This window comes from Natronococcus sp. A-GB7 (genome assembly GCF_029688865.1).
In the GTDB taxonomy this organism is placed as follows: Archaea; Halobacteriota; Halobacteria; order Halobacteriales; family Natrialbaceae; genus Natronococcus.
The window spans coordinates 1-56514 of record NZ_JARUKV010000021.1 but is presented as its reverse complement, the minus strand read 5'-3'; the positions used below and the strand labels follow the sequence as shown (position 1 = coordinate 56514).

The following is a 56514-nucleotide window of genomic DNA, read 5'->3' as shown; positions in this document are numbered from 1 at the left end:
CTCCCGCGCTCGTTCTCGTACTGGAGGTAGTAGGCGTGCTCCCAGACGTCGAGCGTCAGGATCGGGATCGATCCCTGGTGGGCCAGCCCGTTTTGCGATTCGACCTGGCCGATCACCAGCAGGTCGGCGACCGGTTCGTAGAACAGCATGGCCCACCCGTTGCTCTCGACGTTCTCGGCCGCGGCGGTGAACTCCTCGCGGAACGCCTCGAACGACCCGAACTGCTCGTCGATCGCGGCCCCGAGTTCGCCGTCCGGCTCGCCGCCGCCGTCGGGGCTCATGTTCTGCCAGAAGATGGTGTGGTTGATGTGGCCCGAGAGGTTAAACGAGTAGTCCCGCTTTGCGGCCTTGACGTCCTCGTAGTCGCTTTCCGCTCGCATCTCCTCGAACGTATCGAGGGCGGCGTTGGCGCCGTCGACGTACCCCTGGTGGTGGACGCTGTGGTGGAGTTCCATGATCCGTTCGTCGATGTGGGGCTCGAGGGCGTCGTACTCGTAGGGGAGTTCGGGAAGCGCGTACCGACCGTTCTCGACCGCGCCGTGTTCTGCGCCGTCGGCGTCGTCGCCAGCGCCGGCCGCCGACGTCGAACCGATCAGCGCGAGCCCGGTGAGCCCGCCGATGGTCTGGAGCACGTCGCGTCGCTGTCCGGTCGGGAGGATCGAGTCGTTCGACATACGAGCACCACACGAACGGATTCCTTCATTAACTCTCGCCTGGCAATAGAAGGTGCGTGATTAATAACAGGTGAGCATAAAGACAGCTGCCGGTCAGAGAGTCTCGAGAGCCGGCGGGTCGACCGATACCGAGCCGAGAGACACAACACTTACCCAGTCGGTTCGCACATCCTCGAGTATGACAACCAGCGACTGGGACGACTGGCTCGTCCGCGAGATCGAGGACGCCGCACCCGACGGCGTCGCCGTCTGGTACCTCGGCTGTAACGGATTCGTGCTCAAGGGTAGCGACGGGACGACCGTCTTCATCGATCCGTACGTCGGGCTGGGCGATCCGCCCCGAACGGTGCGGATGATCCCGGTTCCGTTCGATCCCGAGGACATCGCCGAGACCGACGCCGTCCTCGCGACTCACGAACACACCGACCACGTCCACGGGCCGAGTCAGGCGCCGATCCTCGAGAACACGGGAGCCACGTTCTACGCACCCGACGACAGCCTGACCGTCGCCCGCGAGGACGAATCCTGGACCGAGGAGTACGACGTCGACGGCGACCAGCTCGTCGAGGTCGAGGAGGGCGAGACGATCGAGATCGGCGAATTCACGGTCCACGTCGAGGAGGCGAACGACCCCGACGCGACCCACCCCGTCAGCTACGTCGTCGAACACGAGGCCGGCACCTTCTTCCACGGCGGCGACACCAAACCGTCCGACGAGTTCGAGCGGCTCGGCTCGGAGTACGACATCGACCTCGGCGCGCTCGCCTTCGGCACCGTCGGACGGATCCCCGACAAGGAGACGCGAGAACCCAAGCGAACGCGGTGGTACAACGACGAGAACCAGATCGTCGAGGCTGCCGCCGACCTCGAGCTCGAGGCGCTGTTGCCCAGCCACTGGGATATGTGGCGCGGACTCACGTCCGATCCGAAGGTGCTCCACCACCACGCCAAGAGCTTCGACTATCCGCGGCGGCTCGAGCTCGTCGAGATCGGCGACCGCGTGAACCTCTAGCATTCCTTCCTGAAACGCAACTCGTTTACCGCTCGACGGCCGAGAACCGGTCGATGGGCGAGACGATTCCGATTGCCGTTCCGCGAAAAGGTCGCCCGCTCGAGTGCGTGCTCGACCGCATCGCAACGCGCCTCGACGTGCCGACCCTCGCGGACGACGTCACCTCGACGCTCCGCCACGAAAAGGCCCTCACCAAGGGACGCCTCGACGCCGAGGAGGACGTCTACCATCGTCTCGCCACCTACAGCGCCGTCGACGACCCGACCGAGCCCGAGTACACCCTTCTGCGGGACGACCGAGCCGGGAAACCCCGCCGAATCGTCTTCGACAGCGTCACGATCCCGCTTGGAGACGGGAGCGGCACCGAGATCCAGCTCGTCGGCCGCGAGGAGCCGTTCCGCGCGCTACGAACCCACGAGTTCGCGCTCGGGTTCGACAGCGCCGACCTGGTCCTCGAGGAGGTCGTCGAACTCCGGCCCGAGCCGCTGAATCGGATCGCCGACGTCAACGCCCGGATCAACCCCGTCGACACCGACGTCCGCGTCGTCACGGGCCTCGGCGACACCGTCTACCACACGCTGATGGCGACCCCGGAGACGGCACCCCAGCAGGCGCCGATCGACCGGGAGTTCCTCGAGGGCTACGAGGGACCGCTCTGTATCGAGCCCCGGTACGAACGGCTGGTACAGGCCGTGCTAGGAACGAAAACGCTCGACGGCGTCGACTTTCGCTACCCCACGGAGGGCCGCGAGGAGGAGGCCGCAATCGCCGACGCGGGGCTGGGGGTCTACCTGACGGTCACCGGCTCCACCGCCCGCGAGCACGGACTGGTGCTGGGCGAGCAGCTGTTCCCGAGCGAGACGGTGTTGCTCGAGAACGGGTCGGAAGTGACCGACGCCGTCGCCACGGTGCGGTCGGCGCTCGCGAACGGCACCCTCGAGACCGAACTCGCGGTCCCGAACTGACTCTCTCGTTCTCGAAGCGATCGATACTCGGCTCGAGAGCGTCTGCTCTGGCCGAATCTCCGATCTCGACCGCTGAAATCGACCCCGGAATTTCGTATATCGGCATATGGTTTATTTGTTCGAGAGCAGTCGCCCGGCTTCCGAGAAACTGGTCGGCCGAGTCCCGATCGAACGCGAAAACGCCCCACGGAGTTCGACGTGACGGGCGTCTCTCGAGCCTTCGAGCTCCCGGCCGACGGCCCCCGAGGTGACGGCGACCCGTCGACCTTCGGCGTCGACCCACTCAGACGCACCATCGATCTAACGAGAAGCAACCAGCCGACTCGTGGTTTCCGAGAGCCGAGACCGTCCGCGACCGGGACGCCTCGGTCCGAGGATCTCTCGGGCGGGACCCCTTCCAGTGCTCGTCGATCCGAACGGTTCGCCGACCCCCCTCGAGGATGCAACTCGACCCGAGCGTAGTGGCCGATCCGCGGTAACCCGATGACCCCCGCAGGACGTCCGCTACCTCGCCTTCCGGAGGGTCGACGGCGACCGAAGCGAAATAGCGGTCGGGTGTGCGTACGCCGGCGAGATCGGTCGACGGCGACCACTCTCGAGCCGTCTACCGAAGTTCTCCGACTCCCTTGCTCGAGCGTCAGCCCGGATCCGACCGTCGGATGCTCAGCACAGCGAGTAGATATTCCGCTCGTAGACCGTCCGAACCTGATCGCCCCAGTTGTGGGTGTAGGTATCGATGATATCGCTGGCGACGTCCCCGCGGAGGTACTTGACGATCCCCCGATCCCCCGTCCGATCGCGCAGGTGAGTCGTGAAGAAATGTCGGAAGTAGTGGGGCGTCACGTTCTCGGTCGCGCCGCCACCCGTTCGGTACCAGCCCCTATCCCGGGCGTGTTTCTCGACGACGTATCGGACGTCGGCGGGCTCGAGTCGCTCACCCCAGCTATCACGGGTGTCGAGAAAGAGGGGATCGGCCGGCGAAACCGGATCCGGTCGGATCGCCAGCCACTCGAGCAGCGCTCGGCGAAGTTCGTCGTCGACGGGAATTACCGTCTCCCGCTTTCGTTTGTTCGAGGCCGTCCGCTCCTCGCCGTTTACCGTCCGGCCCCGTGTCGGCTCGGAGTCGACGAACAGCGAGGCCGGACGTTGCTCGAGTTCGACCCGCGGCGTCCACTCGAGATCGAGTTCCGGAACCGCGAGGTGGCAGTCCCGTAGATCGAGGTTACAGAGTTCGCCCACCCGCATCCCCGTCTTCAGGAGGGTGACGACCGCGGCGCGCTCGAGGGGGTGGGCGATCGAGCCGACGAACTCACGCATCTCTGGGACGGAGATATCCCGTCGGGTCGGGTTCGTATCGATCGATTCGGACAGCTCATCCATCACGAGCACCATCGGATTCGCCTCGAACGCGCCGACCCGATTCATGTACTCGTAGAAGCGGTTGAGGTAGGAGGCGTAGGTCGCGATCGTACTCGACTCGAAGCGTTCCCGAAGCGAGTGAACCCAGGCCATACACTCGCGCCGACCGGCCGCCGACACCGCGTCGGCGTCGAAGCGCTCGCAAACGAACGCCTCGAACTGCCGGAGCACTCGCTGGTAGGCCTCGAGGGTGCGCTCGCTCTTGCCGTGGTATCGCTGGTCGTCCAGGAAGTACGCGATCGGATCCTCGATCGCGTCGGGGGGGTCGGCGCTACTCGCCATCGTCACCCACGATCGTGTATCCACCGTGGCGGCCGCTGTAGCGAACCCGGTTCTCGGCCTGGAGCTCCTCGAGCGTCTCGTCGAGGCGGGACTCGATGTCGTCGCTGACCGCTTCGAGGAGTTCGTCCCACGTGTAGGTGTCAGTAGACAGTAACTCGAGGAGACGTGTTTCGAGGGCGTTACCCCCAGGGTCTGCGTCCGGAGAACCGGGTTCCTCGCGGTCGCCCTGAAAGCCTCGCCGTCCGGCCTGGACCATCGTTCGGAGGAACTCGCTCTGGCTCATTCCGAGGTCGTCGGCGTGGGACTGCCACTCCTCTTTCTGGTAGGTTGGAACGTACGTTCTGACGGATGATTTGGACGTATCCCTCGAGTCAGCCATACACGACTACTCAGACGCGCGGACCTTCAATCTTGTTGTACTTCGAGATAAGGTATCTTATCCTGAGTTCATGACTTAGTTATAGAGGTGTATACCGGCCACGAATTCGTATTTAGATAGTAGTAGGTACGCAGTTCCGGATATAATTCGCTGGTCGATGGGTCCAAAGATCAAGATATAGCTGGACCTCGAGGAAGGGGTGAGCGAATCGCGGTACTTCTGTGGACGGTAGTCGCTTCGATCAACGGCTTAGGGCGAGGGGACGATCGGTCGAGCGTCGGTCAGCTACGCAACTGTTCGGTAGTCGAACTTCGTTCCTCAGCGCTGCGATGCAGGTCGAACGCTCGAGTTCGCCAATGAGCCACTGGGTTACCGTCCGAACGTGATCGAAGGGTCCTACGAACGACGATGCTCGAGAGGAACTCGAGGCGTTCCACTGGACTACCCGTCCTATTGAGAGATCGACAAACCCTACGTACGGAGTCTCGATACCGAATCGCTTCCGGTCCCTTTTTCGTCGGACGAGAGGCTCCTCGTCGTTTTAGTCTCTAGCGCGATACGAGGTGCTCTCAGCCACCGTCGACGGGTCGAAGATTGCCGACCCGTTCCGTTTCGTCGTCCCGCGGCGGTCAGAAGATCGCCGCCCTCGGAACGAAGAGAGGTTTTGCGCGCTGATCGGACGGTACGTACCGCTCGAAACGGTCGATAAGCGATTTCGTGCGGACGTTCGTCCGACCGCGTATTCGACGTACCGTCGAAAGCTTGGGAGCGGTTTCACAGAGGTTCAAGCAGGAAGCCCACGACTTCAGTCGTGGGTAGCTGACCTACTGACGTTCCGTTTCGCGGAAGAACGCTCGATCCGTCGGATACTTGGTCAGGACCTGTTCCGTCAGCTCTCCGCGAGTGAGTTCGCGGGCTTGGCAGCGAACCCGCGTACTTCGGGCCCATACGGAAGATCCACGTCTCCAGTATTCTAATCGGGGCCCTTCTCAGGAGTGTCCAGCGCGGAAGTCGGAGTGGTGCGTCCACCATCCCAGACTTCGGAGCTGGTTGATAGACGGCCCGTTCCACCGTAACTACTTCTCGGTCTGGAGGAGGTACCTTCCGGTAGGACCCAAACTCGGCTACCGCTTCCGCGCTTTCTCGCAGGAGACCTCCGGTCTCGTGCAACCGCCCGGAGGGTTTCGCCCTCCAAGGATCGGCGAATCTTCGATTCGCCTCGACAGCAGAGCGCGTAGCGTTCCGCGGACGGCTCCAACCGAAACGTTCGGACTGCACCGCTGTGACGTCGAACGAGTTTTGTTTCGACTTCGCACGGACGTCGGGATGCGAGTGATCGTGTCTCCTCGCTCGAGGGAACTGCAGTAACCACTGGAAATCAGTGCGTACCCGATCGCACGACGGCTGCGCGATCTGTATACAAACAGTTCCAGTCGTTACGATAGACCGAAGAGGAGCGAAAACGGCGAGATCTTTCCCGTTCGACCGTTTTTCGCGACCACCGTACACCCCGCGAGTTTCGAGTTGTAGATCCTCGTTGACGTCCTCCCACGACTGAAGTCGTGGACTTTCGCGCTGGTTCTCTGCAACGACTCCGTAGTAGCCGCGTAAGGTCACTGGAGCCCGGTTACGGGACGGCTGCATTGCGAAGCCGGTCCCGAACTTCGGCGGAGTAGCGGTGTTGGTTCCGAGGCGGGACGACAGAAGTAACAGCATGCGACGAGAGACGAATCGATGGTTTCGCCAACTGCGATAGCAAGGGGGTGGGGACCTCGAGGCATCTGGACGAACCGCAGTTCACACGCTCGTTCTCGTTCGGTCCCTAAGCCCGATTCAAGCCGTTCCCGCTCGGACCGATCGAGACGTCTCGCCGCCATCCGCTCGTCACCTCGTCTGACTCGACGGCTCACGCCGACGGAGGTTCCGGTATTACGCCCGCCTCGTCGATGTTTTCGCGCATCGGATGGTGGAATACCAACATCTAAACTCTATTTCGATATATCCAATCGGGGCAGATCTTCGGTTCGTACCCGGAACCGTTGCGCACGAGTTCGGCGGACGGCAGGTGTGGCTACACCGAATCGTCACCGGTCGGTTCGTCGCTCGAGAGGTCGTGTTGAAACCACTGCCCGACGGTCCGCTCTCGTTTTCGGGCGCGAAGCCGTTCCTGCAGTCGCTCCTCGATCTCGAGTTGCATCTCGAGCCCGCGCTCGGCGTCGACGTCGTAGGCGGTCGCTGCACGGCCGAGCAGCGAGGCCGAGCTGGCGGTGTCGGCGGTGACGCTCGCCAGGCGGCGTCGACGCTGGAAGATCGACTGGGTGTGGACGACGGCCTGCACGCGGTAGTAGGGGACGACCTTGGTCGTCCGGTTCCAGAACCCGGTTCGGGTGAAGACGTAGCGGTCGCCGAGCTGGTGGCCCCGATTGCGCCACTTCAGGTGGGCCGCGACGGGAACGAGGACGACCAGCGCAGCGGGGAGGTACCACCGCTCGAGCGCCGTCGCGGTCGCGAGCAGGTAGCCGGCGCCGACTAACGCACCGACGACCAGCAGGTACCGGACGCCGTACCGTTCCCGTGCACGCTTGGGTGGCGCCTCGAGGTCGACCTCGCCGAACGGTTCGATCGAGCGGGCCAGGCCGACGACGCGGTCGTAGCCCGCAAGCGGGATCGCCGACTCCGTTCCTCGAGAGCCCTGGCCGGGCGCGTAGCCGGCGGTTTCGACGGCCAGTGCGCCGTAGCCGAACCACCGGAACGGCACCCGTTCGGTGATCGTCAGCGTCTGGACCTTCTCGAGGGGGATCGTGCCGCTGTAGCGCTGGACGAGCCCGCGCTCGTAGTAGAGTTCGTCGCCGACGCGGGTGAGTCGAAACCCGTAGTAGCGGTTGAACGTGAGGACGGCGCTGACGACCCAGGCCGCGAGCAAGAACAGGACGACGAGCCAGGCGAGCGCGACGAGTCCGCCTTCTGCGCCGGGCAGGCCGTCGACCAGGTCGGCCGGGATCAGCGTCGTCGGGTCGAACCCGCTGAGAAAGGACAGCGCGATCCCGCCCAGCAGGCTGGCCCCGGGGTCGATCGTGAACACGCTGAGGATCGCCAGCTCGCGGGGCTGAATCTCGAACAGGAGCTCCTCCTCGTCCTCGTCGCTCGGGTCATCAGTCTCCGACGCCACAGACTCGTCGTCCTCGTCACCTTCGGCTCGCGCACCACGCCGGAGCTGGCGCCTGAGTCGTCGAGCTTCCTCCTCGTCGACGTACTGCAGGGAGACCTCGGTCTGACCGCCGCCGGCGGTCTCGATGTGGACCGCCGCGAGCCCGAACAGCCGGCTGAGAACCGGCTGGCGGACGTCGACGTTCTGGATCCGTCGCAGGGGAACCTCCCGGTCGCGTCTGGCGAGGACGCCGGAGGCGACGTCGAACGTGTCGCCCGTGAGTTCGTACCGGAACCGCTCGTAGTAGGCGACCTCGTAGACGACCGCGACGACGATCCCGAGCAACACCATCCCGCCGACGGAGACGAGCGTCCCCCCGGCACCGCCGGGCGAGGCGAAGACGCCCGCGATGAAAAAGAGGAGCCCGACGTTGACGCTGCGCGAGATCGATCGGACCGCGATCGAGAGCGGGTGGAGTTTCCTCATACCGCGTCCTCACCCTCGCTCTCGATCGCGAGCCGGCGCAGGTCCTCGCGGAGCCGTTCGGCTCGCTCTGGCGTCAGGCCGGGGATCGCGACGTCGGCGCTTCGCGAGCCCGCCGTGTAGACGACGACGGTCGCCAGCCCGGTCGTCCGCTCGATCGGCGACCGCCTCGAGTCGACGTGCTGGACGCGGACGTAGGGGACGACCGTCTTGATCCGGGTGAAGACGCCCCGTTCGATGTAGAGGCCGTCGTCCTGAACCTCGAAGCGCCAGACGGCATAGCGGCGCCAGGCGACGACGATGCGGACGAGTCCGAGGGCGACCGCGAGACCGATCGCGCCCGGAACGAGCAGGTCCGGCGAGTTCGCCCACAGTCCCGTCTCTGAGAGTACCAGCGCGGCGCCGACGAGAAATCCGCCGACGATTCCGGCCCGGAACACCGCCAAGAACAGCCAGACGACGCGGACCCGGGGATTGAGTCGCTCCATGAGGAACCGAAGGGAAGGGGCGCGAATAAAAAGTCGGATCTCGGAATCGGGCGGGAGCCAGGAGCAGAGAGAACGCGGACCGGAACGGAGCCGAGAATCGGGACGGTCAGTGTGTCGCCGTTCGGACGTCGTCGACCTGATAGAGGTCCTCTCGGAGTCCCTCTCCGTCGCAGTCCTCGGTGGGACACTCGTAGTGCCACCCGTCCTCGGTCGCGTCCCGCTCGCGGAATCGGTCGCCGCATACCTGACAGAACAGTTGGGCTTTCTCGCAGGTATCCCGGTGGAGTTCGAGGGCGAGCTCGGTCTGGAACGACTGGTTGCAGTTACGACAGGTGTGCATATTTCGTCTGACGCGAGCATCCGTAAAAACTGCTTGGGTTCTTTTCTTGCGCCCGGATCGCGCTTGATTCGGCCTCATTCGGTCGGTTTGGGTTCGACCGACAGACAAGAAAGAACGATCAGTGGCCGATAGTACTCGAGTCCGTGTGCTTCGTTTCACGAGACGTTCCCGACAACTCACCCTCGAGCGGTCGGCCCTGTCACGCTATGACAGGATTGTGATGGATGGGTCGATACTCGAGTCGATCCGGGGGTGAGCTACGAAACGCGCGCTCGGAACGCCGGGGTTACTCCTCGCGACCCAGGATACCGCGCTGGGTCATCTTCTCGGGGTCGAGCACCTCGTCGGCTTCCTCCTCGTCGAGGTAGCCCTTCTCGAGGACGACCTCCCGGACCGTCTTGTCTTCCTTGAGCGCGGTTTTGGCGACCTCGCTGGCCTTGTCGTAGCCGATATGGACGTTCAGCGAGGTGGCCATCGCCATCGACTGTTCGACACGCTCCTCGCAGTGTTCGCGATTCGCCTCGAGCGGGTCGACGAACCGCTCGGCGAAGATCTGGCTCGAGTTCGCGATCAGTTCCGCGGACTCGAGGAAGTTGTGGGCCAGCACGGGCTTGTAGAGGTTGAGGTCGATCTGGCCCTCGGCGGCGCCCGCGGAGACGGCGGCGTCGTTGCCGACGACCTGCTTGTGAACCTGGTTGACCGCCTCGGCGACGACGGGGTTGATCTTGCCGGGCATGATCGAGGAGCCGGGCTGGTTCTCGGGCTGTTCGATCTCGCCGAGGCCGTTACGCGGGCCGGAGGCCAGCAGCCGAAGATCGTTGGCGATCTTGTTCAGCGAGCCCGCGACGACGCGGAGCGCACCGTGGGCCTCGGACATCGCGTCGTGAGCGGCCTGGGCCTCGAAGTGGTTGTCGGCCTCGCGGAACTGAACACCCGTCTCCTTCGTGATGTACTCCGCTGCACGGCCAGGGAACTCCTCGTGGGTGTTCAGGCCCGTTCCGACGGCGGTCCCGCCCAGCGCGAGTTCGGCGAGGTGGTTCCGAACCTTGTCGACGCGGTCGAGACCCTTCTCGACCTGCGTTCGGTAGCCGCCGAACTCCTGACCGAGCGTGACGGGTGTGGCGTCCTGGAGGTGCGTGCGGCCGGTTTTGACGACATCGTCGAACTCCTCCGCTTTGTGCTCGAGCGATTCGCGCAGGGTGTCCAGCGCGGGGATGACGTCTTTCTCGACGGCCTCGAGGGAAGCGACGTGCATCGCGGTCGGGATCACGTCGTTGCTCGACTGGCCGTAGTTGACGTGGTCGTTGGGATGGACGACACGGTCGCCGATTTCGGCGCCCATGATCTCGGCGGCGCGGTTGGCGATGACCTCGTTGGCGTTCATGTTCGAGGAGGTCCCGGAGCCGGTCTGGAAGACGTCGACCGGGAACTGGTCGTCGTGTTCGCCGGCGATGACCTCGTCTGCGGCCTCGACGATCGCCTCGGCGACGTCTTCTTCGACCAGCCCGAGGTCGCGGTTGGCCTGTGCGGCGGCCTTCTTGACGACGCCGAGCCCGCGGACGAATCGTCGGCTAAACGAGATCCCGGAAATCGGGAAGTTCTGGATCGCGCGCTGGGTCTGGGCGCCCCAGTAGGCGTCGGCCGGCACCTGCATCTCCCCGAGACTGTCCTCCTCGGTACGGAACTCGTCGTCGCGTGTCATACCCGACACCTCGAGAGCGGTTAGGTAAAATCCACCGAAAAGCCGGCGTCGTCGGCGCGAGCCCGCTCCCGCAGGGCCGACTGCAGGCGCTTCCGGCCGGTCCGGTGGACGCCGCGGGCGTCCTCGAGATCGACGTCGTAGATCGTCGGGGTGTCCCAGAACAGCGTCCGGGAACTGGCGGTGTCGACGACCAGCGAGGCGATCCCCAGCCGACGCTGGAAGATCGATCGTCGGGTGGAGACCGTCTGGATCCGGAAGTAGGGGATCACGGTCGTCCGGCGGCGCCAGAACCCGCGCCGGATCACCAGGTGGTCCTCGCCGACGTAGTAGCCGAGGTGGACGTACCGCAGGTGGGCCGCGGGCGGGACCGCCGCGAAGACGACCGCGGCGAGATACCAGCGCTCGAGGGGCGTCACCTGCGCGAGCGCGAGGGCGGCGGCGACGACGACGGCGGCGATCAGGGAGTACCGAACGAGGTATCGACGGCGGGCGATCGGCGACGGACTCGCGAACGCGGGCGTCTCGACGTGCGTGAGGTTCTCCGCGAACCGGTGGACGTGAGCGGCGCGAGCCATTGGCACGGCAGACTGGCTGCCGCCGCTGCTGTCGGGGCCGTAGCCGGCCGTTTCGACCCACAGCCCGGCGTAGTCGATCAGCCGCTGGAGCGGGTTGTCGGTGATCGTGACCGACTGGACCTTCTCTGCCGGGATCGAACCGCTGTAGCGCTGGAGCAGCCCCCGCTCGTAGACGAAGTCCTCGTCGACTCGACCGAGCCGGAAGTCGTAGTACGTCGCGAACGTGTAGGCGACGCTGACGAGGTAGGTGATGACGATCCCGTTAACCATCGAGACGACGGTCAGGACGCCGTAGCTCTGCGTATCGCCCGTCTGGAGGTCCTGCGGGCCGCCGAACGGCTGCGAGAGGGTCACGAGGAAGTCGAGAACCGTATCGGTCGCGAAGAAAAACAGGAACCCTACGGCGGCGAGGGCAGCTGGTCGTAGCGTCGTCAGCGAGTAGAGGAGGAGTTCTCGAGAATCGAGGGCGAACAGCCGTTTTCGGCTCGGTTCGGTCGGCTCGCGCCGGGGTCGCGTCTCGGAAACTGGCGGCGCCTCGGCGGTCCCATCGACTCGAGACGGCTGCTCGTCGAGCGGTTCATCGCCGACCGGTCGACCGTCTTCGGATGCCTCGGTGGTGGATCGGTCGGAGTCGTCGGCGTCGACGCCGGCGGTTCGCCGGCGGATCTGGTGCTGGAGGCGGTCGGCCTCCGACTTGCTCACGAGCCGGAGCGCGGCCTCGCTGTTTCCGCCACCGGCGGTTTCGATGGTGACGACCGCGAGCCCGAGGACGCGCTGTAACACGCCCTGGCGGACGTCGACGTTCTGGATCCGCCGGTAGGGAATCTCGCGGGAGCGACGCGCGACGACCCCGGAGGCGACGTCGAACGTGTCCGGCGTGATTCCGTACTCGAAGCGGTAGTAGTAGACGACGCCGTACGCGGCGCCGAAGAGGAAGCCAAGCGCCGTGACCACCGGCAGCCAGGCGATGCTGACGGCCGCGACAGTCCCCGCGAGGGCGGTGACGAGGAAAAACGGGACCCACAGCCACAGCAAACCGTAGCGGAGCGCGTAGACGACCGCACTGAAGGGGTGGAGGCGGTTCATACGGCGTCGTCGGCCTCGCTCTCGACGGCGAGTTCCCGGAGCGTGTCCTGTAGCTTTCGGGCGCGATCCGGCGTCAGTCCGGGGATCCGGACGTCGGCGTTGCGCGAGCCGGCCGTGTAGACGACGACGCTCGAGAGCCCGAGGGTGCGTTCGATCGGGCCGAACTGCGTGTCGACGTGTTGGACCCGGACGAACGGGACGGCCGTCTCGACGAACGTGATGACGCCGCGCTCGAGATAGAGGGCGTCGCCCTGCAGTTCGAACTGCCAGATCTGGTAGAGCCGGACGGCGTAGGCGATACCCAGAACCGCCGCGACGGCGACGATCCCGACCAGTCCGGCCGTCGGTACGGGAACGAGCCACCGGTCGACGGCGACGAGGACGGCACCGAGCACGGCCGCCAGGATCGCCGTCTGTGCGATCCACAGCAGCCTGATCCGCGGGTGAAGCGACTCCATACGAACGTTCTCGCGAGCGAACACGAGTATCCTACGGTTCGAACCGTCGCTCGGGCGGAGACGGATGGGAACGCGGGCCACGAAGCCAGCTGACGCCGACTACTCGAGGTCGTCGTACTCCTCGGGCGTGTACGTCGACAGCTCGAGGGCGTGGATGTCAGTCGTCATGTGGTCCTCGAGGGCGTCGTACACCTGCTGGTGTTGACCGACCAGCGACTCGCCCTCGAAGGTCGGCGAAACGACCGTCGCGGCGAGGTGGTCGTCGTCGTGTTTGTCACGCGCGTGCGTGACGGTTGCCTCGGCACCCTCGAGTTCGGACTCGATCACGGCTTCGACGTCGTCGAGTTTCATACCCGATCGATGGAGCGCTCGCGGCAAAAACGCCGCGGTCGCCGTCGACCACGACGCTTATCCCTTCAGGGTGGCGTGTCACAGCTGTACACCTATGTCGCTCGCGAGCGAAACGCGTCGAGCCGTCGACGAGGAGCCGTTTCTCGTCGCCGCACTGCGGGCCGGAGTCGTCAACTACACCGCGGCAGCCCGGTATCTCGACGTCGACGGCGAGACCGACGCGGTCGCGACGGCGATCCGCCGCTACGCCGAGGAGCTTCCGGCCTACGGGACCGACGCGCGAGAGGTCCGGGTCAGGATGGAACGCGGAATCACGCCGGCCGCGATCGACGGCTCCCAGCCCGAGACGGCACTGTTCGCGATCGGCGGAACGTCGTTCAGATCCGATAGCGGCGATCTGACGGCGATCGTCGCGACGGGCGACGTCGACACGGTCGCGCTCGGGAAGACGCTGGGACGACTCGAGATCGAGGAGATCGAACCGATCGCAGCCGGCGTCGGAGAGGGAGCGATGATGCTCGTCGTGGAAGGGCTCGCGGGAGCCGACGCCCTCCGAACGGTCGAGGACGCCCTCGAGGCCGTTCCCGTCCGGGAGTAACGCTTCGGGGCCAAAGACACGTTTTAACTGTAGCCCGCGGATACACCCCTGTAATGACCCTGAACGTGACGAACACGTTGACGGGCGAGACGGAGCCGTTCGAGCCGCAGGACCCAGACGACGTTCTGCTCTACTACTGCGGCCTGACGGTTTCGGATCCGCCCCACCTGGGCCACGCCCGCTCGTGGGTCCACGTCGACGTCATGCACCGCTGGCTCGAGCACCTCGGCTACGGGGTGCGCCACGTCGAGAACTTCACCGACGTCAACGAGAAGATCGTCGCCCGCGTCGGCGAGGACGACCTCGGCGAGGACGAGGCGGAAGTCGCCGAGACGTACATCGAGCGCACCCTCGCGGACATGCGCTCGCTGAACCTCCTGCGGGCAGAGGTCTACCCTCGGGTCTCCGAGCACGTTCCCGAGATCGTCACACTCGTCGAGACCCTGTTGGAGAAGGGGTACGCCTACGAGGCGAACGGCTCAGTCTACTTCGACGTCACCAGCTTCGAGGAGTACGGCAAGCTCTCGAACCAGGAACTCGAGGAGATCGAATCCCAGGGCGACCCCGACGAGCGCTCCGAGAAACGAAACCCCGCGGACTTTGCGCTCTGGAAGGCCGACGGCGTCGACAGCGAGGCGATCGAAGAGCACCGCCACGAGGGGGCCGCACCCGCCGACGAGGCCTGCGAGACCGCCCTCACCTGGGAGTCGCCGTGGGGCGAGGGACGACCCGGCTGGCACATCGAGTGCTCGGCGATGAGCACGACCCATCTCGGCGATACCCTGGACATCCACGTCGGCGGTCGCGATCTGGTCTTTCCCCACCACGAAAACGAGATCGCCCAGTCCGAAGCCGCGACCGACCAGCAGTTCGCGAACTACTGGCTCCACTGCGAGCTGTTCCAGATGGACGAGGAGAAGATGTCCTCGAGTCTGGGCAACTTCGTCACCGTCGACGAAGCCGTCGACCGCTGGGGAACCAACGTCGTCCGCACGTTCCTAACCGCGGGGTCGTACAACAGCCAGCAGCTGTACTCCGACGAGACGATCGCCGAGGCCGAGGAACGGTGGGACCGCCTCGAGCGCGCCCACGAGGCGGCGACGGCGGCGATCGACTCCCCGAACGCGGGGTCGAAGATCGCCGACGACGAACTCCGCGAGGCGGTCGTCGAGGCTCGCGGCGCGTTTACCACCGCGATGAACGACGACTTCAACACCCGCGAGGCCCAGTCGGCCCTGCTCGAGATCGCGGCGGCGATCAACCGCCACCTCGAGGGCAGCGAGGGCGAGCAGGCCGACTACCGGGGACTGCGACAGGCCGTCGAGACCCTCGAGGAGCTCGGCGACGTACTCGGCCTCTCCTTTGTCGGCGAGACCGACGGCAGCGCGGAGCTGGCCGGCGACGTCGTCGAACTCGTGCTCGACGTGCGCGAGCGCGAGCGCGAGGCGGGCAACTACGAGCGAGCCGACGAGCTCCGCGACGAGCTCGAGGGGCTCGGGGTCGAAGTCCAGGACACCGACGAGGGAGCGAGCTATCGGCTCCCCTCCGGCGAATAGCGGTCGACGACTTCTTCTCAGGCCGGATCGGTTTCGCGCGTTTCGTTCGGCGAATTTCTCGAGCGGTGCGATCGGCGATCGTCCTCGGACCGTCCGCCCTGCGTCACGTAAACCACATCCTGTTATATCGAAAATCGATCGTTCCGCAGAACGTCGGCAGATGTCGATTGACAAGCGAAACGTGGTCTGCCGATTGATCCGTAGACATTGCGTTCCATACAGGAAGACTACGTATCAGCTCGGTCCGACCGTCCCTCTGCGGTGGCGCGCGCTGTCGACCGTCCAAGCGTCAGTGAGGACGGTCGACGACACTGTGCGAGGTCTTCGTGAACAGCGTAAACGAAGGCTTGTCAGAGCGCGCTCTGACAGTGGATGAGCGAGCGCACCGAGCGTAGCGCGGAACCGCAGGTTCCACGGACCATGCAAACGGGCACGAAGTGCCCGTGAGCAGAAATCGGGTGGGGAGGGCGTGGCGATTCCCTGTGTTCGTGCGAGCAGAACTGCTTCTGTCGGTATCACCGCGAAAGACCCTAGTCCTTTCAGTTCCATCCCGAAGTGGTTGGTCGGCACTGCAGACACAACGCCGGACGGTCCATACCACTCATGTCGAGAGATAGAACCATCACTGGTTGGGGGATCGTCGAAACTCTTCGGCCAAACTGCTGATCACGAAACGGACGCCTCGAGTCGGCCGCGCCACTTATAGCCAGCAAACGGTTCTTTCAGGGTAGATGAATCGACGACAGTTCGTCGCTGCGGCAGCAGTCGGCGGCGTCGGTCTCTCGGCCGGGTGTCTGGACGAGTTCCTCGAGGACGCGACGACGTTTTCGGCCGCGCCGGCGGTCGTCGCCGAGAGCGCGACCGACGACGCCAGCTACGAGTACCAGGGAACCGAGGAGATCATTTCCACCGAGTCCGTCGCCGGCCAGGAGATCGAGGTGACCAGCTACGGCTCCGAGTACACTCGAACGATCGACCTCCCGCTAGACATCTTCGGCGGCGAGGTCGAGGCCGGCGTGTTCGCCGTCATCTCGACGCCACAGGTCAGCGTCGCCGGCGAGGAGTTCAACCCGGTCGGCGAGATGGACAACGAGGAGATCGTTCAGGAAATTCAGGACCAGTACGAGGAGCTGACGGTCGAGGAGTCGGTCGGCGAGCGGTCGGTCAGCGCGCTCGGGGAGACGATCCTGCTCGAGACCTACGCGGGCGAGGCGGTACTGCACGGCGAACACGGGATCGACGTCCTGCTCGACATCGCCCAGCTGGAACACGAGGACGACCACCTCGTGATCGTTGGCGTCTACCCAGATCTCGAGGATCTGCCGATCGACTCCGAGCGCGATCGAATCGACGTGATGGTCCAGGGGCTCGAACACGGCGACGATGTCGACGTGGAGATCGTCGAGACCAGCGAGGAAGAGGAGCCCCTCTCCGGCTAGAGGCCGAGTGCGGTCGCGATCGAGACGCCGCTCGCGAGCGCACCTAGCAGGTACCCCCCGATCGCGCCGCCGTTGAGCAGGGGGAGCCCGGCGTGGGGTCGTCCCTTCAGAACCATTCCCATGAGCACGAGCAGCCCGGCGAGCGTTCCGAGGATCGCCCCCAGTGCCGGCACGTTCAGCGCGATTCCCGGCACGTCGAGCGCGCCCGCCTCGAGGAAGTACGCCGCGCTGGCGACCAGGATCGTCGGGATGATGGCGTCGCCTAACCCGATGAACAGGGCGTCGCGGCCGGCGTCGGCCGGCTTCTCGGCGTCGGCGGAGTCGGGTCCGGGTTGAGAGTCGGCTTCTGACGACGTCGGCGAGTCGGGTTCGCTTCCCGCGGTCGGCATCCCGTCGGTCGGTCCCTCGTCGGCCCGACTCGAGTCCGGCCCCTCGGGAGTCTGCTCCTCGTCCCCCTGGTCGTCCTCGACGGTCGCCTCGGAGCCGTCGGCAAGGTAGGAGTACGATAGCGTCGTCGGAACGACTAGCACGACGGGGATCTTGAGATCCATCACGCCCTCGGCGAGATCGAGCATGTGTTCGGTCCGGTAGACGCTGATGGCGTCGTAGATCGCCAGCGCCGAGAGCAGCAAGATGGCGGGCAGAAGGCCGAAGCTGATCCCGAACAGCGCCGCGGCGCCGGCGCCCATCAGGACGCCGGTGAGATCGATGACGTACCACTCCGGGTACAACAGAAGCGCAACACCGACGCCGAGGGCTGCGCCGACGGCGACGACGTTGATCGGCCCCGCCGTGACCACTGGTGGAACGAGTTCGGTGAGCACGAACCAGGCGAGGAAGACGCTCACGCCGATGACCAGCCCCCTGATGACCCACTCGAGGTCGTACCGGAAGGTCGCGAGCATAAAGCCAGTCGCGACGAGGATCACCGCGAAGTAGACGAGACTGTTGGTCGGGTTCTCCGGATCCTCGACGGCCTGTCGGTCGGCGTCGTGGAACGGCTCGACCAGCGCCAGTGCGCCGAGCTGTACGGCCAGAAACAGCGCCACGGTCGCGCCGACGGCCGCGAGCACCCGGGTCCGATGGTCCATGCCGCGGCGTTCGCACCCGCTCCTCTTGGTGCTTTTCGTTACCCTCTCGGTCGATCGTCTCGGGTCAGCGCGCGTACAGCGCCGACCCGATCAGCGCCGGAAGGTGGACGTCGTCGTCGGGCGTCACCGCCAGGTAGGGGCGATCGACGGGACCGAAGACGTCGACGACCCGGCCGACCGACTCCAGCGAGTCGTCGAGCACCATCGTTCCGATCTCCTCGCGGAGGCGGTCGTCGTCGGCGTCCGGGTTCGCCCGCAAGATTGCGAGTCCCTGGGCGGTACGGACGACCTGGCCGACTCGGCGCATCAGTCCCGCATCGCGACGACGTACGCCGCGACGGCCTGGACGAGGTCGTTCTTCGAGTCGTCGGAACCGCGAACGACGACCCGGCCCCGGTCGGCCCAGTGCTCCCGGGAGTAGGACTTCTCCCGCTCGATCGTGGCGTCGTAGCCGATCTGCTGGACGGCCTTCGCGATCTCGTCGACCGTCGGCTCCTCGACGGCCAGCTCCTCGGCGACGCGTCGTCCCTCGGCCCGGGAGAGGTCGGCATCGAGATAGGCGGGCCAGATGACGTTCTCGACCATACTCCCGACTCGGGAGGCCTCCGGGTAAACACTTTTCAAAAGCGTCGGGTCCGCGCTCGGGGGATCGACTCGAGCGGACGAGCGTCCTCGAGCGCGGGTGGTTCGGTCGTCGGCAACGAGCGGATCGACGTTACCGACGGTGAGCGAGGACGGCGAGGACGGCGATCAGCGCGGCGACGACCGCGGGAACGCCGAAGCCGGGGATCGAGTCGTCGTCCTCGGCCGCGTCGTCTGCGGGTTCGTCGACCGCGTCGTCGGCGTCCGCGTCGTCAGCGTCCGCCTCGTCGTCCGCATCGTCGGTCTCGTCCGCGGCGTCGTCCTCGGTCTCGTCGGCCGCTTCGGCGTACGCCTCGGGGTGGACCTCGGCGACGATCTCCTCGATCGCCTCGACGACGAGCGGGCCGGGCTGGCTCATGTACTGGTCGTTGACCGCGACGAACTGGTCGTCCTGGTAGGCGGTCGTGCCCATCACGGCCTCGCTGACGGGCGGCTCGTCGCCCCAGGATTCGCCGTAGATAATCCACTCGGGATCCTCCTCGACGACGACCTCGTCGCTGATCTCCGCCCAGCCCTCGATGCCGGCCTCCGCGCCGAGGTTCTCGACGCCGGCGGTGGTGATGATCTCGTCCTGGAAGGTGCCCTCGCCGGCGGTGAAGCCGTCGCCCATCTCGTAGTAGGCGAGCGGGTGCTCCTCGTCCTCGACGGTCGCCTCGATGGTCTCGAGGCGTTCCTCGAACTCCTCGAGGGCGTCCTCGGCGCCGTCGCACTCGCCGACGATCTCGCCGGTCAGGCGGACGTTCTCGGCGACGCCGTCGAGGGACTCCTCGGTCGGGAAGACGTAGACGTCGAGTCCGGCGTCGCGGAGCTGGTCGATCAGCTCGTCACCCTCGAGGGCGTTCGCCGCGAGGACGACGTCGGGATCGCGGTCGATGACCTCCTCGGTGACGGGCGTGACACCGTCGTCCTCGGTGATGTCGAGCTCCTCGTCGGCCTCGAGGTAGGCGGTGTACTCGCCAACTGGCATGCCCGAGAGCTTCTCCTCAGCTCCGATCTCGTGCATTACCTGGGCGTCACTCGGCTGCAGGGCGACGACCGACTCGGGCTCCTCATCGACGGTTACCGTCTCCCCGGTGGCGTCCTCTCCCTCGAACGGAAATTCGCAGGTCGGTTCCTCCTGTGCGACGTCGGCTACCCCCCCTCCCGCCGCGGCGGCGGGAGCAAACGCGGCCAGCGCCGTGAGTACGGCGACGAAAACGATCACTGAATTGCGCATCGATCGAATCGTGGCACCTACTCCAACAAATATTTGCCTACTGCAAGCGAGATTTCAGCCGTGTTTCGCCCGGGTCGTCTCGTCTCGTGGTCGGTCGCGCTCTCGGCGCTACTAGTCGGCGTCGTCATCGCGAGCGCCGCGCTCGGCCCGGTTCGGATCGATCCGCTGACCGTCTCGCGGGCGATCCTCAACCTCGCCGGCGTCGGCGTCCACGAGGTGCCGGCGACCCACCAGACGATCGTCGCGGACGTCCGTCTACCCCGTATCCTGCTGGCCGCGACGGTCGGCTTCGCGCTCGCGGCCGCGGGGACGGTCATGCAGGGCTTTTTCAGAAATCCGCTCGCGGATCCGTCGATCATCGGCGTCTCCTCGGGAGCTGCGGTCGGCGCCGTCGCCGCCATCGCGTTTCCGGCGCTCGTGCCGATCGGGAGCGTCCACCTGCCCGCGTTCGTCGGCGCCCTGGTCACCGCCTTCCTCGTCTACGCCATCGCGACCGAGGGCGGGCGGACCCCGGTCGCAACGTTGCTGCTCGCGGGCGTCGCCATCCAGGCGTTTCTCGGCGCGGTGATCTCGTTTATGGTCGTCCACAGCGGCGAGAACCTCCGGGAGGCCGTTATCTGGATGATGGGCCATCTCCACCGAAGCAGCTGGGGCGACGTCGGCTTCGCGTTACCCGTCACGCTCGTCGGCGTCCTCGTGCTCGGCGCCTACACCCGCGAGATGAACGTCCTCCTGCTCGGCGAGGAGGACGCCCAGCACCTCGGCGTGAGCGTCGAGCGAACCAAGCTCCTCCTGCTCGCGCTGGCGAGTCTCGTCACCGCCGCGGGGGTCGCCGTCGCCGGCGTCATCGGGTTCGTCGGCCTCGTCGTTCCCCACATGATGCGCCTGATCGTCGGCCCCGACCACCGCATCCTGCTGCCGACCAGCGCGCTCGCGGGAGCCTCCTTCCTCGTGATCGCCGACACCGTCGCTCGCGTCGGCGCGTTCGGGCTGCCGATCGTCCCCGTCGGCATCGTCACCGCGACCGTCGGCGCGCCCTTCTTCCTTTACCTGCTGACGAGCCGGGAGGTGCACGCGCTGTGAGCGACGACGCGCGGTCTCTCGCGGCGACCGACGGCGCGCGGGTCGAACTCGAGGACGTCGCGGTCTCGCTCGGCGACACCGACGTCCTCGAGGCCGTCTCCCTGTCGGTCGAGCCCGGCGAGTTCGTCGGCCTGGTCGGCCCCAACGGCGCCGGGAAGACGACGCTACTTCGAGCGATGAGCGGTTCGCTCGAGCCAGATCGTGGGGTCGTCGACGTCGACGGCGCACCGTTGTGCGAGCGGTCCTCGAAGGCCGCGAGCCGGCTGGTCGCAGTCGTCCCCCAGAACACCCGTCTTTCCTTCTCGTTTGACGTCCGAACCGTCGTCGAGATGGGACGGTACCCCCACCGCTCGCGCTTTTCGCCGCCCGGCGAGGGCGATCGGACGGCGGTCGACCGCGCCCTCGAGCGCACTCGCACGGCGCAGTTCGCCGACCGACCGATCGACGAGGTCAGCGGCGGGGAGCGCCAGCGGGTCGTCCTCGCGCGGGCGATCGCCCAGCAAACGCCAGTTCTCCTGCTCGACGAGCCGACGGCGAGTCTCGACGTCAACCACCAGGTCGAGACCCTCGAGCTGGTTCGCGAGCTCGTCGCGGAGGGTCGAACCGCCGTCGCCGCGATCCACGACCTGAACCTGGCCGCGCGGTACTGTGATCGACTCGTCGTCCTCTCGGAAGGAGGAGTCCTCGAGTCGGGACCGCCCGAGGCAGTGTTGAACCGGGACGTCCTCGACGCGGCGTTCGACGCCAACGCGGTCGTGACCGAGAGTCCGGTGACGGGAACACCGACGGTGACCGCGCTGCGGGCGACCAACGCCGAGACGACTGTTCCCGATCGGATTCACGTCGTCGGCGGCGGCTCGACCGCCGCGAGCGTCGTCGCCGAACTCGCCGCGGCCGACTGTGTGTGTACGGTCGGCCCGGTCGCGAGCGGCGACGCGGCCGCCGAGCTCGCCCGCGGGCAAGGGTTCGAAACGATCACGGTCGAGCCGTTCGCTCCGCTCTCGGCAGACGATCGAACGGCGGTCCGGGAGGCGCTCGAGGCCGCAGACGTGACGGTCGTCGCCGACCTCGAGGTCGGCGCCGGGAACCAGCTGCTGCTCGAGGAACTCGCCGGCCGGGAGTCGCTCGTCGTCCTCGAGGACCGCCCGTTCGCCGAGCGAAACCACGCGGGCGAGCGAGCGCGGGCGCTGTACGAGCGCTGCCGGGGGCGGGGGGTCGTGGCGTCGCCGACAGAGGTCCTCGAGGCGGTCGCCGAGGCGGCAGCTCGTCCGGAGCCGTCGAGGACGGAGCTCGAGGCCGATGACGACTGAGTTCGTGCGGACGAACGGGCCGACAGGGTCGGGCGGGCGACCCGTTCCCGTCCCGGGTCGGACTGAACGGTTTTTTACCCTCGCGCCCCAGAGTGGCCGTCAATGACCGAGTACGACTACGACGAGCTCGGACTCGTCGCCGGGCTGGAGATCCACCAGCAACTCGACACGGCGACGAAGCTGTTCTGCCAGTGTCCGACCGAACTGCGCGAACCCGAGGAATCGACGCGGCGGTTCACCCGCTACCTCCACCCCACCCGCAGCGAGCTGGGCGAGATCGACGACGCGGCCCTCGAAGAGAGCAAGGTCGATCGCGAGTTCGAGTACCTCGCGTACGACTCGACCTGCCTCGTCGAGGAGGACGACGAGCCGCCCCACGAACTCGATCGGGAGGCCCTCGAGACGACCCTCGAGGTGGCCCAGCTGATGGAGATGAACCCGGTCGATCAGGCCCACGTCATGCGAAAGCTGGTCGTCGACGGCTCGAACACGTCGGGGTTCCAGCGCTCGACGCTGATCGCCACCGGCGGTGAGATCGAGACGGGCGAGGGAGCGGTGGGGATCGAGGATCTGCTGCTCGAGGAGGAGAGCGCCCAGCGCGTCGAGGAAACCGACGACGGCGTCCGGTACAGTCTCGATCGGCTCGGCATCCCGCTGGTCGAGATCGGTACCAGTCCGGACATCTCGTCGCCGGAGCAAGCCCTCGAGGCCGCCGAGCGGATCGGGATGTTACTTCGCTCGACGGGGAAAGTCAAGCGCGGTCTGGGGACGATCCGCCAGGACGTCAACGTCTCGATCGCCGAGGGCGCCCGCGTCGAGATCAAGGGCGTCCAGAGCCTCGACGACATCGACGACATCGTCCGCAACGAGGTCGCCCGCCAGGTCGAACTCGTCGAGATCCGCGACGAACTCGCGGAGCGGGAGGCGTCCGTCGGCGCGATCCAGGACGCGAGCGACGTCTTCGAGGATACCGACAGCGGCGTCATCGGCGGTGCCCTGAGCTCCGGTGGGTCCGTAATGGCGGTTCTCCTCGAGGGGTTCGACGGCCTCGTCGGCCGCGAGATCGCCCCCGACCGCCGTCTGGGGACGGAGTTCTCGGATCACGCGAAGCGCCACGGCGCGGGCGGGATCTTCCACACCGACGAGCTGCCCGCCTACGGCGTCACCGACGAGGAGGTCGCCGAGCTCCGGGAGGCCGTCGGTGCGGACCCGGAGGACGCGGTCGCCATCGTCGCCGACGACACCAGCACGGCGGAGTCGGCGATCGAGGCGGTCGCCGAGCGCGCGCGGACGGCCCTCGAGGGTGTCCCCGAGGAGACCCGCGGCGCGAACGACGACGGGACGACCCGCTACCTGCGCCCGCTGCCCGGCGCGGCGCGGATGTACCCCGAGACTGACGTCCCGCCCGTCGAGCCGGATCCGAGCGAGGTGCCCGAACCCGAGCTCCTGACCGAGAAGGTCGAACGCTACCAGGACGAGTTCGACCTCGGCGAGGGGCTGGCCGAGCAGGTCGCCTACGGCCGCCGGATGCCGCTGTTCGAGAACGTCACCTCGGAGGGGATCGATCCGACCCTGGCCGCGACGACTCTCGAGTCGACGCTGACCGAGCTGCGACGGGACGACGTCCCTGTCGAGAACCTGACCGACGAGCACCTCGAGGAGGTCCTCGGAATGGTCGAGGACGGCGACCTCCCCAACGAGGGCGTGGGCGACCTGCTCGCGGCGCTGGCCGAGGAGCCCGATCGCACGGCCGAGGAGGCCGCCGAGGCGGAAGGACTCGGCGGTGCCGACGAGGGCGAGGTTCGCGAGGCCGTCGTCGAGGTCGTCGAGCGAAACGAAGACCAGGTCGAAGCGGAGGGGATGCAGGCGTTCTCCGGACTCATGGGCGAGTGCATGGGTGCGCTTCGCGGGAAGGCAGACGGCGACCTCGTCAGTCGGCTGCTGCGCGAGGAGATCCAGCAGCGGGCCTGAGCCGGACGGTCCGGGCGCTCGTGTCCCGGTTCCGAACCGACTGAACGACTGAGAACGAGAGCGTTTGCAGCGGACTGGCCACCCGTTCCGGGCTCCTCTCTCGAGCCGAGCGACCGACACGCTGGCGGGTCGAAACCGGTGGGAGGAACGGCGACCGCAACCTTCCCGACCGCGGATACGTTCCGCTCGAGTTCCTACGTTCCGGGAACAGGAGACGACTACTATCAGTCTGTATCGTCACGCAAAATACGTGCGCATCGCAGATCTCGTCGAGTCGGAGAACTCGCCGTGGTTCGTGCTCGTTCGACTGGCCGTCGGGTTCGTCTTTCTCACCGAAGGGCTCAACAAGTTCGTCAATCCGGGCGAACGCGGTGCGGGCCGATTCGCGGATCTTGGCTTTCCCGCGCCCGAACTCGTCGCGGGATCGGTCGCCGTACTCGAGATCGTCGGCGGCGCGTTGCTCCTGCTCGGATTGCTGAGTCGGCTCGCGGCGCTCCTGCTCGCGATCGCCGCGTTGCACGCGATACTGCTCACCAAGATCCCGGTATTGCTCGGGACGCCGATCGGGCCGTTTGTCGGCGTGAGCCAGGAGTTCACCGGCCTGTGGGGCTTCCTGTACGCGTGGCGACTCGACTTCACGATGTTCGTCACGTCGGTGTTCGTCCTGATCGTCGGCCCCGGTGAGTGGTCGCTCGATCATCGGCTGGCCGATCGGCCGGATATCCTCGGACGGACCGTCCGTGCGCTTGGCGTGTAGAGCCGAACAGCTGGGATCATCGGTTCGCGTTCACCGAGCGAGAGAACGGGATCGAGCGAAAAACTGGCGAACTACTGGTAGGCCTCGAACTCCTGACCGAAGATCGCGAAGTAGACGACGCCGATCATGCCAATGACGGTGGCGATCGTAAAGGAGAGTTCGGGGTCGACGAACTGCCAGAGGAACCCGCCCAGCGCGCCGCTGGGAATCACGATCGCGCCGCGGATCAGGTAGTACGATCCCGTTACGCGGCCGCCGGCTCCCTGTTCGGCCGGGCCGACCACGAGTGCCTTGTGAGCGGGCAGGCCGGCAAAACGCAGTCCCGAGAAGGCAAACAGCGCGATCAGGAGCCACGTTTCGTCGATTCCGCCGACGTACTGGGGACCGAAGATCAGCAGTACCGGGAAGATCGCGTAGACGAAAAAGCCCAGTCCGACGACCGGTTTGAGACCGACGTACTCTGCGACCTTGGCCGTCGGGGCCATCGTCAACAGCGCGACCAGCATTTCGACTCCCAGCAACACGCCGAAGAAGGCAGCGGGCGAGAGGTCGATGGTGCCGACGACGGGAAGAGAGAGGGTCAGTCCGATCTCGAGCAGCTGGGTGATCACGAGGATAAAGAAGGCGTACACCATCCCGTTGGCGAAGCGGACGAACGTGTCGGCGACCAGCAGCGGTCGCAGCGGGTCCGGAAGCGCCTGCAGGTCGTCGACGATCTGGCCGACGCCCTCGAACTCCTTGCCGACGGAGTCGGCGTCGGCCTCGTACAGCAGATGCTGGACGATCGTCCCGAGGACGGCGAAGACGATCGCGATTACGAGCACCCAGAGGAAGCCGGGCATGAGCTGGTCGGCGACCAGCGCCGCGACGATCAGCGGGGCGATCAGGAAGGCGGTCCGCCGGAACGTCTCCGTGCTGGCGAACCCGCGGGCCAGTCGACTGGGTTCGGTCGCCTGCTTGACGATCGCGTAGTGGCCGCCGATCCCGAACGACTTCCAGCACTGCGCTAATAGTAGACCGACGAACACCCACACCCACGGCTCGAAGACGATGACACCGAGATCGATCGCGGGTACGTAGGCGGAGCCCAGCCAGATCGCGAAGCCGAACGTCGAGAGAAAACCGAAGACGGTCAGGGCGTACCTCGAGCCGACGCGATCGGAGACGACCCCGCCGTAGTAGGGGTAGACGGCGCCGATGACGTTGCCCAGAGTGGCGAACAGCCCGACGACGAATCCTCCGGCTCCGAGGTACACCAGGTAGTCCGGGAGAAAGCGATTGGTCATCTGAAAGCCCAGACTGAACGCGAACATCGCAAGCGAGAGCACCAGGACGTCCCGCTGGAGCGAGAAGAACTGCCGAAACGCGTCGAGCGGGCCGGAGACTTCGGCCTGCTGTTGTGCCATGGTAGAAGTTCAGTCAGCCCCGGTGTAAAAATCCCCCCGGGCGGGGGGAGGAGCGTTGCTGCCGTCAGTCGATTGGCGGAACGGCGTCGGCGATGGGTCCTTAGCCGAACGCGGTCGCTCAGCGCAGCAAGCGAACCGTCTCGAGGGCGTCGATCCGTCCGGCGCCGGTTTCGGGACCGCCCCGTCCGTTGTCCGTCGCGCCGCGCTCGATCGCGTTCTCGACCTGATTGGCGTTCGCGTCCGGTTCGAGTTCGCGCACGAGGGCGCTGAGTCCCGCGACCTGGGGTGCGGACATCGAGGTGCCGGAGATGCTCGCGTACAGTTCCCCGGGAAGCGCCTCGTTGTCGGGATCGAACGTCGAGAGGATGTCGGCGCCCGGCGCACCGACCGAGATCTCGTTGGCTCCGTAGTTCGAAAACTCCGCGAGTTCGTCGTCCGCGGTGGTCGCGCTGATCGAAGACGCCCGCGGGAGCGTCCCCCACAGGCTGATCCAGCCGCCCTGTTGGAGGTTCTGGCTGTCGTTGCCCGCACTCGCCACGACCGCCGTGCCCCGCTGGGCGACGCTGCGAACGACCCGCTGGCGGGCGATGCGGTACCCCTCCTGATTCTCCCGGGGCGGCTGGGGCGGACTCCCGATGCTCATGTTGACGACGTCGAGCCCCTGCTCCGCCGCGTGATCGAGCGCGAGGAAGGTGTCACCTACGCTCGCGAGGAGCGGCCCCTCCGACGGGAAGGTTCGAAGCGAGACGATCTCGGCGTCCGGGGCCACGCCGGTCACGCCCGTTTCGCCGGTCGCCCCCGCGATCCCGGCGACGTGGGTGCCGTGGTACTGGACGTCGCCGGTGTGGTCGCCCTCCTCCCAGCCGACGAACGCTCGGCTGGCGTCCGTGTCGACGTTCCCCAGATCGGGATGGGTGTCAGCGACGCCGGTGTCGATGATCCCGATTCTGGTCCCTTCGCCGGTCGCGTACTCGTGGGCGTCGAACGCGTTGATCAGATGCTTGTCCCACTGCTCGTCCGCGAGATCGCCCTCGGTTTCGGCCGCGGTCGGCTCCGCGGGCCGATCGAACCCGTAGGCGAAGTCCTCGAAGGCGGCCTCGACGCCGTTTACGGTCGTCGGGTCCTCGTCCTCGGGACCCCGTACGAGGTAGACGTTTGCGCCCGTGATCTCGTGGACGACCGTAAACCCGGATCGCTCGAGCTGGCCGGGGTTCCCGCTCGCGACGACGTACTGGGCCTGGGTTTCGTCCGCGCTCGCCGTTCCGATCGTCACCAGTCCGATCCCCATCGAGACTCCCGACAGGATCGTTCGCCGGTTGATATTATCTACCATGCTCTCGGAACCAAGAAACGATCCAATGATAATAATTTTCCTTTATAATTAAAGCAGATATAGACATCGCCGAGTTTGCGATGGGGAGAAACAGTCGAACAGTTCCGCGGCGCCCCGGACGATGCCGGGCTTCGACCCGACTGTCGAACGGTTCCGACTCGACGGACGGGCGTCACCAGCCGGTGCTACTCGGTAAGTTCCTCGAGCAGCGTTTCCAGCTCGTAGCTCTGTAACGCCTCCCGTTCCTCGATCGCCGAGATCACGAACGTCGAGTCGGTGCGGTCGACCCCCTCGAGCTGTTCGAACTCGGCGATCAGTCGCTCGACCATCCCGCTCTCGCTGAGGCGGGCGACGACGATGAAGTCGGTCTCACCCATCGTGAAGTAGACGTTCGTCACTCCCTCGACGGTCAGCAGGCGGTCCGCGAACTCCTCGTAGGAGCCCTTGTAGTCGGCGTGGATCTCGACGATGACCGTCACGTCGAGGCCGAGCTCCTCGAGATCGATCTCGTAGCGGTCGTTGGCGATGATCCCCTCCTCGCGGAGGTTGTTGAGCCGGTAGTGGATCGTCGACACCGGGATCCCTGTCGCCTCGTGGAGCGCCTCGGGGCTGCCCGTCTCGCGCTCGGAGATCGCTTTCAGCAGGCGCACGTCGCGTTCGTCCATACCTCGAGTTCGGCCGAGAGCGTGATCGGTGTTTCGACTCGCAGCCCCGATGTTGTATATTCCTCTAATAGATTCCCTTCCTTTCGGGGTTCGATTCGTATCGAATTCATATGTGTGATTCTGCATCCGGTTTCGAGAGGGTCGTTGTAGAAGGGTCTAAGTACGACGACGGATTTCGAACGTTTCATGATTCGACACGCGCTCTTTCGGTCTGGATACGGAGATCTGGTATTGTTCTCGATCCTCGCGATCTGCTGGGGAACTTCCTTCGTCGCGATCGAGATCGGCCTCGAGTACGTCCCTCCGCTGCTGTTCGCCGGGCTCCGCTACGGCGTCGCGGGACTGATCGTCTTCGGCTACGCTGCCCTCGTGACCGATCGACTCCGGCCCGCCGACCGAGCCGAGTGGCTCTCGGTCGGCGTCGCGGGGATCTTCCTCATCGCGTTCTACCACGCGCTGTTGTACGTCGGCGAACTGTACGTTCCGGGTGCAATCGCGGCGACGGTCGCGAGCACCGCGCCGATCCTCACTGCGGCGTTCGCCGGGGCGATCCTGCCGCGCGAGCGACTCTCGTCCGCGGGTGTCGTCGGCCTCGTGCTCGGCCTGATCGGGGTCGTCGCCGTCGTTCGTCCCTCGCCGACGGGACTCGACACCGAGCTCCTGCTGGGTGCGGGACTCGTCTTCGGCGCCGCGATCGCGTTCGCGGTCGGGACCGTCCTGGCGCGTCCGCTCGACGCCGGCCTCCCCCTCGAGACGCTGCAGGCCTGGGCGATGCTCGTCGGCGCGGCGGTGTTGCTGGTCGGCGCGCCCCTTCGGGGCGAGTCGGTCGCAGCGATCGACGTGACGCCGACCGCGGTGCTCTCGTTTGGTTACCTGACGCTCGTCTCGAGCGTGTTCGCCTTCCTGCTGTACTTCCAGCTGCTCGACCGGGCCGGGCCGACCCAGGTCGCGCTGGTGGGGTACGCCGAGCCCGCCGTCGCGATCGGCGTGAGCTGGGTGCTGCTGGGCTACGTCGTCGACTCGCTGACAGTACTGGGGCTGGTGACGATTCTCGCCGGCTTCGCCGTTATCAAGCGCCGACGGCTCGCTCGCGTCCTCGAACGTCGACCAGAGGCGCTTCGACGTCCGGTCACCGGAATTCGGACGCTGCGAAACTCGATCGAGACTCGACGCTCGTCCCCTCCCGAGGCCAGAACCGACGGCGGTGTCCCCTGCGATACCGAAGCGGTCAGTCCGGAGTCGAGCGCCGACTGAGGACTCGGCACCGACAACGAGGCGCTTCCTACGATAATTGGTACCGAACACCTCGAGAAGCACCCTCACAAAGTTTTATACGAAGTAACGTCGGCTAGCTCACACGACAGAGGGGACCCAGTATGAACGCACAAACACGAACACTGACCGTAGTGTGCCACGTGCGGGCGCCGTTGTTGCTCGAGCCCATCGACAGTCAGGTCGAGAGCCTGCGCGCCTGCGAGGAGGAAGGAACGATCGACGAACTGCTGGTGCGAAGCTGGCCGAAGGAGGTGCGACTGTCCGACGACAGTCCCTACCAGGAGGTCCTCGAGACCTACGACCGGTTCGAGCAGTGGGCCGACCGGCGGAACGTCTCGATCCAGCCGCCGTTCCGAACCCGTACGACGACCTCGCAGGTGACCGACGAGCGCCGCGAGGTCCTCGTGACCCCGCTGCTGTGTCTCGAGTGTTACGCCGACGACGAACTGGTCGCCGTCTACCCACACTCGACGGGCGAGGAGACGATTACGGCCGAGGACGTGATCGCCCGGGTCCGGTGTGGTGAGGGTCTCGTGTCGACGGGGCCGATCGGCGTCGGCGAGAGTAGCGACGTAGGGACGGACGGTCTCGAGAGCGATGACGGCAGCATCGAGACGGCGCCCTCGCCGCGGTCGGAGGACTGTCCCGACTGTGACGGACGGCTCGTCGACGGACAGGGGCTTGTGACCTGTCCGGACTGTGGGTGGACCGGGACGATTACCGAGGACGGGGGCTACACGCGGACGTCGGTAGAACGCGTCTCCGATCGGAAACCCGTCCGGAGGATTCCGGACCGATAGAGCCGCCAAACTCCGAATTTGTAGAATGCAAAGCGTCGATCATTCACGCTCGACGATGCGTTTTTCGAGAGAAGCGTGGTCCGTCTTCGAATAGGGAACGGGTTCGTGGTCCGATAGAGAACGGGTTCGTTTCCGGATAACGAACGGATCTCAGTCCTCGGCAGGGCGCTCCGTCGCTCTGCGGAGAACCCCGAGCAGCGTGTTCGCCTCGCGTTCGGTCAGATCCGCGCGACCGAACACTCGCCGGAGCATTCGCATCGTCTTGTCGCGCTTCTCGTCGGGATGGTTGAGCTCCTCGAGCAGGGCGCCCCACTGGTCGTAGAGTCGATCGAGGGTGGGCTCCGGCGCTCGGGTGCGTTCGAGGTTAGGCAGCTGCGTGCCGTCGGCGGGAAGCGTGAGGTTGCGAAGCTCGTACAGCGTCACCGTCGCGGCCTGACCGAGGTTCAACACGGGATAATCCTCGCTCGCGGGGATCGCACAGATCTCGTCGATCCGCGCGAGTTCCTCGTTGGTGAGGCCGACCCGCTCGCGGCCGAAGACCAGTGCCGTCGGCGCCTCGACGGTCGGCAGTCGCTCGGCCAGGTCGGCCGGCGTCGAGTAGGGGTAGCGCATGTGGCTGCGGTCGTCCTCGTTCGTGACCGCGGTACAGCCGATCGTATGGTGGCTCTCGGCGAGCTCGTCGAACGAGAGCTCGGTCGCGTTCGGAAGGATATCCTCTCGAGCCTGTCCCGCGAACCCGTACGCCTCGCCGTCGGGGTCGAGCTCCGGGGGATCGACCAGCAGGAGATCCTCGAATCCGAAGTTCTTCATTGCGCGGGCGATGGTACCGACGTTGCCCGGCGTCTTCGCGTCGACGATGGCGACCGATGGCGGCGTTCGGTCAGGGGAGGTCGCGTTCGGGTCGTCCGTGGTCGCTTCGATCGGTTCAGTCATGGTTCGGCCGTCGACGGCGGAAGCTGTTTCGGCGTACTCGAGTGCGAGCGTCGACTCGAGGGCGAGACTGGAGTCGGCGGTTCATACCGTCGGTAGCGAGGCCGCTCGCAAAAGTCGACTGATCCCGGACGCGTCTCGAGCCGGAAGCTGACTCGAGGGGGAGCGCTCGAGTGGGAGCGAGAGCGAGTCGGCCTGGCGGCGTCGTCACGAGAAGGTGTTTCTCTCGGTGAGCGACGTCATCGGAGGGGCGAATAGAGGTGTTCGGAGGGGTGAATAGAGGAGGATTGGAGGATTTCTACGATAGTATAGATAGGTGTAGGTTGTAGAACTTGTCCAATAGATAGAATGGTTACAATAGGTAGAATAGGTGTATAGGTTGTTGGGTGGAGGAGAAGAGATAACTAGTCTAGTAAGAAGAACTAGTCTAGTAGTAGTAATACGCCGAGGCCAACTCCCGAACGTCGTTCGACTTGCCGTCTCTACTGCTAACCGACGTCTGTGATCGTTCTCGACCGTGAGAGAACTTCCTCCGTCCGTTCACTCCTTTCCTTCTTCGACGGTTGCGACCGTCTCGAGCCAGTTCACCCGGGTCGAGCGTTCCGTTCCGAGGGGACACACCCCCTTCGCGTTTGTAACGCCGTACAGGTGTGGGGGGGTTCTGATCGGCTACACACCTCCGTCGCGGTTGTAAATGTGTATTCTCAGCGATAGAAACCGTCGAATTTCCGCCCTCAGCTCGAGACCCCCCACCCGTTCGGCGTTACATCCGCGAGGGGGGTGTGTGTCCTCCCACGAATCGGTTGACAGAAACAGAGACCGGCAATAACGCTGCCCTCGACCACTTAGACGGCCAATGCTGATTTCCGGGACCCCTCTTCCCTTCCGGGCCGAGAAGGCGGCCGGAGGTTCCTGCAGGGTAGCGGGGCTCGGAACCCGTTACATCCGCGAGGGGGGTGCCCGTCGGAGGTTCCCACGCCTCCGCCCCGTTCACAAGCGCGAGGCCGGCGATATCGGTCGGATCGAGTGGGCGGCCTTTAGATGCGGTATAGAGACACTCACGCGCTTGGTTTACATCCGCGACCGATCTCCATACCTTTATTTTAGTCCGGTTGGAAGGGACAGGGTACTGCAATGTCCGCGAACGACGACCGTGATCCGCTCTTCCGATACGACGATCCGATCTTCGCCGACGAGCGGCTGCTCGAGATCACGCATCTGCCCGGCCCGGACCGGATCGTCGGTCGCGACGAGCAGATGCAACGTGTTGCGGACGCCCTGAACCCCGCTATCTTCGGCAGTGAGCCGAACCACCTCTTTATTTTCGGGAAGACCGGAACCGGCAAGTCCCTGATTTCGAGGTCGGTGACCAAGCGGGTAATATCGGAGGCAAAGCGCGACGACGTTACGGTCAACTACGCCTTCATCGACTGTGGCGAACAGAACACCGAGGCGTCGATCGTCAAGACGATCGCCCAGTTAGTCAACGATCCCGAACAGAGCGGAATCACCGTTCCCGACCGTGGGCTGGGGACCGGCGACTACTACAAGCGGCTTTGGCAGGCCGTTGATCGCTGTACGGACGTCACCATTGTCATCCTGGACGAGATCGACATGCTCGAGAACGACGAGGTGCTCCGGAAGCTCTCGCGAGCGGGCGAGAACCGCCGGATCTCGGACTCGAGCATCGGGATCATCGGCATCTCGAACAAGATCGACTTCCCCGATCACCTCTCGGAGCGGGTTAAGTCGAGTCTCTCGCGGGACGAACTCGTCTTCTCGCCGTACGACGCCAATCAGCTCGTCGAAATTCTGGAGAAACGCCGCGACGCCTTCCACGACGAGGTGCTCTCAGGGGACGTCATCCCGCTGACGGCTGCCCTCGCGGCCCAGGAGCACGGCGACGCCCGCAAGGCGATCGACATCCTCCGGAACGCGGGCCGCATCGCGAAGAAACAGAACGCCGACCGCGTCACCGCCGATCACGTCCGCGACGCCAAGGAGAAGACTGAGGCCGATCGGTTCAACGAACTCATCGAGGGCTCGCCCCAGCAGGCGAAGGCGATCCTCTACTCGCTGACGCTGTTGACCGAGAACAGCTCCGAGAAGGAGTTCCCGACGAAGATCATCTACAACCAGTACAAGGAGGTCGCCCGCCGGCTCGACTTCGACGTGCTCTCGGAGCGGCGGGTTCAGGAGATCCTGCAGGAGCAAAACTTCCTGAACGTCATCCAGTCCGAGCGCGAGGGACGGGGACGCGGCCGTGGCGCCCACGCGAAACACCGCCTGCTCGAGAACCCCGTCATCGTCAAGAAGGTGTTGCTCCGGGACTCGCGGCTCGCCCCGCTCGAGGACGATTCGTAGGCGACCGATCGGCGTCGGCAGCCCGTTGCTCTCGTCGGGACCGCGTTCGTTGTCCGTTCCACTCTCGAGACCGGAACGCCCCGACCGCGTCGTTCGCCGGGACCGCGATGCCTTTTTACTTCGCTTCCTCAGGGCCGGGTATGGACAGCGTCGACGCGGCCGGAGTCGGGATCGGCAACGGCTACCCGACCCGGATCATGGGCGTCTTGAACGTCAGCGAGGAGTCGCCGTACGATCCGAGCGTCTACGACGACCCCGGCGAGGCGGCCCGGTACGTAGACGAGGAACTGATCGGCGAGGGTGCCGACATCGTCGACGTCGGCCTCGAGTCGGCGAACAAGCGCTTCGAGGTGCTGTCGGCAGAGGAGGAACTCGAGCGACTCCACGTCGCCTGCGAGACGATCGACCGCGTCGAGGGCGAGGCCGTCTTCTCGATCGAAACCCGGTATCACGAGGTCGCAGACGCGGCCCTCGAGCGGGGGTTCGACATGGTCAACGACATCTGCGGGTTCGCGGATCCGCAGATGCCGGCCGTCTGTGAGGCCCACGACGCCGCCGTCGGGAAGATGGCAAGCCCACCCGACCTCGAACGCCCCGGCGCGGTCGAGGAAACCGACTGGGCTGCCCGGAAGTCCCCGGAGTGGGCCGAACGTGCGGAGTACGTCGATCAGGTGTACGAGGCGCTGAAACAGAACGGTCTCACCGACAAGACGATCGTCGACCCTGCCTTCGGCGGCTGGAGCGAGGCCCAGACCGTCGACGACGACCGGGAGACGTTCCGTCGACTGGCGGAATTTCGGGCCCTCGAGCGGCCGATTCTGGTTTCGATCAACCGGAAGAACTTCCTCGGTGACCTCGTCGGTCGGGAGACCGGAGAGCGCCTGCCGGCGAGCCTGGCGGCGACTGCGATGGCGATCGAACGCGGCGCCGACGCCGTTCGGACCCACGATGTCGCCGAGACCCGCGACGCGGCCGTGATCGCCGACGCGTTCGGCGGCCGGACCGACTGAGGAGCACGGACCGCTCGGCGCTCGGCGGTCTCGACGCGATTCTCGCCGAGAGCAGGCGGTATCGATCCGCTCCGATCCGTTCAACCGAACTGGTAAATCAAGAGAAAGCTTATGTCGGAGGCTCCGAAAGGACGTGATGGACGCCGGGCGGTCTCCCGGGTAGGGGTACTTTGGAGGCGACGCCCGGCCCACAACACGGAATTATTGTGGCGTTACGTCGACCAGTGACGACGCCGATCTCCGTCGAACGCACGGATACAGATACTGTCAGTGGAACGCACGGACGCACATGTCGTCAGTGGAACGCACAGATACACACGCCATCAGTGGAACGCACAGACACATACGCCAGCAGCGTGGAGTACGTGTATGGAGTTCGACGAGTGGGAACCGGTGTACGAGGCGATCCGCCGCGATTTCGGCTACGACCGCGGCGACGACGAGCGCGCGCGGGACGTCCTGGCCTCGCTCACGGAGCCGTTCGACCTCGAGCGCCTCGACGCGGCCAGCGGGGCGACCGTCGCGATCGCGGGGGCCGGCCCGAGCCTGTCGGACGAACTCGACGGCGCTCGCGAGGCCGACATCGTCTTCGCCGCCTCGACGGCCGCCGACATCCTTCTCGAGGCCGGCGTCGACGTCGACTGCATGATCACCGATCTGGACAAGAACCCCGACACCGTCAGGCGGTTGACCGAGCGGGAAACACCGGTCGCGGTTCACGCCCACGGCGACAACGTCCCGCAGCTCCGGGCCGTCGTCCCTGACTGTCGCGGCGAGTGGCTCCTGCCGACGACGCAGGTCGCGCCCCGCGGTTCGGTTCGGAATCCCGGCGGTTTTACCGACGGCGACCGGGCGGCCTTCCTCGCGGACCACCTCGGGGCCGCCCGACTCCGGTTCGTCGGCTGGACGTTCGACGATCCGTCCGTCGACCCGACGAAGGCCCGCAAACTCGAGTGGGCCGAACGGCTGCTGTACTGGCTCGAGCGCCGACGGAGCGATCGGTTCGACGTGCTGGACGGGCGGCGAGCGGATATCGAGACGACACTGCTCCCGTTCGAGTAACCACCCGTCGCCGGCCTCCCCGAGACGTTCCGCTATCGGCTGTCGATACCGCGTCGCGAGTTCCTCCCCTTGCCCTTCCGTATCAGAAATCCTTATTATGATGCAAGATAGACGTTCTTCCGTATAGTGGCCGCGAGACAGCTCAGAAGGCGGCGATAACCGAAACTGGCTGTCTCCAGGATAGGTTTCGTTCGAAACGTTGTCTTTCATTTTGAGCTACTTTTTAGTCGACAAGAAAGCTTATGCCGAGATGCTCAACTTATGGAATTATGTCATCCGACACTTCGGTGCAGAACGATGCTTCCGGGAGCCGGGACGATCGGCTTCCGAACCTAGTTACGATCGTCGGCCGCGGGGTGCCGTCGAACTTCGAGATCGCGGTCAACGGCGAGATCGAGATGCTCGCGGAGGATCCGGTCGCAGAAGGGACGGTCGTCTCCGGCGGAGTCGCGGAGGGAACGATCGAGGTCGGCGTCCAACGGTTTCGCTTTTCGGGCCAGATGGCCAACGTTTACGTCGTCGACTGGAACGGCGTCGAGATGTCCGACTCGGCGAGTACCCCGGAGGTACACGTCGATTACGGGATCGCGCCCCGGTAGCGCAACGGCCGGCGCCCGTAGCCACCTACCTCTGCATCGAGGGGTTCTCCGGTTCGCGTTTCAGCTATTGTCGGCGGGGAACTCGTTCGTCCGCGGTAGTCGCAGTGAGGACACCGGACTCACCGATCCGGCGCGACCGCCTCGATCGTCGCCTCGATCTCGTCACGATCGGCGCCGCGGGGAAACCCGATCGCGAGATCGTCAACGCCGTCGATAGCCGCGAACTTCTCGAGTTCCTCGCGGGCGCGCTCCGGCGTTCCCGCGGCACCGAGGTCGTCGAGCAGCGCGTCGGGGATCCGATCGACGGCTCGGTCCTGTTCGCCGCTGGCCCACGCGGCGGCGATCTCGTTGGCCGCTTCCTCGTACCCCTGACGGGCGAGTGACTCCCGGTAGTACGTTCCCATCGCACCGACGTAGAACGCCAGGTGCTGGCGGGCGAGGTCGCGGGCTCGATCGCCGTCCTCGAGCGCACAGGCCGTTACCGAGAGCGTGACGCGGACGTCCTCGGGATCGCGGTCGCCGAGCTCCATCCCGCGCCGGAGATCCTCGAGGCGGTCCTCGAGCCCGTCGGGGGTGAAGACGATCGCGTGCCAGCCGTCGGCGAACCGACCGGCGAGCTCGACCGACTTCGGTCCCATTCCCGCGGCGTCGATCGGGACGGGTTCGGACGGGGGATCACAGCGCAGCCGAAACCCCGCCAGCGAGAAGATGTCGCCGTCGTAGTTGACCGTCTCCCCGCTCATCACCGCGCGCATGATATCGAGGTACTCGCGGGTCCGCCGGAGAGGGCGATCGAACTCGACGCCGTGCCAGCCCTCGATGACGGCGGGGCCGCTCGGCGCGATTCCGGCCCGGAGCCGTCCGTCGGCGACCTCCTGGAGGGTCGTCATCGTCTGGCCGAGCAACGCCGGCGACCGGGAGTAGACGTTGACGATGCTCGGGCCGAGCCCGATCTCGTCGGTCTCGCGAGCCATCGCCGTCAGGACGGTGACCGCGTCTCGACCCCAGGTCTCGGGGAGCCAGGCGTACTCGTAACCGCGGGACTCGCCGAGCGCCGCGAGTTCGACGAGCGAGTCGACCGAGGGCTGTGCTGCGACCGGAAGGTGAAGGCTTCTGTCTGTCATCGGGATCACGCTGTCGGCTCCCACGAGTTCGATCGATCCGCGATCGAACCCGACCGGGAGTCGCGACGGGAGACGGATCTGATGTACACAATCAACTCTCTTAACGTTTCCTCCGCCCGCCGGGAACAGTTCAGGTCGGGATATGGCGCGGTAAATCCCTCGTACGGTCGATATTCGAGTTGTCGATTCGGGAGTAAGTCCTATACACGACGGTACCATACCGTTCCGTATATGGAGGACGTCGGTTCTCCGACGACGCGTCGGAGAGTACTTTCAGGGGCCGCCACCGGTATCGCCGGCTCGCTCGCCGGCTGTACGGAGAGGCTCTGGTCCCGCGCCGAGAGCCCCGGTCCGGAGCAGGTCTCGCTGACGATCAAGGCGGTCCCCGCGGACGACGACATCGTCGCCGCGAAGATCGCGAGCCGGCTCCGAGAGAACTTCGAGACCGCCGGGATCGACGCGACGTTCGAGCCGATCGCCAAGGCGGAGCTGTACCGTGACGTTCTGCTGGAGGGGGACTACGACGTCTTCGTCGCCAGACACGACGGAATCGACGAGTACGACGCGCTTCGCGGTCTGTTACACTCCCGGTACGCCACCGAAGCGGGCTGGCAGAACCCGTTTCAGTTCTCGGACGTCACCGCCGACGATCTGCTCGAGGCTCAGCTTACCACCACAGGAGGGGACCGCGACGGGGTGCTCTCGGAGCTGTTCGAACACCTTACCGAAACGGTTCCGTACACGGTCGTCGCCTTTCCGTCTCGAATCGGTGCCGTCGGAGCGACGCTGTCGGAGACCGTTTCGGGCCCGCCGTACCGACCGATCGACTACCTCGAGATCCTCTCGGAGCCGTCCGACGAGGGACCGTGGGACCGTCCGCTCGAGGTCGGCGTCTTCGGCGAGGCGCTCACCAGCCGACTGAACCCGATCGTCGTCGACTCCAACCAGATTCCCGCGCTGCTGGCGCTGCTCTACGATCCGCTCGTGTATCGGACCGACGACGGGGCGATCCCCTGGCTGGCCGAGGACGTCGAGTGGGGGGACGGCTCGCTGCTCGAGGCGAGAGTCACCCTGCGGGACGACCAGCGCTGGCACGACGGGGAGTCTCTCGACGCCGAGGACGTCGCGTTCACCCACCGGTTCCTCCGGGACACGTCGCTCGGCGACACCGAGAGCGGCGTTCCCGCACCCCAGTACCGGGGCCAGCAGAGTCTCGTCGAGAGCGTGGAGGCGGTCGACTCCCGGACGGCCGAGTTCTCGTTTCGAACCGCGAACCGAGAGACGGCACCCCGGGCGTTTCAGATTCCGGTGTTACCCGCTCACGTCTGGGAACCCCGATCGACCGTCGTCGGCGAACGCCAGACCGAGGCGCTCGTCCACGACAACGAGGAACCGGTCGGTTCGGGACTGTTCGAACTCGAAGCGGTCACCGACGACGCCGAGGTGGAGCTCGTTCCGTTCACCGACCACGTCCTCTACGACGCCGAGGACGGGCCCTCGATCGTCGAGGAGTTTCCTCAGTTCGACGGGATCACGTTCGCTATCGCGCCGAACTCGGGGGCGGTCGTCGACCTGCTCGAGGAAGAGGAGATCGACCTCACGGGGACCCCGCTCCCGGCCGACGAAACCGGAAGGGTCAGCGAGCTGTCGGGCCGGTCCGTACTGACCACACAGACCGAGGCGTTCTACATGGTCGGCTACAACAGCCATCACGAGCAGCTCGGCAATCCCCACTTCCGCCGGCTCCTCTCGCGGCTGCTCGACCGCGAGCACGCCGCCGCCGAACTGTTCGACGGATTCGCGGAGCCGGCCCGATCGCTGGGTTCTCTGTTCGGCGTTCACGAGAGCGAGTTGGCCGACGAGGAGACCGAACTCACCACGTTCCCGGGCTCGGACGGCGAGGTCGACGCCGACCAGGCGCGGTCGCTCTTCGAGGCCGAGAACTACCGGTACGAGGACGGCGCCCTGCTCGAGTGAGACGGGGTGTCGTACCGAGTACCCGGATCGACCGCCACGGGGCCCGTGGTCGCTCCGAAAACGGCGTCCAGTCGTCGGTGTGAGACGCGGTCGACGATCCGACCGGGCCGTATTAATGTCTCCCGTGACGTACGTATCCCGTATGACCCTCGCCCAGGTCGTCCTCGAACTCGCGCTCGTCGTGACGACGATGCTCGTCACGGCGACGCTCGTGTTCGTCGGGCCCCGACGCCTCGTGGACGCAGTTCGGGGTTACCGGTGGCGCCTGGAGGCGTGCCTGCTGCCGATCGCCGCGCTCGGGGTCGTGCTCGCGTTGCGGTGGTCCACCCGGGACGTCGTCCTGCGTCTCGAGCGTCGGGTGATCGGCCACAACATCACCCATACGCTGTTCGCACTGGAGCAGCGACTGCTCGGCGAGACGCCGGTCGTTCTCCTCCAGTCGATCCAGACCGAGGCACTGACCGAGTTCTTCGTCTTCATCTATATCTACGGCTACGCCTTCCTGTTGCTGTTCCCGATCGTCGCCTACTTCGCGCTCGACGAGATGGAGGAGCTGTCGACGCTGCTGCTCGCGTTTACCGCCAACTACGGGATCGGGCTGCTCTGTTACATCCTCTTTATCGCCTACGGGCCCCGTAACTTCGATCCGCTGCTGTTCGAGCCGCTGTTGTACGACGCCTTCCCGCAGTCGCGAACGCTCACGAACCAGGTCAACCAGAACACGAACGTCTTCCCGTCGCTGCACACGTCGCTATCGATGACGGTGTTCTTTCTCGCCTGGCTGACTCGCGACCGCTACCCGCTGTGGGTTCCGCTGTCCGGCTTTCTCGCCGTCAGTGTCGCGATCTCGACGATGTACCTGGGCATCCACTGGTTCCTGGATGTCGTCGCGGGGACCGTCCTCGCCCTGGTCAGCGTCTACATCGGCGTCAACTACACCGTCGACGGGATCGTCTCCACCGGTCGCCGATACCTCGCTAAGCGGCTCGATCGGGTCGGGAGACCAGGGAGCGAGTGACTCCCAATCGAGTAAGGGTCCCAGACTTTGCCCCCCGGGTGCGTCACACCCGCTATGATCGTCTACTGGCACCGCAAGGACCTGCGGGGCACCGACAACCGTGGCCTCGCTCGAGCGGCCCGGGCTGACCGGGTCGTTCCCCTGTTCGTCCTCGATCCGACGGTTCTCGAGTACGCGTCGCCGATCCGGGTCGCCTGTCTCCTCGAGGCGCTCGCCGATCTCCGGGCGTGGTACCGCGACCGCGGCTCCGAGCTCCTCGTCGTTCGCGGCGACGCGAGGGAAGTGGTTCCCGCCCTCGCAGCCGAACGCGATGCGGCCCGGGTAGTCTGGAACGAAGACTACAGCGGACTCGCCGGCGAGCGCGACGAGGCCGTCCGGACGGCCCTCGAGGACGAGGGGATCGATCACGAGTCGGTCACGGACGGACTCCACCACGGGCCGGGATCGATCTCGCCGAACGAAGGCGAACACTACTCGGTGTTTTCCTACTTCTGGAAGAAGTGGCGCGACCGGGAGAAAGCTGATCCCGAGCCCGAGCCGACAGCCGCCGATCTCGCCGACCTCGCCGACGAAAGCGAGAGCGAGGTCGACCCGATCCCGTCACTTTCGGAACTCGGGTTCGACGAACCCGACGCCGATCCCCCGACGGTGAGTCGCGACGCGGCACGGGAGCGCCTCGAGACGTTCTGTTCGGAGGCGATCTACCGCTACGCGGACGAGCGGGACGTCCCCGCTGCGGGGTCGACGTCCCGGCTCTCGACGCATCTCAAGTGGGGGACGATCGGCCCCCGAGAGGTGTACGTCGAAACCGAACGGGCACTCGAGGACGCGCCCGACGAGGACGCCCGCGAGAGCGTCGTCGCGTTTCGCCGTCAGCTGGCGTTTCGAGAGTTCTACGTTCACGTGCTGGCGTTCAACCCCGAGACCGTCACGAAGGACTTCAGCGGTTACGAGAACGATATCGAGTGGCGAAACGACCGGGACGAGCTGGCGGCCTGGCGATCGGGCGAGACCGGCTACCCTATCGTCGACGCCGGGATGCGCCAGCTTCGCTCCGAGGGCTGGGTCCACAACCGGGTTCGGATGCTCGTCGCCTCGTTCCTGACGAAGGATCTGCTGGTCGACTGGCGCGAGGGGTACGACTGGTACCGGCGCCACCTCGCGGATCACGAGACCTCGAGTGACGTCGCCGGCTGGCAGTGGTCGGCTTCGACCGGAGCGGACTCCCAGCCGTACTTTCGAGTGTTCAACCCGACGAAACAGGGCCGGGAGTACGACCCCGACGCCGCCTACATCCGGGAGCACGTCCCGGAACTCGAGGACGTCCCGGCCGATCGGATCCACGAGTGGCCGGAGCTCGCATCCGAGGAGCGAACCGAACTCGCCCCCGACTACCCCGATCCGATCGTCGACCACGCGAGCAGGCGGGAGGAAGCGATCGCAGCGTTCGAACGGGCTCGCGACGAGGGGTAGACGGACCGTACTGAACGGTTGTCAGAAACGTACACGGACCACTACCCTTATCGGCAGCTGTCTGGTACTGCTCGTATGACCGCTCCGAGCGATCCGTCAGCGGCCGACGGAGCGGACCGTCCGACGCGGGCGACCATCGAGGCGATCGCCAGACACGAGGGGATCGACGTAACGGCGGTCGAGCCGCCGGCCTACGAGCCGCTGTACACCGTTGTCGATCCCGAGGCACTCGACGCGCTGTTTCGGGGCGACTCCTCGGGCGGTGCGTCGCTCTCCTTCGAGTACGCCGACTACGACATTACCGTCTCCGGCGATGGCAGGGTCGACGTGACCGATCCGTCGACCGGAGAGACGGTCGTCGGCTGCTTTCGCGAGTGAGCCCTACTCCTGCTCGCCGATCGCGATCGTTCGACCCGTTTCGCTCGAGCGGTAGATCCCGTCGATCACTCGCTGGACGGTCAGGGCCTGCTGGATGCTCTCGTCGCCGACCTCGCCGGCCGCGATCGAATCGAAGAACGTCCGCTGTTCCTCGGTGTGAGTGTCGTTCTGTCGGGTCTCGATCGAGGTATCCTCGAGGTGGTCCGGGCCGGCGGTGCTCGCGGAGTGAACGGAGAGATCGCCGTCGAGGAGGTCAAACACCGCCGCGGACTCGGTTCCGCGGACGACGAACTCGTTGTTCTCCGGACGGTTGGTCGCCCAGGCGACCTCGAGCGAGATCGTTCGATCGTCGGCGGTCCGGATGAACGCGCTGGCGGAGTCGTCGACGTCGAAGCCGGCGGGCCCCGCGTCGTCGCCCCACATGTCCAGGTAGGCGTACTCCTCTCGAGAACCGAACTCGCCGCGGGTGACGCCGGTTACCTCCGCGATGGGAGGATCGCCGAGCAGGTACAGCGAGAGGTCGATGGCGTGGACGCCGAGATCGATCAGCGCACCGCCGCCCGCGATCTGGCGTCGGGTGAACCACGATCCGCGCCCCGGAATCCCCCGTCGGCGGACGTAGTTCGCCTCGACGTGGGAGACGTCCCCGAGTTCACCGCGGTCGATCCGGTTTTTGACGATCCGAACCGTGTTCGCGAACCGGTTGTTGAAGCCGACCATGCAGTAGCCGTCGCTGCCGGTCGCAGCGCTCGCGATCCGCTCGGCGCTCTCGAGGGAGTGAGCGAGCGGTTTCTCGAGGAGGACGTGGAGGCCCCGGTCGAAGGCGTCGACAGCGTACTCTTCGTGGTACTTGTTCGGCGTCGTGATGATGATGGCGTCGACGGCGTCGTACAGTTCGTGGTGATCGTCGTAGACGTCGACGTCGTACTGGCGCGCGAAACGGGTTCGCGCGTCGGCCGCGACGTCCATCCCGCCGACCAGCGGAACGTCGAGCTCGAGGAGGCGTTCGGCGTGGTAGCGACCGATGTTCCCGAGTCCGACGATACCGGTTCTGATGTCGCCTCGTGCTGTTGTCATGTGGTCATACGTTGTGGGTGTGGTGGTTCGATCGGCGGTTCGAATCCGAGGAGTCGTGCGGGGCTTGGTATTCGATTTCCTTTGTTCCGTCGTTCGTTCACTGACGCCTCCCGTGACACGAACGCGTTTCGCTGTGTCTACTGATAGCTATCCTCTGTGTAAGTGAGTCTATCGGCCCGCCGCTGCCGTCCGGTTGCGGTCGAAACCGTCGACTCGGTAACGGGACGAAACTCAGTCTTCGGCTTCGGTCGGCGCCGTTCCGGGCTCCGACCCGGAGCGATCGGCGATCCCGTGAACGAGCGCCTCGCCGCTCGCGGTGTCGAACAGGTGGATCTTCGACCCGTCCAGAACGACCTCGAGGGTCTCGTCCTCGCTGATGTCGGTGTCCGGCGAGACGCTCATCAGGAGCTGGTCCGGGGAGTCCAGCGGATCCTCCTCCATCGTCCGCTCGGCCCCTTCGTCGAGCACGAGGTAGACGAAGATCTCGTCGCCCATCGGCTCGAGCACGTCGGTCGTCACCTCGATCTCCCTGGTCGGTTGGGAGAGATCGTCGGCGTCCCTCGAGAGGTGGACGTCCTCGGGTCGAACCCCGAGCGTGACGTCGTCGCCGACGCCGACGCCGGCCACTCCCGCGGGGTCGAACTCGAGATCGAAGTTCTTCGTCTCGAGGCCGTCGGCGACGACCTCGCCCTGGACGAAGTTCATCGACGGCGAGCCGATAAAGCCGGCGACAAAGAGGTTCGCGGGCTCGTTGTAACAGACCAGCGGCGGATCGATCTGCTGGAGTTCGCCCGCGTTGATGACGGCGATCCGATCGGACATCGTCATCGCCTCGGCCTGGTCGTGGGTGACGTAGATGATCGTCGTCTCCAGTTCGCGGTGGAGTCGCTGGAGCTCGGTTCGCATGTGAACCCGGAGTTTGGCGTCCAGGTTCGCCAGGGGCTCGTCCATCAGGAAGACGTCCGGGTTGCGGACGATCGCGCGGGCGATCGCGACCCGCTGGCGCTGGCCGCCGGACATCTCGTCGGGCATCCGATCGAGCATCCCCTCGAGCTGGACGATGTCTGCGGCCTGTTCGACGCGCCGTTCGACCTCCTCGTCGTCGAACGTCCGCAAGCGAAGGCCGAAGGAGACGTTGTCGAAGACGTCCATGTGGGGAAACAGCGCGATGTTCTGAAAAACCATCGCGACGCCCCGATCCTTGGGAGCGAGGTTCGTGACGTCGGTGTCGCCGATGTACACCGTCCCCTCCGAGGGGCGGGTCAGTCCGGCGATGGTTTCCATCGTGGTCGATTTCCCACAGCCGGAGGGACCCACGAGGCAGACGAACTCCCCGTCCTCGATCTCGACGTTCATGTCGTCGACCGCAACGACGTCGTCGTACCGTTTCGTAACGTGTTCGAGTCGTACTCGTGCCATAGTGTCTTACTCCTTGAGTGCGCCCGCGGTGAGCCCGCTGACGATCTTCTCCTGGGCCACGATCACGAGGATCGCGACCGGGAGCACGCCGATGATGCTCGCGGCAGCCATCAGATTGAACAGGATCTCGTACTGGCCCTGGTAACCCAGAATGCCCTCGAGGATCGGCGCCCAGTTCGCCGGCTCGCCGTCGGTCATCAGATACGAGAAAAAGAACTCGTTGTACACCGCAATGAACGTCAACACGCCCGCGGTCGCGACGCCGGGTGCCGACAGCGGGATGATGACCCGAAACAGCGCGCCCAGCCGGGTCGTCCCCTCGACCCGAGCGGCGTCCTCGAGCCCGTCGGGGATCTGGGCGTAGAACGTCGTGAGGATGAAGATCGCCAGCGGCATGAAGATCGCCGAGATCGGCATCACCATCGCTCCCGGGGTGTTGTACAGCGTCCCGTCGCTCATCACCGGCTCGAGGACCGAAACCGGCGTGTTGAACAGGTCGTTCAGCGGGATGAAAAACGCCGCCGGCGGGAAGAACGACACGACTAACACGAGCAGCATGAGCGGCGTCTTCCCCGGGAACTCGAGCCGACCGAAGGCGTAGCCAGCCAGGCTGGCGACGACCAGTACCAACACCGTCGAGGCCGTCGCGATGACGAAGCTATTGAACATGTACCAGTGGAACGGCAGGGTCTGGAACACCTCGACGAACGCGCCGGGGTTGAACCCGTTCGGCGTAAAGACGATGTCCTGAAGCTGGCCTTCGGGGGTGAGCGCGACCATCAGCAGCCAGTAGAAGGGGAACAGCGTCGTAAAGAGGAAGAAGATCGCCACGACGTAGAACATGGCCCGGTAGACGCGCTGGGGGTTCTGGATCGATCGGTCGACCCACCGCGAGAACGGACCGCGATCGAGTTCGGCGTCGCCGCCGGCCCCGAGCGTCGCGCCACCGTCGGCGAGCCGACTCGGCGCCCGGCCGCCGTCGGGGAGGCGGTGGTGCGGATCCCGTCGGTTCCCGGCGGAGCCGCCGCCGCCGTCGCTCGCTCCGGAACCGGTTCCGTCGTCTCGCGTCGCGTCGTGGTCGTTCGGTCTCATCAGTAGAATCCCGCCTCCGTGTCCCGGAACAGGGCGATGTACACCGAGATGAACAGCCCGATCACCAGCGCCGTCATGAACGCCACGGCCGCCGCGGTGCCGAAGATGCGCGTGCCGCCGAACATCGCCTCGACGACCATGCAGGTCAGCGACGGCACCGTCGTACAGCCGACGCTCGACTCGATCAACCCGTACACGCGCATCGCGTCCATCGTCCGGAACAGCATCGCGACCAGCAGGGCGGGCAGGATCAGCGGCAGCGTGATCAGTTTGAACCGCTGCCAGGGTGAGGCGCCCGCGACGCGCGCGACGTCGTAGAGGCTCCGGTCGACGCTCTGGAGCCCCGCGAGGATCAGCAGTGCCATGAACGCCGTCGACTTCCAGATGTCGGCGACGAGGACGATGACGAACGCGTCCCCACTGTCGGCGAGCGGGTTCGGTCCGAACAGGCCGAGCCACTGCATCAGGTCGGTCCCGAAGCCGACCTCCGGCTGGAACAGCAAAAAGAAGATCATCCCCTGGATAACGATCGGGACGGCCCACGGGAGGATGATCGCGACCCGAACCCAGCGCCGACCGCGGAACTCCTGGTCGAGGATCAGCGCCTGCCCGAAGCCGAACACCGTCTCGAAGAAGACGCTGATGACGGCGAAGCCGAGAGTGACGAACAGCGCCTGCTGGAGGAGTGGCACGCCGAAGTCGACGAAGGGAAACGACGCCGACAGCGACACGTCCAGAAACTGCTGGGCCAGCCTGACGTCGCCCGTGAGCACGTCGACGTAGTTCTCGATCCCGACGAAGCCGCCAAGGGTCTCCGCACCCCGGGTTCGGTCCTCCCGCAGCGACATGACGAACGTCATGAGCAGCGGGTAGAAGGCGATGAAGGCGAGCAACAGGAACGAGGGGATCAACAGGAGGTAGGCGTAGGCCGCCTCGCTCAGCCCCTCCATCCAGTTGACGACGGCGTTGCCCGTTCGTTCGCGTTCGGGGGTTTCGCTGCCGATCCCCGTATCGGTATCACTGGTCATCTTGTTCACCTATGTCGGCCTCGCTGGCCTCGAGTCGATCCGCCAGATCGCTCATCGCCTCCTCGGGCGATTTCACGCCTCGGTAGGCCCCGTTGACCTCCTGATAGATGTGGGCCGACTGCTCCGGCCAGATATCGGTCACGGGTCGCGGAACGGCGTTCTCACCGGCGATCCGAATGGTCTCGGCGTACTCCGCGACGGGACCGGTCTCCTCGGGATCGACCTCCTCGAGCAGTTCGACGATCGGGGGGATCCAGCCCTGGACCGCAAAGACCGTGAGCATCACCTCCTCGGTCGCGAACGCGTTCATTACTTGGAGCGCCTCATCCTGGTTCTCGCTCGCGGGATTCAGCGTCAGGTGCCAGCCGCCGAGCGCCGCGCTGGTGCCGCCGACCCCGTCGTACTCGGCTTGCCCCTCCTCGACGCCGGTGGGCATCGGCATCATCCCGACGTCGTCGCCCATCCCCTCCTCGTGGGCGATCGCGATCGAGTACGGCCAGTTGCGGTGCATCACGACGTTGCCGGCCGCGAAGGGACCGCGAGCGTCCTCCTCGGTGTACTGGACGATCGCGTTCGGAGCGATCTGCTCGTAGCCTTCGAGGGCGTACTCGTCCTCCTGGCCGCGGATGAACGTCCGCATCATCCGGATCGCCTCGATGACGGGTTCCTCCGTAACCGTAACGTTGCGGTCGCCCGCTTCGAACAGCTCGTCGAGGCCGCCGAAGTACGCGCCGCCCCAGGTGCTCATCACCTCGTTGAACGTACAGCAGGCGAGTCCCTCGTAGGCAGCCGCTTGCGTGGTGAACCCGAAGTCGACGCCGGAGTCGTCGCGGACGTCGGCCGCGACCTCTGAGAACTCCTGCCAGGACATCGGCTCGGTCCCCCAGTCGTCGGTGTCGTAGCCGGCATCCTCGGCGAGATCCCGTCGAAACTGCATCGTCCCGAAGTCGGGAAACAGCGGCAGCGCGTGGAGTTCGCCGGTCTCAGGATGGCGAGCGGTCTCGACTGCGGCGTCGAGGTAGTCGTTCTCGATCAGGTCGACGGTGTCACCCGAGAGTTGATCCTCGAGAGCGACCGTCTGTTCGCGCAGAATAAACGGGATCGTCCACCCGCTGTCCATCATGAAGATGTCCGGTTCGGACCGGCTCGCCTGGAGCGCAGATTGTGCGGCTGATCTTCGCTGTTCGGTCTCGTCCGGTCCGGTGCGGACCGCGACGGTGATAGCCTCGTCGAGACCCGCATCCCAGAGCGCCTGATGTAGCTCCCCATCCGGATCCATGATGTCCTGAAAGTCGGTGTCGCCGTAGACGACGACAGCTCCCTCCTCCGCGCCGCGCCCGAGACATCCCGCTATCCCGACCGATCCGGCGCCGGCTACCGAGGCCGCCGCGACGAACGATCGACGAGAGACGCTGGTGGGTGCTGTGTGTTCACACCTGTCTTGCACCATCCCTGTTCGGGACCACTCTCAGAACCTTAATCGTTGGCGTATAAAGGTCACAATGCGGTGAAAATCTCCACGAACGGACCGCGTAATCGGCGAATACCGTTACAATCGGCGATTCGATCGCTCCGAGGTAGCCCCACTCGAGTGGCTACTCCTCGAGTTCGGGCGGTCGGTGTCGACCGATGTGGATCTCGTGAGCCTCGACGTCCTCGAGGGCGGCGACCCGGCCGCCGACCGTCACCTCCGAGCCGTCCTCGTTCTCGAGGGTGATCGCGGCGACCTCCTCGCTGACCTCGAAGGAGACGTCGATGATCTGGCCGCGGACGACTCGCTGACCGCCGACGGCGACGTCCTGGCCGACGATCGTCGCGTAGAACTCTCCTCCCTCCTCGATGACGTCCTTCACGCAGCGCCGGATCGAGGCGTACTTCCGCGGATAGCTTCGAGGATCCGCGTCCTCGCCGAGCGTCTCCTCGGCGGTCGTCCAGAGCACGGTGCCGAAGAAGCCCGACACCAGAAACCCGAGCGCCGAGCGGTTGAAGATGACGCCGTAGCGGTCCTTGTCGTCCCGAAGCGCGTCCTGGGTCGCGTAGATGGAGTAGTTGCCGTCGGCGACGGCAAGCACCGGCGTTGTGATCCCGCGTCGGGCACGCGTCGTCGTCGCGATAGCGGTGTAGTCGAAGTCGTCCGGACTCGGAGCCTCGGCGGCCGGCGTCACGATCAGATCGATGCTCACGCCCCGGTCGAGTGCCCCCGAGAGCTCGTCTTCGAATCGAGTGAGCAGATCGGGCGTCAGCGACAGTGAGAGCTCGTACTCGGCGTCCGCGATGATTTCCTCGAGATATCGCAGGATCGTCGAGCGGGACTTGACGAGCGACACCGCCTCCGTGTCCCGCGCGGGCGCCGTGTACCGGGCCTCGAGCTCGTCGATCATCTGCTCGAGGGAGTGTTGGACCTCGTCGAAGGCGTCGGCCGGATCGATCGCGACGACCTTCATCGGTCGGGACTCGCGCAGCTCGACCAGCCCCCGATCGCTCAGGCTGCGGACGGTGTCGTAGACGCGGGGCTGGGGAATCTCGGTCCGATCCGCGATCTCGCTTGCGGTCAGCTGTCCCTGCTCGAGGACGGTCAGGTAGGCGTCGATCTCGTACTCGCCGAGGTTGAACCGATCCCCGACTCGCTCGACGGTCGAGCGAAGTTCGTCTGGTGCCATACCCGATGGCAGGATTCGGACGGATAAATGATTTATTACAACGCGAGTACTACCGCGTTCGAAAACCGAGTCACCGTTCGGCGTCGATGACGGTCAGAACCCTTAACCACGCCGGCCATGAGTGTGCTGCCATGCTGGAGGTCGCACAGGTTCCGGAGGAGGAAGCCCTCGAGCGCACCAACGAGATACTTCCCGAGGCGATTCCCGGAATCGTCGGCCAGCTTCTCCTCGCGGCCGTCGTGGTCGTCGTCGGCTGGTACCTCTCGAAGCTCGTCGTTCGGCTGACCGGTCGGACCGTCGCGCGCCGCATCGAGCGCCCGAGCGTGACGCGAACGGTCCTGCGAGCGGTCAGGTTCTCGGTCCTGTTCGTGACCCTCATCGTCGTCGCCAGCATTCTCGGCGTCGGCGACACGCAGATCCTGCTGTCGGTGACCGTCATCTCGGCGGTGGTCGCGGTCGTCCTCGCGCCGCTCGTCGGGAGCTTCGTCAACGGCCTGTTCGTTCTCGCCGACAGACCCTACGAGATCGGCGACATGATCGAGATCGTCGACGAGGGCCACACCGGGTTCGTCGAGGACATCACGATCAGGTACACGAAGATCTTCACCGTCCAGAACACCTTCATCGTCATTCCGAACTCCGAGATCCAGCAGCGGGACGTGATCAACTACTCGGCGGAGGACGAACGAACGCGGCTCTCCCTCGAGTTCGAGATCACCTACGAGAGCGACCTCGAGGCCGCCCGCAGCCACGCCAAGCGGGCGGCGCGGTCGGTCGACGTCGTCATCACCGGTGGGCCCGATATCCGGATCGGAAGCGCACGCTACGCCGCCGCCCCGATCTGTAACGTCCGCGAGTACGCCGACAACGGCATCGTGCTGGAGCTGTTCTTCTGGGTTCAACACCCCTACAAGCAGGCGGTCGCCCGGTCGGCGGTGCGGACGGCGGTCCGCGAACGCTTCGCCGACGCCGATATCGAGTTCGCCTACCCCCACCGTCACCACGTCTTCGATGCTGACAGCGGAACCGCAAGAGTGGTCGTCGACGATCCCCGGTCGGTCCGTCCGGACGTCGGTCCTTCAGTTGACGCCGACGGCGACACAGCCAACCCCGACAGGTAGTCGTTACCTCGCGCGAGCTCCCTCGACGGTGATGACCTCACAGTCGAGATGTCTTCGCAGGTAGCCGTCGATGTCAGGATTGTCGGTAAACCGACGGAAGAGGCGGCGCAGCCGGCTCGCCTGTTTGGTTCCGATCACGACGGCGTCGGCCTCCTCGGCGGCGACCTCGTCGAGAATGCTCTCCTCGACGAGAAAGCCGGTTCGAACGACGTACCGGGCGTTCTCGATCCGACCGAACGTCGACTCGACGGCCTCTTTGAGGTCGATGCGGCTTACCTTCTTGCCGTTCTGGTAGAGATCGACGTGCAGGATCGTCAGCTCCGCCTCGCGCTCGCGAGCAACCTCGATCGCGCGCTCGAGGGTTCGTCTGGAGTGTTTCGACAGGGGGTATCGGACGGGGACCACGACCAGCGTCATCACACATTCGAACGGTATCCGCCCGGGTAAACCTTTCAGTTGGGACAGTTCTACACGCCAATTTTTCACACGGAAGGGACTAACTCGCACGGTCCCGGAGAGACAGTCCTTTACTCCGAGCGCCACTATCGACCGGTATGGAAACGAGGTCGACCGCCGACGGCGACACCGTCTACGTCTCGGAAACGGACGGCGACAGAGGATCCAAGGGACCGTTTCTCGTCGCCTACGAGTCGCCCGAGGCACGGCGACGGTACGGCTGGTTCTGTACCAACTGCGAGAGCTTCGACAACGCGATGGACTCGATGGGCCGTATCCAGTGCAACAAATGTGGGAACTTCCGAAAGCCGACCGAGTGGGACGCCGCCCACGAGTAACCGCGATTGACTCGAGCGACGACGTGCCACGCTCGGCGACTACCGACGACAATCGCGGCTTACTGTCGTTCGACCCGACAGTCGGTTTGCACTCGTTGTTCGATCGTCGGGATTAGTTCGCGGTTTTTTGCTCCCGAGCCGAATGCATGTGCCAGACCTAGATTTATGAGGGTGGGTCACATACTCTGTACTGAATGGGACCTGTTAACATGCGTCTCGTCGAACAGGCCAAGTCGATTTTCGCCGACCTGGGTTACACCGTCGAAGGTACTGGCCCCGTGTTCCGCGCCGAACGAAAGTGGAAGGTCGTCCACGTCAACCCCGTCCTCGAGCCCGGAAAGCTTCCGTCCGCGACCGGACAGTTCCACTGTTTCGTCGCCCGACCGGAGGACGCCGACGCGCTCGAGCGCGAACTCGAGCGCACGAACCCGAACTACGAGTGGGCGATCATCGTCGTCGACGGCGACGACTATCAGGTCGAACGCGTCCCGCCGGGACCACGCATCTCCGCCTGATCCCCGCGCGCCCACGTTTTTGAGCGACGCTACTCCTCCAGCGCCCCGCGTGTCGCGGTCACGCCGGCGCCGGGGTCGACGTCCGCTCCCATCGATTCGAGGACGTCCCCGAGCGCCGTCACCGTGTAGACGACGTTCTTCGGTCGCGCGGAGTAGCCCATACAGCCGACGCGGAAGATCTCCCCCTCCAGATCGCCGAGCCCGCTCGCGACCTCGAGATCGTAGCGCTCGAGCAGTTCCGTACAGACCTCGCCGTCGTCGATCCCGTCGGGAACTCGGACGGCGTTCAGGCTCGGCAGCCAGTACTCCTCGGGGGCGTTCATCTCCAACCCCATCCCCTCGACGCCGGCTTTCAGCGCGCCGGCCAGGCGCTCGTGGCGCTCCCAGCGCTGTTCGATCCCCTCCTCGGCGACCAGCCGCAGCGCCTCCCGCAGCGCGTAGACGTTCGTGACGGGTGCGGTGTGGTGGTACGCGCGCTCGTCGCCCCAGTACCCCTCGAGCAGTGAGAGGTCGAGGTACCACGACCGGGGCTCCTCCTCCCGGGAGAGAACCTTCTCCATCGCCGTCTCGGACAGCGTCAGCGGACTCGCGCCCGGCGGACAGGAGAGACACTTCTGTGGGCCGGAGTAGGCGACGTCGACGTCCCACTCGTCGACGCGGAGTTCGACCCCGCCCAGCGAGGTGACGGTGTCGGCGATCACCAGCGCGTCGTGGTCGTGAGCGGCCGCCGTGAGTTCGGCGACGTCGGGCTGGAGCACGCCCGTGCTCGTCTCGGCGTGGACGAACCCGAAGACGTCGGGGTCGTGTTCGGCAAGCGCGTCCGAGACGGCCGCCGGCTCGAGGGGCTCGCCCCACGGGGCGTCGACTTCGACGACGTCGCCGCCGGCGCGGCGAGCCATCGAGGCCATCCGACCGCCGAAGTAGCCGTTCGTCGGTACCAGCATCGTGTCGCCGGGCTCGACGACGTTACCGATCGCCGCTTCCATCGCTGCCGAGCCGGTGCCCGAGACCGGGATCGTCCACTGGTTGTCGGTCCGGAACGCGTACCGGAGCAGCTCCTGTACCTCATTCATGATCTCGACAAAGGAAGGATCGAGGTGGCCGACGAGCGGCGTACTCATCGCTCGCAGCACACGGGGGTGGACGTCGCTGGGGCCCGGCCCCATCAGCGTCCGGTTCGGCGGCGTCAGTTCGCCGATTTCGCTGACGTCGATCGAATCGTCGAAGCCGTTCATGTCTCGTACTGCGACGGGGATCTCAAAAGCGTTGACGAACCGTCCGCGGGGTGGTTGAGACTGTCTCGGACGCCGCCGTCTTGCTATCACCGACCATACATTGAATACCCGCAGCGGTGTACGATTACGAGCGATGGTATTCAAGAAGATCACGCTGATCGGCACGAGTACGGAGAGCTTCGACGACGCCGCGGACGACGCGATCGACCGCGCGGAGAACACCCTCCAGAACGTCTACTGGGTCGAGGTCGACGAACTCGGCGTCGAGATCGCAAGCGCCGAGAACCGGGAGTACCAGGCGGAAGTAACAGTCGCGTTCGAACTCGAGGAGTAGCTACGTTCGGAACGATTCGCCACAGCCACACTCGCTGACGACGTTCGGGTTCTCGACGTGGAACCCTTCGGCCTGCAGTCCGCTCTCGTAGTCGAGGATGCTTCCCTCGATGTACTTGAGACTCGCCGGATCGACGAACACTCGTAGCTCGTGGTGTTTGTAGATCGTATCGTCGTCGTCGGGCGCGTCGTCGAACCGCATCCCGTAGGACAGGCCCGCACAGCCGCCCTGCTGAACGAACAGCCGAAGGCCAGCTACCCCAGCATCGAGCCCCTCACTCTCGAGCAGGGACAGCGCCTGCTCGGCTGCCGACTCCGTTACCTCAATCTCGGGACGCGTGTCCGCGCTCGCGCCGTCAGCGCTATCGGTGCTCATGTAGGACCATTCCCGCGCAACGGTGTTAACCTTGACGCCGAAACTGACGTTGGCGGAACGGATCAGCACGGCTCTCGGTCCCATCGGCAGTCACGATACCCCGTTTCGCTCTATACGCGCGAGCGCTGCTGAACCGACCGATAGTACGTCCCGAACAGCCGTTCGTCGTTCGCCGAGAGCTCGACGTCGTTCTCGGCGAGCAGCTTGATCATCCGTTCAAGCTCGCACTCGTACCACATCGAGAGCAGTCGAACGTTCTTCTGTGCGTAATCGTAGTTTCGTTCGAGGACGCGTGCATCGGTCGGATCGACCTGACACGGCTCCATCTCCTCTGGTACTGTGACCCGCAACTACGTAAAACCAATCACAGATTGGTGACGTGTATCGACGGTGCCTACTGCACGTAGGGTCGGACTACGCGTCCCGCTCCCGGTCGAGTCGAAGTCGAACGCTCTCGGCGTGGGCCTCGAGTCCCTCCGCGTCGGCAAGGGTCGTCACCGTCTCGCCGAGATCGGACAGCCCCTCCGAGGAAAGGCGCTGAACGGTCGTCGATCGCAGGAACGTCTCGACCGAGAGGCCCCCGGTGAGCCGCGCGGAACCGTTCGTCGGCAACACGTGATTCGTTCCGCTCGCGTAGTCGCCTGCCGCAACTGGCGTCTCCGGACCCAGGAAGACGCTACCCGCGCTGTCGATCCGCTCGAGGATCGACTCGTCGTCCGCTGCGATGATCGACAGGTGCTCTGGCGCGTACGATTCGGTAAAGAGGATCGCCTCGCTCATCGAGCGGGCACGCAGGACGCCGCTGGCGTCGTTCGAAAGCGCGTCTCTGATCACGTCCTCGCGCTCGCGTGCGCCCGCCTGCTCGTCGACGGCGTCGGCGACGGCCGCCGCGGTCGCCTCGTCGTCGGTGACGGCCACGACCGCCGCGTTCGGGTCGTGTTCGGCCTGGGCGACCAGCTCGCTCGCGACCAGTTCCGGGTTGGCCGTCTCGTCGGCGACGACGACGACCTCGCTCGGCCCCGCGAGGAAGTCGATCTCGACGTCGCCTCGAACCTCGGCTTTGGCCGCCGTGACCCACTTGTTTCCGGGTCCGACGATCTTCTGGACGTTCGTGATCGTCTCGGTTCCGTACGCCAGTCCCGCGACAGCTTGCGCGCCGCCGACGCTGAACACTTCGTCCGCGCCCGCGACGTGGATCGCCGCCAGGGTCGCCGGACTGAGTTCCTCCGCGGGCGGGGTGACGACGACGACGTGGTCGACGCCCGCGACGACCGCCGGAACGACGCCCATGATCGCACTCGAGGGGTAGGCCGCCGAGCCGCCGGGGACGTAGACGCCGACCCGTTCGAGCGGGCGGAATCGCCGTCCGAGCTCACGCCCGTCGGCGAACTCCTCGCGCCAGTCCTCGGGTAGCTGGGCCTCGTGGAACTCCCGGACGTTCGCCGCGGCCGTCTCGATGGCCTCGAGCAGCTCGTCGTCGACCGCCTCGAGGGCGCGCTCGCAGTCGTCGGTGATCTCGAGGTTGCCGACCTCGACGCCGTCGAACTCGCTCGTGAACTCCCGAACGGCGACGTCACCTTCCTCCCGAACTCTGTCGACGATCTCCCGGACGTCTCCTCTGACGGCCTCGATACCGGCGTCGCGTTCGAAGAACGCGACCCGGTCGTCCGGTCCGAGATCGGCGATCTCCCGCATCTCGACTGTCATATCCCGCCCTTTGCGCGGCGTTCGAAAAACCGTTTCCATCACGACTCCGAGCGTTCGATCGGCCAGATCCCGGTCGCGTCGAGAGTCGCCCTGACGAAGAGATAGACCAGCAACGCGAACCCGACCACGGCGAACGGTGCCTGGAGCACCTCCGCGACGCCACGACCGAACAGCAGTTGGCTGAACCCGCGAACGAAGAAACTCAGGACGACGAGTCCAAGCGCGACGAGGGCGAGTCTGACGAACCCCGAACGATCCATGCGCGACCCTACAGCCCGTTACCGCTAAATCGTACCGATCACGGTTGAGGAGGACGAAATAGACGACCGCACCTCTGGAGGGTGCCCAGCTCGAGATCGGATTTCGGGATCGGGCCAGTCTCGAATCCGTCTTACCGTCCCGTGCGCGTTTCGCTGACTTCCCTTCCGAAGCGCGATCGAACCACACGCTCGCTCGAGCGCAGGAAGATCCGACCCTCCCCTGTGACTTGCCCGCTCGGGAACGACCAACGTGGCTCACTCGCCGGCCGAGACGACGGCCTTATATATACACCGGGCACTCGTCACTAATGCGAACGACGTGGCGCACCCGCCGCGTTCCCTCCGGCCGAATCCCGGCGCGGAGGCAGGCGCTCCATCCCGTCCCGACCGCTCCCATACGGGGGCGGTAGTTGACTTCGACGGCTACGATCGACCCCGTTCCGGATACGAGTTCCGGC

The 56514-nt window shown here is 65.6% G+C and carries 53 protein-coding genes and 1 pseudogene (1 of these 54 only partly in view); 23 read left to right on the top strand and 31 right to left on the bottom strand.

Going from position 1 to position 56514, the window contains the following annotated elements; translation table 11 throughout:
- Positions 1-674: the 5' portion of a superoxide dismutase gene (locus tag QA609_RS17645; RefSeq protein WP_278303931.1), read on the bottom strand. The gene continues 136 nt to the left of window position 1, outside the view; only the first 674 of its 810 coding nucleotides appear in the window; the start codon lies at positions 672-674; its stop codon lies beyond the left edge, outside the window.
- A 178-nt stretch (positions 675-852) separates the two neighbouring features.
- Here QA609_RS17645 and QA609_RS17640 point away from each other — a divergent pair, with 178 nt between their 5' ends.
- Together QA609_RS17640 and QA609_RS17635 are read left to right on the top strand one after the other, a co-directional pair.
- Positions 853-1686: an MBL fold metallo-hydrolase gene (locus QA609_RS17640; RefSeq protein WP_278303929.1), complete on the top strand. Its 834-nt coding sequence runs from the start codon at positions 853-855 to the stop codon at positions 1684-1686.
- Between the two features lie 53 nt (positions 1687-1739).
- Positions 1740-2651: a hypothetical protein gene (locus QA609_RS17635; RefSeq protein WP_278303928.1), complete on the top strand. Its 912-nt coding sequence runs from the start codon at positions 1740-1742 to the stop codon at positions 2649-2651.
- A 663-nt stretch (positions 2652-3314) separates the two neighbouring features.
- On the opposite strand, the gene QA609_RS17630 is transcribed toward QA609_RS17635, so the two are convergent.
- From QA609_RS17630 to QA609_RS17590, 9 genes are all read right to left on the bottom strand, one after another.
- Complete coding sequence (locus QA609_RS17630; RefSeq protein WP_278303927.1) at positions 3315-4352, bottom strand: tyrosine-type recombinase/integrase; 1038 nt, start codon at positions 4350-4352, stop codon at positions 3315-3317.
- A complete protein-coding gene (locus QA609_RS17625; protein WP_278303926.1) occupies positions 4342-4731 on the bottom strand; it encodes a DUF5805 domain-containing protein in 390 nt (129 codons plus the stop codon). Before QA609_RS17625 ends, QA609_RS17630 begins: the two co-directional genes overlap by 11 nt.
- A 2071-nt stretch (positions 4732-6802) precedes the next feature.
- Entirely contained in the window at positions 6803-8365 is a 1563-nt protein-coding gene (locus tag QA609_RS17620; protein ID WP_278303925.1) for a PH domain-containing protein, read from the bottom strand.
- On the bottom strand, positions 8362-8850 hold the full coding sequence (locus tag QA609_RS17615) for a PH domain-containing protein (RefSeq protein WP_278303923.1): 489 nt from the start codon (positions 8848-8850) through the stop codon (positions 8362-8364). The genes QA609_RS17620 and QA609_RS17615 overlap by 4 nt, the downstream gene beginning before the upstream one ends.
- A 106-nt stretch (positions 8851-8956) precedes the next feature.
- A complete protein-coding gene (locus QA609_RS17610) occupies positions 8957-9190 on the bottom strand; it encodes an HVO_2901 family zinc finger protein (protein WP_278303922.1) in 234 nt (77 codons plus the stop codon).
- Between the two features lie 286 nt (positions 9191-9476).
- On the bottom strand, positions 9477-10892 hold the full coding sequence (locus tag QA609_RS17605) for a class II fumarate hydratase (protein WP_278303921.1): 1416 nt from the start codon (positions 10890-10892) through the stop codon (positions 9477-9479).
- 20 nt (positions 10893-10912) lie between these two features.
- On the bottom strand, positions 10913-12553 hold the full coding sequence (locus QA609_RS17600; protein WP_278303920.1) for a PH domain-containing protein: 1641 nt from the start codon (positions 12551-12553) through the stop codon (positions 10913-10915).
- Entirely contained in the window at positions 12550-13011 is a 462-nt protein-coding gene (locus QA609_RS17595; RefSeq protein ID WP_278303919.1) for a PH domain-containing protein, read from the bottom strand. The genes QA609_RS17600 and QA609_RS17595 overlap by 4 nt, the downstream gene beginning before the upstream one ends.
- 99 nt (positions 13012-13110) lie before the next feature.
- Positions 13111-13362: a BolA family protein gene (locus tag QA609_RS17590; protein ID WP_278303918.1), complete on the bottom strand. Its 252-nt coding sequence runs from the start codon at positions 13360-13362 to the stop codon at positions 13111-13113.
- Positions 13363-13456: 94 nt separating this feature from the next.
- Here QA609_RS17590 and QA609_RS17585 point away from each other — a divergent pair, with 94 nt between their 5' ends.
- The 3 genes from QA609_RS17585 to QA609_RS17575 all read left to right on the top strand — a co-directional run bounded on the left by QA609_RS17585 (position 13457) and on the right by QA609_RS17575 (position 16955).
- On the top strand, positions 13457-13960 hold the full coding sequence (locus tag QA609_RS17585) for a hypothetical protein (RefSeq protein ID WP_278303917.1): 504 nt from the start codon (positions 13457-13459) through the stop codon (positions 13958-13960).
- Between the two features lie 53 nt (positions 13961-14013).
- Positions 14014-15516, top strand: a complete 1503-nt coding sequence (cysS, locus tag QA609_RS17580; protein ID WP_278303916.1) for a cysteine--tRNA ligase — start codon at positions 14014-14016, stop codon at positions 15514-15516.
- Positions 15517-16247: 731 nt separating this feature from the next.
- Positions 16248-16955 (top strand): DUF6517 family protein, encoded by a 708-nt coding sequence (locus QA609_RS17575; RefSeq protein WP_278303915.1) that lies wholly within the window; start codon positions 16248-16250, stop codon positions 16953-16955.
- Here the strand turns inward: QA609_RS17575 and QA609_RS17570 are convergent.
- The 4 genes from QA609_RS17570 to QA609_RS17555 form a co-directional block, all read right to left on the bottom strand.
- Positions 16952-18046 (bottom strand): presenilin family intramembrane aspartyl protease PSH, encoded by a 1095-nt coding sequence (locus QA609_RS17570; protein ID WP_278303914.1) that lies wholly within the window; start codon positions 18044-18046, stop codon positions 16952-16954. The genes QA609_RS17575 and QA609_RS17570 overlap by 4 nt on opposite strands.
- A gap of 64 nt (positions 18047-18110) precedes the next feature.
- Positions 18111-18353, bottom strand: a complete 243-nt coding sequence (locus QA609_RS17565) for a Gar1/Naf1 family protein (RefSeq protein WP_278303913.1) — start codon at positions 18351-18353, stop codon at positions 18111-18113.
- Complete coding sequence (gene srp19 / locus QA609_RS17560) at positions 18353-18631, bottom strand: signal recognition particle subunit SRP19 (RefSeq protein WP_005555248.1); 279 nt, start codon at positions 18629-18631, stop codon at positions 18353-18355. Before srp19 ends, QA609_RS17565 begins: the two co-directional genes overlap by 1 nt.
- A gap of 130 nt (positions 18632-18761) precedes the next feature.
- Entirely contained in the window at positions 18762-19904 is a 1143-nt protein-coding gene (locus QA609_RS17555; RefSeq protein ID WP_278303912.1) for a PGF-CTERM-anchored ABC transporter substrate-binding protein, read from the bottom strand.
- A gap of 60 nt (positions 19905-19964) precedes the next feature.
- On the opposite strand from QA609_RS17555, the gene btuC reads away from it, so the two are divergent.
- The 4 genes from btuC to QA609_RS17535 all read left to right on the top strand — a co-directional run bounded on the left by btuC (position 19965) and on the right by QA609_RS17535 (position 25025).
- Positions 19965-20987: a vitamin B12 ABC transporter permease BtuC gene (gene btuC / locus QA609_RS17550; RefSeq protein WP_278303911.1), complete on the top strand. Its 1023-nt coding sequence runs from the start codon at positions 19965-19967 to the stop codon at positions 20985-20987.
- Positions 20984-22297: a heme ABC transporter ATP-binding protein gene (locus tag QA609_RS17545; protein ID WP_278303909.1), complete on the top strand. Its 1314-nt coding sequence runs from the start codon at positions 20984-20986 to the stop codon at positions 22295-22297. Before btuC ends, QA609_RS17545 begins: the two co-directional genes overlap by 4 nt.
- A gap of 102 nt (positions 22298-22399) precedes the next feature.
- Positions 22400-24268, top strand: coding sequence for a Glu-tRNA(Gln) amidotransferase subunit GatE (gatE, locus tag QA609_RS17540; protein ID WP_278303907.1), 1869 nt, complete (start codon positions 22400-22402; stop codon positions 24266-24268).
- Between the two features lie 250 nt (positions 24269-24518).
- On the top strand, positions 24519-25025 hold the full coding sequence (locus tag QA609_RS17535) for a DoxX family protein (protein ID WP_278303906.1): 507 nt from the start codon (positions 24519-24521) through the stop codon (positions 25023-25025).
- A gap of 71 nt (positions 25026-25096) precedes the next feature.
- On the opposite strand, the gene QA609_RS17530 is transcribed toward QA609_RS17535, so the two are convergent.
- The 3 genes from QA609_RS17530 to QA609_RS17520 all read right to left on the bottom strand — a co-directional run bounded on the left by QA609_RS17530 (position 25097) and on the right by QA609_RS17520 (position 28429).
- The gene (locus QA609_RS17530) at positions 25097-26431 is read right to left on the bottom strand and encodes an MFS transporter (RefSeq protein WP_278303905.1); all 1335 of its coding nucleotides are present in this window, start codon (positions 26429-26431) and stop codon (positions 25097-25099) included.
- A 118-nt stretch (positions 26432-26549) separates the two neighbouring features.
- A complete protein-coding gene (locus tag QA609_RS17525; RefSeq protein WP_278303904.1) occupies positions 26550-27764 on the bottom strand; it encodes a S8 family serine peptidase in 1215 nt (404 codons plus the stop codon).
- A 185-nt stretch (positions 27765-27949) separates the two neighbouring features.
- On the bottom strand, positions 27950-28429 hold the full coding sequence (locus tag QA609_RS17520; protein ID WP_278303903.1) for an Lrp/AsnC family transcriptional regulator: 480 nt from the start codon (positions 28427-28429) through the stop codon (positions 27950-27952).
- Between the two features lie 186 nt (positions 28430-28615).
- Here QA609_RS17520 and QA609_RS17515 point away from each other — a divergent pair, with 186 nt between their 5' ends.
- Together QA609_RS17515 and QA609_RS17510 are read left to right on the top strand one after the other, a co-directional pair.
- On the top strand, positions 28616-29683 hold the full coding sequence (locus QA609_RS17515; RefSeq protein WP_278303902.1) for an EamA family transporter: 1068 nt from the start codon (positions 28616-28618) through the stop codon (positions 29681-29683).
- Between the two features lie 122 nt (positions 29684-29805).
- The gene (locus tag QA609_RS17510) at positions 29806-30504 is read left to right on the top strand and encodes an HTH domain-containing protein (protein ID WP_278303901.1); all 699 of its coding nucleotides are present in this window, start codon (positions 29806-29808) and stop codon (positions 30502-30504) included.
- A gap of 150 nt (positions 30505-30654) precedes the next feature.
- Here the strand turns inward: QA609_RS17510 and QA609_RS17505 are convergent, their stop codons facing one another.
- Complete coding sequence (locus QA609_RS17505) at positions 30655-31437, bottom strand: RNA methyltransferase (protein ID WP_278303900.1); 783 nt, start codon at positions 31435-31437, stop codon at positions 30655-30657.
- A gap of 1131 nt (positions 31438-32568) precedes the next feature.
- Between QA609_RS17505 and QA609_RS17500 the strand changes: the two genes are divergently transcribed.
- From QA609_RS17500 to QA609_RS17485, 4 genes and pseudogenes are all read left to right on the top strand, one after another.
- Positions 32569-33798, top strand: a complete 1230-nt coding sequence (locus QA609_RS17500; protein WP_278303899.1) for an orc1/cdc6 family replication initiation protein — start codon at positions 32569-32571, stop codon at positions 33796-33798.
- 140 nt (positions 33799-33938) lie between these two features.
- A pseudogene (gene folP / locus QA609_RS17495) lies at positions 33939-34790 on the top strand (dihydropteroate synthase); the annotation flags it as partial.
- A 387-nt stretch (positions 34791-35177) separates the two neighbouring features.
- Positions 35178-35870: a 6-hydroxymethylpterin diphosphokinase MptE-like protein gene (locus QA609_RS17490; RefSeq protein WP_278303897.1), complete on the top strand. Its 693-nt coding sequence runs from the start codon at positions 35178-35180 to the stop codon at positions 35868-35870.
- Positions 35871-36139: 269 nt separating this feature from the next.
- Positions 36140-36469, top strand: coding sequence for a hypothetical protein (locus QA609_RS17485; protein WP_278303896.1), 330 nt, complete (start codon positions 36140-36142; stop codon positions 36467-36469).
- A 119-nt stretch (positions 36470-36588) separates the two neighbouring features.
- Here the strand turns inward: QA609_RS17485 and QA609_RS17480 are convergent, their stop codons facing one another.
- Positions 36589-37593 carry a TIGR04024 family LLM class F420-dependent oxidoreductase gene (locus tag QA609_RS17480; RefSeq protein ID WP_278303895.1) on the bottom strand — a complete coding sequence of 335 codons (1005 nt, stop codon included), beginning with the start codon at positions 37591-37593 and terminating at the stop codon, positions 36589-36591.
- Between the two features lie 231 nt (positions 37594-37824).
- On the opposite strand from QA609_RS17480, the gene QA609_RS17475 reads away from it, so the two are divergent.
- From QA609_RS17475 to QA609_RS17460, 4 genes are all read left to right on the top strand, one after another.
- Positions 37825-39570: an ABC transporter substrate-binding protein gene (locus QA609_RS17475; RefSeq protein WP_278303894.1), complete on the top strand. Its 1746-nt coding sequence runs from the start codon at positions 37825-37827 to the stop codon at positions 39568-39570.
- A 142-nt stretch (positions 39571-39712) separates the two neighbouring features.
- A complete protein-coding gene (locus QA609_RS17470) occupies positions 39713-40588 on the top strand; it encodes a phosphatase PAP2 family protein (protein WP_278303893.1) in 876 nt (291 codons plus the stop codon).
- A gap of 54 nt (positions 40589-40642) precedes the next feature.
- Complete coding sequence (locus QA609_RS17465) at positions 40643-42061, top strand: deoxyribodipyrimidine photo-lyase (protein ID WP_278303892.1); 1419 nt, start codon at positions 40643-40645, stop codon at positions 42059-42061.
- Between the two features lie 75 nt (positions 42062-42136).
- Complete coding sequence (locus QA609_RS17460) at positions 42137-42439, top strand: HalOD1 output domain-containing protein (protein ID WP_278303891.1); 303 nt, start codon at positions 42137-42139, stop codon at positions 42437-42439.
- A 3-nt stretch (positions 42440-42442) separates the two neighbouring features.
- Here QA609_RS17460 and QA609_RS17455 read toward each other — a convergent pair whose 3' ends face one another.
- The 6 genes from QA609_RS17455 to QA609_RS17430 all read right to left on the bottom strand — a co-directional run bounded on the left by QA609_RS17455 (position 42443) and on the right by QA609_RS17430 (position 49715).
- Positions 42443-43516, bottom strand: coding sequence for a Gfo/Idh/MocA family oxidoreductase (locus tag QA609_RS17455; protein WP_278303890.1), 1074 nt, complete (start codon positions 43514-43516; stop codon positions 42443-42445).
- A gap of 231 nt (positions 43517-43747) precedes the next feature.
- Positions 43748-44935, bottom strand: coding sequence for an ABC transporter ATP-binding protein (locus tag QA609_RS17450; RefSeq protein WP_278303889.1), 1188 nt, complete (start codon positions 44933-44935; stop codon positions 43748-43750).
- A 6-nt stretch (positions 44936-44941) separates the two neighbouring features.
- On the bottom strand, positions 44942-46027 hold the full coding sequence (locus QA609_RS17445) for a carbohydrate ABC transporter permease (protein WP_278303888.1): 1086 nt from the start codon (positions 46025-46027) through the stop codon (positions 44942-44944).
- Entirely contained in the window at positions 46027-47055 is a 1029-nt protein-coding gene (locus QA609_RS17440) for a sugar ABC transporter permease (RefSeq protein WP_278303887.1), read from the bottom strand. Before QA609_RS17440 ends, QA609_RS17445 begins: the two co-directional genes overlap by 1 nt.
- On the bottom strand, positions 47045-48505 hold the full coding sequence (locus tag QA609_RS17435; protein ID WP_278303886.1) for an extracellular solute-binding protein: 1461 nt from the start codon (positions 48503-48505) through the stop codon (positions 47045-47047). The genes QA609_RS17440 and QA609_RS17435 overlap by 11 nt, the downstream gene beginning before the upstream one ends.
- A gap of 145 nt (positions 48506-48650) precedes the next feature.
- Positions 48651-49715 (bottom strand): TrmB family transcriptional regulator, encoded by a 1065-nt coding sequence (locus QA609_RS17430; RefSeq protein WP_278303885.1) that lies wholly within the window; start codon positions 49713-49715, stop codon positions 48651-48653.
- Between the two features lie 131 nt (positions 49716-49846).
- Between QA609_RS17430 and QA609_RS17425 the strand changes: the two genes are divergently transcribed.
- Positions 49847-50836 (top strand): mechanosensitive ion channel family protein, encoded by a 990-nt coding sequence (locus QA609_RS17425; RefSeq protein WP_278303883.1) that lies wholly within the window; start codon positions 49847-49849, stop codon positions 50834-50836.
- Positions 50837-50839: 3 nt separating this feature from the next.
- On the opposite strand, the gene QA609_RS17420 is transcribed toward QA609_RS17425, so the two are convergent.
- Complete coding sequence (locus QA609_RS17420; protein ID WP_278303882.1) at positions 50840-51253, bottom strand: universal stress protein; 414 nt, start codon at positions 51251-51253, stop codon at positions 50840-50842.
- A gap of 137 nt (positions 51254-51390) precedes the next feature.
- Here QA609_RS17420 and QA609_RS17415 point away from each other — a divergent pair, with 137 nt between their 5' ends.
- Positions 51391-51630 (top strand): DUF5816 domain-containing protein, encoded by a 240-nt coding sequence (locus QA609_RS17415; protein WP_278303881.1) that lies wholly within the window; start codon positions 51391-51393, stop codon positions 51628-51630.
- 209 nt (positions 51631-51839) lie between these two features.
- Entirely contained in the window at positions 51840-52145 is a 306-nt protein-coding gene (locus QA609_RS17410) for a hypothetical protein (RefSeq protein WP_278303967.1), read from the top strand.
- A gap of 29 nt (positions 52146-52174) precedes the next feature.
- Here the strand turns inward: QA609_RS17410 and QA609_RS17405 are convergent, their stop codons facing one another.
- Complete coding sequence (locus tag QA609_RS17405; protein WP_278303880.1) at positions 52175-53380, bottom strand: alanine--glyoxylate aminotransferase family protein; 1206 nt, start codon at positions 53378-53380, stop codon at positions 52175-52177.
- Between the two features lie 133 nt (positions 53381-53513).
- Between QA609_RS17405 and QA609_RS17400 the strand changes: the two genes are divergently transcribed.
- Entirely contained in the window at positions 53514-53714 is a 201-nt protein-coding gene (locus QA609_RS17400) for a dodecin (protein ID WP_005555208.1), read from the top strand.
- On the opposite strand, the gene QA609_RS17395 is transcribed toward QA609_RS17400, so the two are convergent.
- The 4 genes from QA609_RS17395 to QA609_RS17380 all read right to left on the bottom strand — a co-directional run bounded on the left by QA609_RS17395 (position 53715) and on the right by QA609_RS17380 (position 56056).
- Positions 53715-54089, bottom strand: coding sequence for an iron-sulfur cluster assembly accessory protein (locus tag QA609_RS17395; protein ID WP_278303879.1), 375 nt, complete (start codon positions 54087-54089; stop codon positions 53715-53717).
- Between the two features lie 110 nt (positions 54090-54199).
- Positions 54200-54415 (bottom strand): hypothetical protein, encoded by a 216-nt coding sequence (locus QA609_RS17390; protein ID WP_278303878.1) that lies wholly within the window; start codon positions 54413-54415, stop codon positions 54200-54202.
- A gap of 88 nt (positions 54416-54503) precedes the next feature.
- Positions 54504-55796 carry a histidinol dehydrogenase gene (gene hisD / locus QA609_RS17385; RefSeq protein WP_278303877.1) on the bottom strand — a complete coding sequence of 431 codons (1293 nt, stop codon included), beginning with the start codon at positions 55794-55796 and terminating at the stop codon, positions 54504-54506.
- A 38-nt stretch (positions 55797-55834) separates the two neighbouring features.
- The gene (locus QA609_RS17380) at positions 55835-56056 is read right to left on the bottom strand and encodes a hypothetical protein (RefSeq protein ID WP_278303876.1); all 222 of its coding nucleotides are present in this window, start codon (positions 56054-56056) and stop codon (positions 55835-55837) included.
- Positions 56057-56514 lie beyond the last annotated feature (458 nt).

Coding starts and splice junctions, on each gene's coding strand:
- QA609_RS17640 (WP_278303929.1), top strand. CDS start 853: ATGACAACCAGCGACTGGGACGACTGGCTCGTCCGCGAGATCGAGGAC.
- QA609_RS17635 (WP_278303928.1), top strand. CDS start 1,740: ATGGGCGAGACGATTCCGATTGCCGTTCCGCGAAAAGGTCGCCCGCTC.
- QA609_RS17630 (WP_278303927.1), bottom strand. CDS start 4,352: ATGGCGAGTAGCGCCGACCCCCCCGACGCGATCGAGGATCCGATCGCG.
- QA609_RS17625 (WP_278303926.1), bottom strand. CDS start 4,731: ATGGCTGACTCGAGGGATACGTCCAAATCATCCGTCAGAACGTACGTT.
- QA609_RS17620 (WP_278303925.1), bottom strand. CDS start 8,365: ATGAGGAAACTCCACCCGCTCTCGATCGCGGTCCGATCGATCTCGCGC.
- QA609_RS17615 (WP_278303923.1), bottom strand. CDS start 8,850: ATGGAGCGACTCAATCCCCGGGTCCGCGTCGTCTGGCTGTTCTTGGCG.
- QA609_RS17610 (WP_278303922.1), bottom strand. CDS start 9,190: ATGCACACCTGTCGTAACTGCAACCAGTCGTTCCAGACCGAGCTCGCC.
- QA609_RS17605 (WP_278303921.1), bottom strand. CDS start 10,892: ATGACACGCGACGACGAGTTCCGTACCGAGGAGGACAGTCTCGGGGAG.
- QA609_RS17600 (WP_278303920.1), bottom strand. CDS start 12,553: ATGAACCGCCTCCACCCCTTCAGTGCGGTCGTCTACGCGCTCCGCTAC.
- QA609_RS17595 (WP_278303919.1), bottom strand. CDS start 13,011: ATGGAGTCGCTTCACCCGCGGATCAGGCTGCTGTGGATCGCACAGACG.
- QA609_RS17590 (WP_278303918.1), bottom strand. CDS start 13,362: ATGAAACTCGACGACGTCGAAGCCGTGATCGAGTCCGAACTCGAGGGT.
- QA609_RS17585 (WP_278303917.1), top strand. CDS start 13,457: ATGTCGCTCGCGAGCGAAACGCGTCGAGCCGTCGACGAGGAGCCGTTT.
- cysS (WP_278303916.1), top strand. CDS start 14,014: ATGACCCTGAACGTGACGAACACGTTGACGGGCGAGACGGAGCCGTTC.
- QA609_RS17575 (WP_278303915.1), top strand. CDS start 16,248: ATGAATCGACGACAGTTCGTCGCTGCGGCAGCAGTCGGCGGCGTCGGT.
- QA609_RS17570 (WP_278303914.1), bottom strand. CDS start 18,046: ATGGACCATCGGACCCGGGTGCTCGCGGCCGTCGGCGCGACCGTGGCG.
- QA609_RS17565 (WP_278303913.1), bottom strand. CDS start 18,353: ATGCGCCGAGTCGGCCAGGTCGTCCGTACCGCCCAGGGACTCGCAATC.
- srp19 (WP_005555248.1), bottom strand. CDS start 18,631: ATGGTCGAGAACGTCATCTGGCCCGCCTATCTCGATGCCGACCTCTCC.
- QA609_RS17555 (WP_278303912.1), bottom strand. CDS start 19,904: ATGCGCAATTCAGTGATCGTTTTCGTCGCCGTACTCACGGCGCTGGCC.
- gatE (WP_278303907.1), top strand. CDS start 22,400: ATGACCGAGTACGACTACGACGAGCTCGGACTCGTCGCCGGGCTGGAG.
- QA609_RS17530 (WP_278303905.1), bottom strand. CDS start 26,431: ATGGCACAACAGCAGGCCGAAGTCTCCGGCCCGCTCGACGCGTTTCGG.
- QA609_RS17525 (WP_278303904.1), bottom strand. CDS start 27,764: ATGGTAGATAATATCAACCGGCGAACGATCCTGTCGGGAGTCTCGATG.
- QA609_RS17520 (WP_278303903.1), bottom strand. CDS start 28,429: ATGGACGAACGCGACGTGCGCCTGCTGAAAGCGATCTCCGAGCGCGAG.
- QA609_RS17515 (WP_278303902.1), top strand. CDS start 28,616: ATGATTCGACACGCGCTCTTTCGGTCTGGATACGGAGATCTGGTATTG.
- QA609_RS17510 (WP_278303901.1), top strand. CDS start 29,806: ATGAACGCACAAACACGAACACTGACCGTAGTGTGCCACGTGCGGGCG.
- QA609_RS17505 (WP_278303900.1), bottom strand. CDS start 31,437: ATGACTGAACCGATCGAAGCGACCACGGACGACCCGAACGCGACCTCC.
- QA609_RS17500 (WP_278303899.1), top strand. CDS start 32,569: ATGTCCGCGAACGACGACCGTGATCCGCTCTTCCGATACGACGATCCG.
- QA609_RS17490 (WP_278303897.1), top strand. CDS start 35,178: ATGGAGTTCGACGAGTGGGAACCGGTGTACGAGGCGATCCGCCGCGAT.
- QA609_RS17485 (WP_278303896.1), top strand. CDS start 36,140: ATGTCATCCGACACTTCGGTGCAGAACGATGCTTCCGGGAGCCGGGAC.
- QA609_RS17480 (WP_278303895.1), bottom strand. CDS start 37,593: ATGACAGACAGAAGCCTTCACCTTCCGGTCGCAGCACAGCCCTCGGTC.
- QA609_RS17475 (WP_278303894.1), top strand. CDS start 37,825: ATGGAGGACGTCGGTTCTCCGACGACGCGTCGGAGAGTACTTTCAGGG.
- QA609_RS17470 (WP_278303893.1), top strand. CDS start 39,713: ATGACCCTCGCCCAGGTCGTCCTCGAACTCGCGCTCGTCGTGACGACG.
- QA609_RS17465 (WP_278303892.1), top strand. CDS start 40,643: ATGATCGTCTACTGGCACCGCAAGGACCTGCGGGGCACCGACAACCGT.
- QA609_RS17460 (WP_278303891.1), top strand. CDS start 42,137: ATGACCGCTCCGAGCGATCCGTCAGCGGCCGACGGAGCGGACCGTCCG.
- QA609_RS17455 (WP_278303890.1), bottom strand. CDS start 43,516: ATGACAACAGCACGAGGCGACATCAGAACCGGTATCGTCGGACTCGGG.
- QA609_RS17450 (WP_278303889.1), bottom strand. CDS start 44,935: ATGGCACGAGTACGACTCGAACACGTTACGAAACGGTACGACGACGTC.
- QA609_RS17445 (WP_278303888.1), bottom strand. CDS start 46,027: ATGAGACCGAACGACCACGACGCGACGCGAGACGACGGAACCGGTTCC.
- QA609_RS17440 (WP_278303887.1), bottom strand. CDS start 47,055: ATGACCAGTGATACCGATACGGGGATCGGCAGCGAAACCCCCGAACGC.
- QA609_RS17435 (WP_278303886.1), bottom strand. CDS start 48,505: ATGGTGCAAGACAGGTGTGAACACACAGCACCCACCAGCGTCTCTCGT.
- QA609_RS17430 (WP_278303885.1), bottom strand. CDS start 49,715: ATGGCACCAGACGAACTTCGCTCGACCGTCGAGCGAGTCGGGGATCGG.
- QA609_RS17425 (WP_278303883.1), top strand. CDS start 49,847: ATGCTGGAGGTCGCACAGGTTCCGGAGGAGGAAGCCCTCGAGCGCACC.
- QA609_RS17420 (WP_278303882.1), bottom strand. CDS start 51,253: ATGACGCTGGTCGTGGTCCCCGTCCGATACCCCCTGTCGAAACACTCC.
- QA609_RS17415 (WP_278303881.1), top strand. CDS start 51,391: ATGGAAACGAGGTCGACCGCCGACGGCGACACCGTCTACGTCTCGGAA.
- QA609_RS17410 (WP_278303967.1), top strand. CDS start 51,840: ATGCGTCTCGTCGAACAGGCCAAGTCGATTTTCGCCGACCTGGGTTAC.
- QA609_RS17405 (WP_278303880.1), bottom strand. CDS start 53,380: ATGAACGGCTTCGACGATTCGATCGACGTCAGCGAAATCGGCGAACTG.
- QA609_RS17400 (WP_005555208.1), top strand. CDS start 53,514: ATGGTATTCAAGAAGATCACGCTGATCGGCACGAGTACGGAGAGCTTC.
- QA609_RS17395 (WP_278303879.1), bottom strand. CDS start 54,089: ATGAGCACCGATAGCGCTGACGGCGCGAGCGCGGACACGCGTCCCGAG.
- QA609_RS17390 (WP_278303878.1), bottom strand. CDS start 54,415: ATGGAGCCGTGTCAGGTCGATCCGACCGATGCACGCGTCCTCGAACGA.
- hisD (WP_278303877.1), bottom strand. CDS start 55,796: ATGACAGTCGAGATGCGGGAGATCGCCGATCTCGGACCGGACGACCGG.
- QA609_RS17380 (WP_278303876.1), bottom strand. CDS start 56,056: ATGGATCGTTCGGGGTTCGTCAGACTCGCCCTCGTCGCGCTTGGACTC.